This is a genomic window from Citrobacter sp. Cb004 (genome assembly GCF_030337065.1).
In the GTDB taxonomy this organism is placed as follows: domain Bacteria; phylum Pseudomonadota; class Gammaproteobacteria; order Enterobacterales; family Enterobacteriaceae; genus Citrobacter; species Citrobacter braakii.
Genome location: NZ_JAOWCH010000045.1, coordinates 1 through 57,449, shown reverse-complemented (window position 1 = coordinate 57,449; position 57,449 = coordinate 1). Strand labels below are relative to the sequence as shown.

54 protein-coding genes and 1 pseudogene (1 of these 55 running past the window's edge) are annotated in these 57,449 nt (G+C 54.2%); 34 read left to right on the top strand and 21 right to left on the bottom strand.

Annotated features, from left to right (window positions below; all coding sequences use genetic code 11):
* Positions 1–137, top strand: partial view of a propionate--CoA ligase gene (prpE, locus tag OGV65_RS05075; protein ID WP_286454674.1) — the end only. Its footprint begins 1,750 nt before the window's first position; only the last 137 of its 1,887 coding nucleotides appear in the window; the start codon falls outside the window, past its left edge; the stop codon is at positions 135–137.
* A 44-nt stretch (positions 138–181) separates the two neighbouring features.
* Here prpE and OGV65_RS05070 read toward each other — a convergent pair whose 3' ends face one another.
* The 4 genes from OGV65_RS05070 to OGV65_RS05055 form a co-directional block, all read right to left on the bottom strand.
* Positions 182–454, bottom strand: a complete 273-nt coding sequence (locus OGV65_RS05070; protein ID WP_016151950.1) for a YceK/YidQ family lipoprotein — start codon at positions 452–454, stop codon at positions 182–184.
* A gap of 155 nt (positions 455–609) precedes the next feature.
* Positions 610–1,863, bottom strand: coding sequence for an MFS transporter (locus OGV65_RS05065; RefSeq protein WP_016151951.1), 1,254 nt, complete (start codon positions 1,861–1,863; stop codon positions 610–612).
* Between the two features lie 52 nt (positions 1,864–1,915).
* Positions 1,916–4,999 carry a beta-galactosidase gene (locus tag OGV65_RS05060; RefSeq protein ID WP_286454673.1) on the bottom strand — a complete coding sequence of 1,028 codons (3,084 nt, stop codon included), beginning with the start codon at positions 4,997–4,999 and terminating at the stop codon, positions 1,916–1,918.
* A gap of 121 nt (positions 5,000–5,120) precedes the next feature.
* On the bottom strand, positions 5,121–6,203 hold the full coding sequence (locus OGV65_RS05055; RefSeq protein ID WP_047497888.1) for a LacI family DNA-binding transcriptional regulator: 1,083 nt from the start codon (positions 6,201–6,203) through the stop codon (positions 5,121–5,123).
* A 164-nt stretch (positions 6,204–6,367) separates the two neighbouring features.
* Between OGV65_RS05055 and OGV65_RS05050 the strand changes: the two genes are divergently transcribed.
* The gene (locus OGV65_RS05050; protein ID WP_047497885.1) at positions 6,368–6,976 is read left to right on the top strand and encodes a class I SAM-dependent DNA methyltransferase; all 609 of its coding nucleotides are present in this window, start codon (positions 6,368–6,370) and stop codon (positions 6,974–6,976) included.
* On the opposite strand, the gene OGV65_RS05045 is transcribed toward OGV65_RS05050, so the two are convergent.
* Positions 6,973–7,923 (bottom strand): GlxA family transcriptional regulator, encoded by a 951-nt coding sequence (locus OGV65_RS05045; protein ID WP_047497883.1) that lies wholly within the window; start codon positions 7,921–7,923, stop codon positions 6,973–6,975. The two genes, OGV65_RS05050 and OGV65_RS05045, sit on opposite strands and share 4 nt — an antisense overlap.
* Positions 7,924–7,941: 18 nt before the next feature.
* Positions 7,942–8,718 (bottom strand): MBL fold metallo-hydrolase, encoded by a 777-nt coding sequence (locus OGV65_RS05040; RefSeq protein WP_047497880.1) that lies wholly within the window; start codon positions 8,716–8,718, stop codon positions 7,942–7,944.
* A 376-nt stretch (positions 8,719–9,094) separates the two neighbouring features.
* On the opposite strand from OGV65_RS05040, the gene OGV65_RS05035 reads away from it, so the two are divergent.
* Both OGV65_RS05035 and OGV65_RS05030 read left to right on the top strand, forming a co-directional pair.
* Positions 9,095–9,340: a YmjA family protein gene (locus tag OGV65_RS05035; protein ID WP_016151965.1), complete on the top strand. Its 246-nt coding sequence runs from the start codon at positions 9,095–9,097 to the stop codon at positions 9,338–9,340.
* An 86-nt stretch (positions 9,341–9,426) separates the two neighbouring features.
* Positions 9,427–9,903, top strand: a complete 477-nt coding sequence (locus OGV65_RS05030; RefSeq protein ID WP_016151966.1) for a cold-shock protein — start codon at positions 9,427–9,429, stop codon at positions 9,901–9,903.
* Positions 9,904–10,030: 127 nt separating this feature from the next.
* On the opposite strand, the gene OGV65_RS05025 is transcribed toward OGV65_RS05030, so the two are convergent.
* Together OGV65_RS05025 and OGV65_RS05020 are read right to left on the bottom strand one after the other, a co-directional pair.
* Positions 10,031–10,339: a putative quinol monooxygenase gene (locus tag OGV65_RS05025; RefSeq protein ID WP_047497877.1), complete on the bottom strand. Its 309-nt coding sequence runs from the start codon at positions 10,337–10,339 to the stop codon at positions 10,031–10,033.
* A 135-nt stretch (positions 10,340–10,474) separates the two neighbouring features.
* A complete protein-coding gene (locus OGV65_RS05020; protein ID WP_046275638.1) occupies positions 10,475–11,287 on the bottom strand; it encodes a DNA-binding transcriptional regulator in 813 nt (270 codons plus the stop codon).
* A 192-nt stretch (positions 11,288–11,479) separates the two neighbouring features.
* On the opposite strand from OGV65_RS05020, the gene OGV65_RS05015 reads away from it, so the two are divergent.
* From OGV65_RS05015 to mmuM, 9 genes are all read left to right on the top strand, one after another.
* The gene (locus OGV65_RS05015; protein ID WP_047497874.1) at positions 11,480–13,144 is read left to right on the top strand and encodes a bifunctional 3-(3-hydroxy-phenyl)propionate/3-hydroxycinnamic acid hydroxylase; all 1,665 of its coding nucleotides are present in this window, start codon (positions 11,480–11,482) and stop codon (positions 13,142–13,144) included.
* A 1-nt stretch (position 13,145) separates the two neighbouring features.
* Positions 13,146–14,090, top strand: coding sequence for a 2,3-dihydroxyphenylpropionate/2,3-dihydroxicinnamic acid 1,2-dioxygenase (gene mhpB, locus OGV65_RS05010; RefSeq protein WP_046275617.1), 945 nt, complete (start codon positions 13,146–13,148; stop codon positions 14,088–14,090).
* Between the two features lie 28 nt (positions 14,091–14,118).
* The gene (mhpC, locus tag OGV65_RS05005; protein ID WP_047497871.1) at positions 14,119–14,985 is read left to right on the top strand and encodes a 2-hydroxy-6-oxonona-2,4-dienedioate hydrolase; all 867 of its coding nucleotides are present in this window, start codon (positions 14,119–14,121) and stop codon (positions 14,983–14,985) included.
* Positions 14,986–14,994: 9 nt separating this feature from the next.
* On the top strand, positions 14,995–15,804 hold the full coding sequence (gene mhpD / locus OGV65_RS05000; RefSeq protein ID WP_047497868.1) for a 2-keto-4-pentenoate hydratase: 810 nt from the start codon (positions 14,995–14,997) through the stop codon (positions 15,802–15,804).
* On the top strand, positions 15,801–16,751 hold the full coding sequence (gene mhpF, locus OGV65_RS04995) for an acetaldehyde dehydrogenase (protein ID WP_047497865.1): 951 nt from the start codon (positions 15,801–15,803) through the stop codon (positions 16,749–16,751). The genes mhpD and mhpF overlap by 4 nt, the downstream gene beginning before the upstream one ends.
* Positions 16,748–17,761, top strand: a complete 1,014-nt coding sequence (gene mhpE, locus OGV65_RS04990) for a 4-hydroxy-2-oxovalerate aldolase (RefSeq protein ID WP_016151976.1) — start codon at positions 16,748–16,750, stop codon at positions 17,759–17,761. Before mhpF ends, mhpE begins: the two co-directional genes overlap by 4 nt.
* 68 nt (positions 17,762–17,829) lie before the next feature.
* Positions 17,830–19,041 carry a 3-(3-hydroxy-phenyl)propionate transporter MhpT gene (gene mhpT, locus OGV65_RS04985; protein WP_016155816.1) on the top strand — a complete coding sequence of 404 codons (1,212 nt, stop codon included), beginning with the start codon at positions 17,830–17,832 and terminating at the stop codon, positions 19,039–19,041.
* A 274-nt stretch (positions 19,042–19,315) separates the two neighbouring features.
* Positions 19,316–20,719 carry an S-methylmethionine permease gene (gene mmuP / locus OGV65_RS04980; protein WP_049282033.1) on the top strand — a complete coding sequence of 468 codons (1,404 nt, stop codon included), beginning with the start codon at positions 19,316–19,318 and terminating at the stop codon, positions 20,717–20,719.
* On the top strand, positions 20,706–21,647 hold the full coding sequence (gene mmuM, locus OGV65_RS04975; protein WP_016151980.1) for a homocysteine S-methyltransferase: 942 nt from the start codon (positions 20,706–20,708) through the stop codon (positions 21,645–21,647). Before mmuP ends, mmuM begins: the two co-directional genes overlap by 14 nt.
* Before the next feature lie 70 nt (positions 21,648–21,717).
* On the opposite strand, the gene fbpC is transcribed toward mmuM, so the two are convergent.
* From fbpC to OGV65_RS04945, 6 genes are all read right to left on the bottom strand, one after another.
* Positions 21,718–22,764, bottom strand: coding sequence for a ferric ABC transporter ATP-binding protein (gene fbpC, locus OGV65_RS04970; RefSeq protein WP_286454672.1), 1,047 nt, complete (start codon positions 22,762–22,764; stop codon positions 21,718–21,720).
* An 11-nt stretch (positions 22,765–22,775) separates the two neighbouring features.
* Positions 22,776–24,854, bottom strand: a complete 2,079-nt coding sequence (locus OGV65_RS04965; RefSeq protein ID WP_279265212.1) for an ABC transporter permease — start codon at positions 24,852–24,854, stop codon at positions 22,776–22,778.
* A 69-nt stretch (positions 24,855–24,923) separates the two neighbouring features.
* Positions 24,924–25,955 (bottom strand): ABC transporter substrate-binding protein, encoded by a 1,032-nt coding sequence (locus OGV65_RS04960; protein ID WP_286454671.1) that lies wholly within the window; start codon positions 25,953–25,955, stop codon positions 24,924–24,926.
* Positions 25,952–27,256 carry an MFS transporter family glucose-6-phosphate receptor UhpC gene (uhpC, locus tag OGV65_RS04955; RefSeq protein ID WP_047357663.1) on the bottom strand — a complete coding sequence of 435 codons (1,305 nt, stop codon included), beginning with the start codon at positions 27,254–27,256 and terminating at the stop codon, positions 25,952–25,954. The genes OGV65_RS04960 and uhpC overlap by 4 nt, the downstream gene beginning before the upstream one ends.
* Before the next feature lie 85 nt (positions 27,257–27,341).
* Positions 27,342–28,883 carry an MASE1 domain-containing sensor histidine kinase gene (locus OGV65_RS04950; RefSeq protein ID WP_137366564.1) on the bottom strand — a complete coding sequence of 514 codons (1,542 nt, stop codon included), beginning with the start codon at positions 28,881–28,883 and terminating at the stop codon, positions 27,342–27,344.
* Positions 28,883–29,512: a response regulator transcription factor gene (locus tag OGV65_RS04945; RefSeq protein WP_286454682.1), complete on the bottom strand. Its 630-nt coding sequence runs from the start codon at positions 29,510–29,512 to the stop codon at positions 28,883–28,885. Before OGV65_RS04945 ends, OGV65_RS04950 begins: the two co-directional genes overlap by 1 nt.
* Before the next feature lie 256 nt (positions 29,513–29,768).
* Here OGV65_RS04945 and tauA point away from each other — a divergent pair, with 256 nt between their 5' ends.
* From tauA to tauD, 4 genes are read left to right on the top strand one after another with little or no spacing between them, the layout of a single operon-like run.
* Positions 29,769–30,731: a taurine ABC transporter substrate-binding protein gene (tauA, locus tag OGV65_RS04940; protein WP_049042255.1), complete on the top strand. Its 963-nt coding sequence runs from the start codon at positions 29,769–29,771 to the stop codon at positions 30,729–30,731.
* Positions 30,732–30,745: 14 nt separating this feature from the next.
* Positions 30,746–31,513, top strand: coding sequence for a taurine ABC transporter ATP-binding subunit (gene tauB / locus OGV65_RS04935; protein ID WP_016155825.1), 768 nt, complete (start codon positions 30,746–30,748; stop codon positions 31,511–31,513).
* On the top strand, positions 31,510–32,340 hold the full coding sequence (gene tauC, locus OGV65_RS04930; protein WP_286454670.1) for a taurine ABC transporter permease TauC: 831 nt from the start codon (positions 31,510–31,512) through the stop codon (positions 32,338–32,340). The genes tauB and tauC overlap by 4 nt, the downstream gene beginning before the upstream one ends.
* Positions 32,337–33,188 carry a taurine dioxygenase gene (gene tauD, locus OGV65_RS04925; protein ID WP_049270213.1) on the top strand — a complete coding sequence of 284 codons (852 nt, stop codon included), beginning with the start codon at positions 32,337–32,339 and terminating at the stop codon, positions 33,186–33,188. Before tauC ends, tauD begins: the two co-directional genes overlap by 4 nt.
* A gap of 78 nt (positions 33,189–33,266) precedes the next feature.
* Here the strand turns inward: tauD and hemB are convergent, their stop codons facing one another.
* Positions 33,267–34,241 carry a porphobilinogen synthase gene (gene hemB / locus OGV65_RS04920; RefSeq protein ID WP_016151991.1) on the bottom strand — a complete coding sequence of 325 codons (975 nt, stop codon included), beginning with the start codon at positions 34,239–34,241 and terminating at the stop codon, positions 33,267–33,269.
* 510 nt (positions 34,242–34,751) lie between these two features.
* Here hemB and ehaB point away from each other — a divergent pair.
* Together ehaB and iprA are read left to right on the top strand one after the other, a co-directional pair.
* A complete protein-coding gene (gene ehaB, locus OGV65_RS04915) occupies positions 34,752–37,676 on the top strand; it encodes an autotransporter adhesin EhaB (RefSeq protein WP_286454669.1) in 2,925 nt (974 codons plus the stop codon).
* Positions 37,677–37,765: 89 nt separating this feature from the next.
* A complete protein-coding gene (gene iprA, locus OGV65_RS04910; RefSeq protein ID WP_047497841.1) occupies positions 37,766–38,389 on the top strand; it encodes a hydrogen peroxide resistance inhibitor IprA in 624 nt (207 codons plus the stop codon).
* Between the two features lies 1 nt (position 38,390).
* On the opposite strand, the gene ampH is transcribed toward iprA, so the two are convergent.
* The gene (ampH, locus tag OGV65_RS04905) at positions 38,391–39,548 is read right to left on the bottom strand and encodes a D-alanyl-D-alanine-carboxypeptidase/endopeptidase AmpH (RefSeq protein WP_047497838.1); all 1,158 of its coding nucleotides are present in this window, start codon (positions 39,546–39,548) and stop codon (positions 38,391–38,393) included.
* Between the two features lie 383 nt (positions 39,549–39,931).
* Between ampH and sbmA the strand changes: the two genes are divergently transcribed.
* Together sbmA and OGV65_RS04895 are read left to right on the top strand one after the other, a co-directional pair.
* Positions 39,932–41,152 carry a peptide antibiotic transporter SbmA gene (gene sbmA / locus OGV65_RS04900; protein WP_049282012.1) on the top strand — a complete coding sequence of 407 codons (1,221 nt, stop codon included), beginning with the start codon at positions 39,932–39,934 and terminating at the stop codon, positions 41,150–41,152.
* Between the two features lie 16 nt (positions 41,153–41,168).
* On the top strand, positions 41,169–42,272 hold the full coding sequence (locus OGV65_RS04895; protein ID WP_200079420.1) for a DUF1615 domain-containing protein: 1,104 nt from the start codon (positions 41,169–41,171) through the stop codon (positions 42,270–42,272).
* On the opposite strand, the gene OGV65_RS04890 is transcribed toward OGV65_RS04895, so the two are convergent.
* The gene (locus OGV65_RS04890; protein WP_016151998.1) at positions 42,257–42,580 is read right to left on the bottom strand and encodes a DUF2755 family protein; all 324 of its coding nucleotides are present in this window, start codon (positions 42,578–42,580) and stop codon (positions 42,257–42,259) included. The genes OGV65_RS04895 and OGV65_RS04890 overlap by 16 nt on opposite strands.
* A gap of 264 nt (positions 42,581–42,844) precedes the next feature.
* On the opposite strand from OGV65_RS04890, the gene OGV65_RS04885 reads away from it, so the two are divergent.
* On the top strand, positions 42,845–43,066 hold the full coding sequence (locus OGV65_RS04885) for a DUF2754 domain-containing protein (protein ID WP_019076140.1): 222 nt from the start codon (positions 42,845–42,847) through the stop codon (positions 43,064–43,066).
* Between the two features lie 25 nt (positions 43,067–43,091).
* On the opposite strand, the gene ddlA is transcribed toward OGV65_RS04885, so the two are convergent.
* Positions 43,092–44,186, bottom strand: coding sequence for a D-alanine--D-alanine ligase (ddlA, locus tag OGV65_RS04880; protein ID WP_047416933.1), 1,095 nt, complete (start codon positions 44,184–44,186; stop codon positions 43,092–43,094).
* 301 nt (positions 44,187–44,487) lie between these two features.
* On the opposite strand from ddlA, the gene OGV65_RS04875 reads away from it, so the two are divergent.
* The 5 genes from OGV65_RS04875 (at position 44,488) to adrA (ending at position 49,321) form a co-directional block, all read left to right on the top strand.
* Positions 44,488–45,684 carry a multidrug efflux MFS transporter gene (locus OGV65_RS04875; protein ID WP_046275379.1) on the top strand — a complete coding sequence of 399 codons (1,197 nt, stop codon included), beginning with the start codon at positions 44,488–44,490 and terminating at the stop codon, positions 45,682–45,684.
* A 249-nt stretch (positions 45,685–45,933) separates the two neighbouring features.
* A complete protein-coding gene (locus tag OGV65_RS04870) occupies positions 45,934–46,176 on the top strand; it encodes a sigma-S stabilization anti-adapter protein IraP (protein WP_016152002.1) in 243 nt (80 codons plus the stop codon).
* Positions 46,177–46,280: 104 nt separating this feature from the next.
* Positions 46,281–47,696 carry an alkaline phosphatase gene (phoA, locus tag OGV65_RS04865; protein WP_286454668.1) on the top strand — a complete coding sequence of 472 codons (1,416 nt, stop codon included), beginning with the start codon at positions 46,281–46,283 and terminating at the stop codon, positions 47,694–47,696.
* A 97-nt stretch (positions 47,697–47,793) separates the two neighbouring features.
* Positions 47,794–48,114, top strand: coding sequence for a phosphate starvation-inducible protein PsiF (psiF, locus tag OGV65_RS04860; RefSeq protein ID WP_003830956.1), 321 nt, complete (start codon positions 47,794–47,796; stop codon positions 48,112–48,114).
* A 91-nt stretch (positions 48,115–48,205) separates the two neighbouring features.
* Positions 48,206–49,321: a diguanylate cyclase AdrA gene (adrA, locus tag OGV65_RS04855; protein WP_088583121.1), complete on the top strand. Its 1,116-nt coding sequence runs from the start codon at positions 48,206–48,208 to the stop codon at positions 49,319–49,321.
* 17 nt (positions 49,322–49,338) lie between these two features.
* Here the strand turns inward: adrA and proC are convergent, their stop codons facing one another.
* The gene (gene proC / locus OGV65_RS04850) at positions 49,339–50,148 is read right to left on the bottom strand and encodes a pyrroline-5-carboxylate reductase (protein WP_016152005.1); all 810 of its coding nucleotides are present in this window, start codon (positions 50,146–50,148) and stop codon (positions 49,339–49,341) included.
* 148 nt (positions 50,149–50,296) lie between these two features.
* On the opposite strand from proC, the gene OGV65_RS04845 reads away from it, so the two are divergent.
* The 5 genes from OGV65_RS04845 to ppnP all read left to right on the top strand — a co-directional run bounded on the left by OGV65_RS04845 (position 50,297) and on the right by ppnP (position 52,982).
* Positions 50,297–50,752, top strand: coding sequence for a YaiI/YqxD family protein (locus OGV65_RS04845; RefSeq protein WP_155574017.1), 456 nt, complete (start codon positions 50,297–50,299; stop codon positions 50,750–50,752).
* 185 nt (positions 50,753–50,937) lie between these two features.
* Positions 50,938–51,483: a shikimate kinase AroL gene (aroL, locus tag OGV65_RS04840; RefSeq protein WP_016155838.1), complete on the top strand. Its 546-nt coding sequence runs from the start codon at positions 50,938–50,940 to the stop codon at positions 51,481–51,483.
* Positions 51,484–51,509: 26 nt separating this feature from the next.
* Positions 51,510–51,701 (top strand): protein YaiA, encoded by a 192-nt coding sequence (gene yaiA / locus OGV65_RS04835; protein WP_016152008.1) that lies wholly within the window; start codon positions 51,510–51,512, stop codon positions 51,699–51,701.
* Between the two features lie 247 nt (positions 51,702–51,948).
* Positions 51,949–52,626 carry an AroM family protein gene (locus OGV65_RS04830; RefSeq protein ID WP_286454667.1) on the top strand — a complete coding sequence of 226 codons (678 nt, stop codon included), beginning with the start codon at positions 51,949–51,951 and terminating at the stop codon, positions 52,624–52,626.
* A 71-nt stretch (positions 52,627–52,697) separates the two neighbouring features.
* Positions 52,698–52,982 carry a pyrimidine/purine nucleoside phosphorylase gene (gene ppnP, locus OGV65_RS04825; RefSeq protein ID WP_016152010.1) on the top strand — a complete coding sequence of 95 codons (285 nt, stop codon included), beginning with the start codon at positions 52,698–52,700 and terminating at the stop codon, positions 52,980–52,982.
* Between the two features lie 50 nt (positions 52,983–53,032).
* On the opposite strand, the gene rdgC is transcribed toward ppnP, so the two are convergent.
* Positions 53,033–53,944 (bottom strand): recombination-associated protein RdgC, encoded by a 912-nt coding sequence (rdgC, locus tag OGV65_RS04820; protein ID WP_003021479.1) that lies wholly within the window; start codon positions 53,942–53,944, stop codon positions 53,033–53,035.
* Between the two features lie 91 nt (positions 53,945–54,035).
* Here rdgC and mak point away from each other — a divergent pair, with 91 nt between their 5' ends.
* Positions 54,036–54,944: a fructokinase gene (gene mak / locus OGV65_RS04815; protein WP_047501951.1), complete on the top strand. Its 909-nt coding sequence runs from the start codon at positions 54,036–54,038 to the stop codon at positions 54,942–54,944.
* Between the two features lie 27 nt (positions 54,945–54,971).
* Here mak and araJ read toward each other — a convergent pair.
* Positions 54,972–55,949 (bottom strand): annotated as a pseudogene (gene araJ, locus OGV65_RS04810) (MFS transporter AraJ); the annotation flags it as partial.
* A gap of 227 nt (positions 55,950–56,176) precedes the next feature.
* Here araJ and OGV65_RS04805 point away from each other — a divergent pair.
* Positions 56,177–57,415: an IS110 family RNA-guided transposase gene (locus OGV65_RS04805; RefSeq protein ID WP_012291449.1), complete on the top strand. Its 1,239-nt coding sequence runs from the start codon at positions 56,177–56,179 to the stop codon at positions 57,413–57,415.
* The last annotated feature ends 34 nt before the right edge of the window (positions 57,416–57,449 follow it).

The window sequence follows — 57,449 nt, the reverse complement described above, 5'->3', positions numbered from 1 at the left end:
AACTGCCGAAAACACGCTCCGGCAAAATGCTCAGACGGACGATTCAGGCGATCTGCGAAGGCCGCGATCCTGGCGATCTAACGACCATTGACAATCCCGCATCGTTGCAGCAAATCCGTCAGGCGATCGAGGAGTAACGTCGTGTGATGCCCGGTGGCGCAATGCTTACCGGGCCTACGTTCTAATCAACTTTCTTATACGGCCCGTGATAGTAATCAAACGGCGCATAAACCGTATCGGCCACGAACGATAACGGCACATCAACAAATAACAGCGCTAAATCGAAATAGTTATAATCGTAAGCGCCCGGGTTTTTTAGTTTATCAATATCATGGCGCATTCCCACGTAATACGTATCTGAATCCTCGCCTGCCGTGCGCGCATCAATGCTGCCACATCCTGTAAGTAATACGCTGATAAAGAGCGTTGTTACCGCAACCGTCTTTTTGCTCATGCTATGACCTGGCTTCTCGCCCCGTTTTACCATAACGATAAAAAAGCGGCGTGTTGTCCTCGGAACTTAAACCACCAGGTCAGGACTCATCGTGTGAGGATGGCACATCGTAGGCCGGATAAACCACGTGAGTGGTGCATCCGGCAAAGAGGCTTTTACAGCGTGACGCTTTCGCGACGACGCAGCAGAGAAAACGGCCCCGGTCCACTTAGGGTAAATACGGAAATCAACGTGAAGCTTAGCGCAATTATCCCCAGCACCAGATACGCCCCCTGGAAACCAATACTCTCATACATTTTTCCGGCCAGAACTGACATGAAAATCATTGCTAACTGTTTGAAGAAACAGAAGCACACCAGGTAAATTGTGGCCGAGAAGCGCACTTCAAACTGACTGGTGATGTATTTGAAGCAACCGACGATCAGGAACGGTATTTCAAACATATGCAGCGTTTTGAGAATGACGACCTCCAGCGCAGAGGTAGCGAAGGAGGAGCCGATGATCCGCACCGACATTATCGTACCGGCCAGCAGCAGGGCGTTCTTTCCGCCAATGCGGTTCACAATCAGCGGCGCAAAGAACATGATAGAGGCATTAAGTAATTCCCCCATGGTTGTGACGTAGCCAAACACACGGGTACCCTGTTCGCCGGTGGCAAAGAACGAGGTAAAGAAGTTGGCGAACTGCTGGTCAAACACATCATACGTACAGGAAACGCCGACCACGTACAGGGAGAGGAACCAGAGTTTCGGTTGTTTAAATAACTCCAGCGCCAGCTTCAGACTGAATGCCGAGTTGTTGGCGCCTACCGCATCCGCAACTTTTGCAGAAGAGGGGACCTCTGTTTTTGAAAAGAGCAGCAGCAATGCCAGAATGACCGCACAGCCGGAACCTAACCAGAAGACAAACTGGTTATTGATGGTGAACATAATCCCGGCAATTGAGGCGCACAGCGCCCAGCCCACGCAGCCAAACATGCGCGCGCGACCAAATTCAAAATTGCTTCGGCGGCTGGCTTTTTCAATATAGGCTTCAATCGCCGGGGCGCCGGCATTGTAGATAAAGCCAAGGTAAATCCCGCCGACAATCGAACCCAGTAAAATATTAACCTGTAATAACGGGCCAAAGACGTAAATAAAGAATGGGGCAAACATTACCAGCATTCCGGTAATTACCCACAGCAGGTGTTTACGCAGGCCAAGCTTATCGGAAAGCAGTCCGAAAACAGGCTGGAATAATAACGAAAATAGTGAAATACAGGCGAAAATGATCCCGGTGTCACCTTTACTGATATGGTTTACATCGTGTAACCAGATAGGGAAGAAGGGGAAATAGGCACCCATAATGAAAAAGTAAAAGAAAAAGAAGAAGCCGAACATCCAAAAGTTAGTGTTTTTCAAATAATACATAATGGACTTCCTTACGATGAATGCGGGCAGGGGGGAACCTGCCCGATTATTATTATTTTTGACCCCAGACCAGCTGGTAGTGGTAGCGTCCGGCACTCAGCAGGAACTCTGGTGAAACGGAAGGACTCCAGGAGTCGTCACCGCCCACGCCCATATGGAAGCCATCAATATTGACCCAGGTACCAGCCTCCGGTTGCAGTAGATGGCGGTGGCTGGTTTCCATCAGTTGCTTCTGGCTAAAGCGGCTGATGTTGAACAGGAAGTCCCCTCGCCATTGATGCGCGCCGTAGCGTAGCTCACGCGTGTTGCAGCGTAGACCGTTTTCGCCAGGGAAAACATACGGGGTGTACATCTCATCAAGCGACAAATCCCAACGATCAAAACAGGCGGCGCTCAGACGATCCGGGTAGTTCTCATGTGGGCCGAGACCTAACCAGTTCACGCGCTCAGCGACCTGCGCCAGCTGGCAGCTCAGGCCGATGCGGGCCGGATGTGGCGTGCCGCTGGCGACGTCGACATCCACCGTTATCTGCATCTCACCATTGCCGTCAATACGGTAGCTTTTTCGGCTGACGAACAGCGTTTCGCCCTGATACTGCCACGCATGTTCGGTGGCGATCAGTACCGCATTGCTTAGCGTGTCGGCAGCACAGTGCAGTAACGTTGCTTCGACCAGATAATGACCGGCGGCTTTCCAGCGTTCGACCCAGGCGTTAGGGTCGATGCGGGTTGACTCGCTCACGCCGATGTCGTTGTCCAGCGGCGCGCGGGTGAACTGGTCAGTAAGCGGGGTTAACAGCTGGGCTGCGTCGCCAATCCAGTACTGTGTCAGCAGGCCAGACTGACGGTCGAATTGCCAGCGCTTGTCGTTGATCTCAACAGTAAAGGTGTTTTCGCTCACGTTCAGCAGTGGTGCGGTACGGGCAGTTGGCCGTGGCGCCAGGCTGAGTTTCTCTTCCAGCTTCCATTGCTGCCAGGCGCTAATGTGCCCGGCGTCTGACCATGCGGTGGCCTGAGGTTGCTCTACGCGTACCGTTAGCCATAACTGGCCGGCGGTTTCCGGTAGCGGGACATCTGGCAGGGTAATCACCTGGCGACTCTGTGGGGCGATATCCAGCACGATTTCTCCGGCGGCCAGCGGGTTGCCATCCTGGGCAATCGACCAGTGCAGAACTTCGTTATCGCTGTGGCGGAACAGATATTCGCTGGTTATTTCAATCTGGCGTTTGGGTCCCGGCAGCAGCCTAAACTGGAAAAACTGCTGCACATGTTTGGCCTCGTATAATGCCGGATGCGGGGTGCGATCGGCGAACACCAGGCCGTTCATGCAAAACTGACGATCGTTAGGCGTGTCGCCAAAATCACCACCGTAGGCAGACCATGCCTTGCCGTTCTCATCATATTTAATCAGCGACTGATCTACCCAGTCCCAGACAAACCCGCCCTGTAGGCGCGGAAATTGACGGAACGCTTGCCAGTATTTGGCGAAGCCGCCAAAACTGTTGCCCATGGCGTGGGCGTATTCGCAGAGGATCAGCGGACGCTGCTCGCCGGGCATCGACAGCCACTTTTTAATCGACCATTTGGGTACCGCGGGGAAGGGCTGATCCTGATCGACGCGGGCGTACATCGGGCAAATAATGTCGGTCGCCGTGGTATTTGCGCCGCCGCCTTCATACTGTACCGGGCGGGACGGATCTTCTGATTTTATCCAGCGGTAGAGCGCGTCATGGTTGGCGCCATGCCCGGATTCATTGCCCAGTGACCAGATGATGATGCTCGGGTGGTTGCGATCGCGTTGCACCATGCGCGTGACGCGATGGCTCATGGCTGGCAGCCATGCGGGATCGTCGGTGAGGCGATTCATCGGCACCATGCCGTGGGTTTCAATGTTGGCTTCGTCGACCACATACAGGCCGTAGCGATCGCACAGGGTGTACCACAATGGATGGTTCGGGTAATGGGAGCAGCGCACGGCGTTAAAGTTGTTCTGCTTCATCAGCAGAATATCCTGCACCATCGTCGCCTCGTCCATCACCTGACCATTGACCGGATGGTGCTCATGACGGTTGGTGCCGCGAATCAACAGCGGCTTACCGTTGAGTAACAGCAGGCCGTTTTCAATACGAACCTGACGAAAGCCGACATCACAGGCTTCCGCTTCAATCAGCACTCCGTCAGCGGTACGTAACTGGACCACAGCGCGGTACAGATTAGGCGTTTCGGCACTCCACAGCGCCGGGTTTTCGACGTTCAGACGCAGGGTAACCCGATCATGATAAGCGCCGCGTTCATCAATAATTTCGCTGCCGAGCGGGGAAGTCGTTTCGTGAGTGAGCGTTTCACCGTCCCACAATTGCAGGGTGACGCGTAAATCTTCGCTCTCGTTGTCCGCCACTCTGACTTCTGTTTCCAGCGTGGCGCGGCTGAAATCGTCGTTAAAACGGGTGTTAATGCGCAGGTCGCGGATTTGCGTAGTGGGCTTATGCAGCAAAGATACATCGCGAAAGATCCCGCTCATGCGCCACATGTCCTGGTCTTCCAGATAACTGCCGTCGCTCCAGCGCAGCACCATCACAGCCAGGCGGTTTTCGCCTGGCAGCAGATAATCGCTAAGATCGAATTCAGACGGCAGGCGGCTGTCCTGACCGTAGCCAACCCAGCGACCATTGCACCACAGATGAAACGCGGAATTCACCCCGTCAAAAATAATGCGCGTCTGACCTTCATCTAACCACGCGTCTTCGATACTGAATGTGAGCGAGTAACATCCTGTCGGATTCTGGGCTGGAACGTACGGGGGGTTAACCGGGATCGGGTAGGTGACGTTGGTATAAATTGGCGCGTCGTAACCGTCCATCTGCCAGTTAGAGGGGACGTTGATAGTATCAGCCTGTGGCAGATCGCTTGTCAGCCAGCTTTCCGGCACGGCCTCAGGCGCGGAAAACCAGGCGAACAGCCACTTACCATTCAGCGAGCGTAACTGAGTTGATCGCTGATTGGTGCGCGCATCATCCGCTGAGCGCCAGCTACAAAACGGCGGGTGCGCCTCCAGGCGGTTGAGCTGCGTGACGCCGGGATTTTCCCAGTCACGGCGGGCCAGTACAGCGGAGAGTGAATCTGTGTTCAGGTTCATAACGGTATCCTGTTTGAATTTGTTATTCGCTCACAATTTCAATCAAAATACGAATAAGCGATCCCAACTGTAAAGGACGGGGCGCTCAATGAGTGAACTGACTCACACAATTGTTATGCGTTCACAATTTAGGTGTGAGCTGCGAAACTTGCCGCGCTAGCTGGATCAGTGAGTCGGCCAGCACCTGGGGTGAGAGGGTTTGCGTATCGGGAGGCAGAACCGTATTGCGCTTAACCAGGGTTACGGGCAGCAGTTGGTTGCCCACGCTTGAGGTCCCACGGGGAAGTTGCAGCAGTCTGTCGACGCTGGTTTCACCCAGTAACGGAAAATCCTGCCTGATGGTGGTCAGTGGTGGGATGTAGCAGGCGCTGTCTTCGGTGTCATCGTAGCCAATCACCGAGATATCAACCGCCACCCGCAGACCGAACTCGCTGATTGCCCGCATCGCGCCTAGCGCCATTTGATCGTTAGCGACCAGCATGGCGGTGGGGAGATTACCACCATTAAGCATATGCAGCGTTTGCTGAAAACCTGACATCGCGCTCCAGTCGCCTTCCAGCTCCGCGGTGGGTTGCAGCTGGTAGTGCGCCAGATATTTATGCCACCCCGCATGGCGAAGCCTTGCCGAAACCGAAGTGTGTGGCCCGCTCAGCAGGGCGATACGCTGATGCCCATGCTGCACCAGATGTTCAACGCCGAGACGTGCGCCGTCGTCATGGGAGAAAATCACGCTGTTAATTGGCGTCTGATCTGAGACATCGAGAAACAGCACCGGCACCGTACCGCAGGCGGCAGCCACGGCAATGGCGTCTTCTTCATCGAGCGGGTAGTTGATGATAAGCCCGGTTACGCGTTGAGAAAGCAGGTTGTGGACTGCGGCTTTACATGCCTCAACGCCGCTACGTTCGACCATGGCGATCACCACGCTGGCCCCGGACTGGTCGGCGCGGGATTTTATGGCGGCAACGATTTGCGAGGGGGCGTGCAGGGCAAGGTTCGCCGTCACGACGCCAATCAGCGGCGTCTGTTTGCCCGCCAGCTGCTGTGCGACACGGTTGGGGATGTAATTGAGCTCCGCCATCGCGGCCTCAACTTTCTGTCGGGTTTTTGCGGAAACGTGGCTGGCCTGATTCACGACGCGCGAGACGGTCTGGTAAGAGACTCCTGCATGGTCTGCCACATCGTATAGCGTTACCGGTTTCACGTTTATCACCCCTGTCATGACGTTATCTGCGCGCTATGATGCCACAGCGGGACGGTTTTGGGGTATTTGCGCATTGGTTCTGCGAGGCGCATTCCAGGGTTGCGGATCGTGTGCTGGAGGATTTATCGTCGTGATGCTTAACAGAATAAAAAAGTGAGGACATCGTGAGCGACTCTGCGGCAAACAACATTCTGTCCATCTACCAACGTCATACGGAGGCCTTTGCCAGCCAGCGTTCACGCGCACTGTTCGAGAAAAGCTGGCTGGATAAGTTCATCACCGTGATGGGCGGACAGGGCTGCATTGTGGATATTGGCTGCGGCAACGGTCAGCCGATTGCTGGTTATTTTATTCAGCAAGGCTTTCAGCTTACGGGAATTGATGGTTCTGCGGCGATGCTGGCGCGGGCCCGGCACTCTTTTCCCGCACAGCGCTGGCTGGAGCAGGATATGCGCGAGCTGGGACTTAACGAGACTTTCGATGGTCTGATCGCCTGGGACAGTTTTTTCCATTTAACTCAGCAGGATCAGCAAAAGATGTTCCCGATTTTTGACCGACTCAGCCGTCCCGGCAGCGCGCTGATGTTTACCAGCGGGACGGAAAACGGTATCGCGATGGGGCAATTTGAGGGCGAACCGCTGTTTCACGCCAGCCTCGCACCGGATGAATACCGCGCATTGCTGTCAGAGCACGGTTTTGTGGTGGTAGAGATGGTGATGGAAGATCCGCACTGCGCCGGGCATACCATCTGGCTGGCGCAAAAACGTGGCTAATCGCCGCGAAAGGTTTTACGCCATTCAGCCGGGCTAACGCCAAAGTGGGATTTAAAATGCTGCCGCCAGGTGATGGGCGACTGGAAACCGACCTGTTCGGCGATGCGTTCAACGGGTAACTGGCTGGACTCCAGCAGTATCTGACTACGGCGCAGACGCTCGGCAATCAACCATTCGGCCACGCTTGACCCGGTGGCCTTCATAAAATGACGGGTTAAAGTGCGACGGCTCATCATCACCCGCTGCGCCAGCTCGTCGAGATTATGCGGTTCGTGGAGATGCTGGCGCAAATAGTCGAGCAGGACGTTGATGCGCTGATCCTGGGTATTTTTCGCCACGGGTTGCTCGATAAACTGTGCCTGGCCGCCCTCACGATGCGGCGGCACAATCATCCGTCGGGCAATCTGATTCGCCGCCGTGCTGCCAAAACGCTGACGGATGACGTACAGACAGCAATCCAGCGCGGCGGCGGTGCCTGCCGAGGTAATTATGCCGTCGTCATCCACGTACAGCGCGTTAATATCCAGATGGGCTGCCGGGAAGCGCGCCTGAAAATCTTGCTCGAACTCCCAATGCGTAGCCGCCCGTTTGCCATCGAGCAGACCGGCATAGCCGAGGACAAATGCCCCCAGACATAGCCCGACAATCTGTGCGCCGTTTTGTCGCGCATGGTTGAGCGCATCAAGCAGGCTTTGTGGTGGACGATGTGCCGTGGTGCCCCAGTAGGGGAGCACCACGATGTCGGCGGCCTCCACTGCTTCATAGCCGTGAGCTGCGGTAATGGAAAAGCCATCCTGCGAGGAAACGATACCAGGCTGTTCGGCGCAAAGTTGCACCTCGAAGCGTTTCTTCGCCGCTACTTTGTCACTGAAAATGATGCACGGCACCGAGAAGTGAAACGGGCTGAAATCTTCCACGGCAACAATGGCGACGTTAAGCGGTTGCATACGATTCCTTTGTGGATATTAAAACGTCAGGGTTTCGCCATCTTCCGGTACGTTAACAAATTGCGCAATCTGGTTATCGTGGGCGTACTCTTTTAGAGCCGCGCGAGTCAGAAGACAGTGGTTAATTGCCTCCATGTGGGTCGCCACAATTTGTGCTTCTGGCAGCGTGAAGTGGGTTTTTAGCACATCTTCTGCGCCCATGATGATTGGGCCAAACCCGATAACGTGGGCAAAACCTGCGTTCAAAATAACCACGCCAGGCAGGAACGTCCGCATGTTGGTTTCCACCTCGTCGCGCCAGAGAGTGTCCCCGACCAGATACAGCGTTTTTTCCGCCGGATGCTGGAAGATAACCCCGCAGGCATCACCCAGACGCTCCGCCATTTGCGGGATGGCGTAAGCGCGATCCGAACCGTGCTGGCCGCCGGTTTTACGCAGGGTGATGTCGCCGAGCGTGGTGCTGTGTGCCAGTACGGTCAGTTGCGTGAAACCCTGCTTTCGCAGCACCTGCTTATCCTGCTCATTTTGTACATAGATCGGTTTGTCTTTCGGTACGATACGAGCAGCAGCCTCATCCCAATGATCTTCATGCAGATGGGTCACGATCAGCGCATCGACGTTGAGCAGGGTGTCGACATCAACGGGCAGTTCCACAGTCGGGTTGCGGATCTCGGCGCGTGCCGTTCCGGTAAAGCCCGGATAAGTCCCTTTTGCCGCCAGCATTGGATCGATCAGAAAGGTTTTACCGCCAAAGGTGATGCGCTGTGTGGCGTTACGGATTTGCGTGATGTTCATGGTGTTTGCTCCACATGTTGGGTCAGTGGTGTCATCGTAGACTGTTACCCAGAAGATGAATGTGGGCAAATGGGCGACTAGCGATGAAATTGGGCCAATAGCAGATGGCAGAGATCGATAATGTAATTAGAATTAAAGTAATTGAATATTTCCTTTGCGACTCTTTATTTAATTCGCAGCCATTATCTCGTACTGAAAAAAACGTCATTTAAATAAGGGCTGATTTATTAAATACGAAGCGACTCCAGAAAATAGTGTTTATATGCAACGTATTGCAGCCAATAAAACAGATCGCGAACCATGAAATAAGAATGCTATCATTCACACCAGACGCGGCAGGCAACTGCTGGCACACGCATTTACCCCGGAGCACCCGATGAACAACGACATTCCGCTAAAATTTTATGATATCGCCGACGAATACGCGACTGAAGCGGCAAAGCCGGTGAGCGATACAGAACGCGACGCACTGGCACACTACTTCCAGCAGTTGATCACTCGTTTGATGAACAATGAAGAGATCAGCGAAGAAGCGCAGCAGGAGATGGCAACCGAGGCCGGAGTCGACGCACAGCGTATCGATGATATCGCGGAGTTCCTCAATCGTTGGGGTAACGAGTAGCCAAAGACATGGCCTGTGTTTTACACTGCGCGCAAATTGAGTAGGTATACTCTACAAGTAATAGGTTTAATCAGGCGGAAACAGCAATGAACGGAACAATCACAACGTGGTTTAAAGATAAAGGCTTTGGATTTATCAAAGATGAAAACGGCGACAACCGCTATTTTCATGTGATTAAGGTTGCTAATCCTGAGCTGATCAAGAAAGACGCGGCGGTGACCTTTGAGCCTACCACCAACAACAAAGGCTTATCTGCCTACGCGGTAAAAGTCATACCCGACAGCAAATACATCTATATCGCGGGCGAGCGTCTGAAGCTCACGGCGATCAAGTCTTACCTGGTCTACAGCGAAGAAGTCCCTGCTGAGACTCGTATCGACAAAGAAAATGCGGTGCTGTCCGTTGGTGTGCTGATGAACAGCATCCGACCGAAATCAGACGTGAAGCCTGGTGAAATGCGCACGCTGAAAAAGCTGGCCATCACCACCTTCCAAGGCACGACGCTGATCTTCTCGGAAGATGAAATCGATATCGACGAGACGGTGAAACTGCTTAAGGTCTGAAACCCTTCAGAGTGAATGAAAACCGAAATCCTGCTCTTTTCAGAAGCGGGGTTTCGGTTTTTTTATGCGTATTTTTGTCAGAAGGGAATATCCATTTGAGCCAAATAGCAAATTCCATTCTGTTTTTTTATTTTGACGAGGCACCTGGAATTACCACGTCATCCATCAGTATGTAACGTGCTTCCTGGCGCGTGTATTGATCGATTAACGGCACAAGTCGCCGGAAATGCTCACTGGCACAATGTTCATCGAGAGCCGCGTGGTTTGGCCATTCTTCGATAAAAATAAAATGCCCCGGATCTTTTTCATCAATATAGAGGTCATAAGCAATGCATTGCGGTTCTTTCTTCGTCGCCGATATTAGCTCACGGTACCAAGGGCGAACGGTTTCAATATACTCAGGTTTGATGAAATCTTCGGCAATGACCTTTAACATGCAGCCTCCTGGCAGAAAACGAATGCACACTATGTGATGAAGATATATTTAGGGCAAGACGCCACAGTGTTATATCGGTCGGTGAGTGAGTTATCTCAGCTATTAATCAGATGATCCGCTTAACTGTGATCCATCTCACCTCCCGGCAACCAAAATCTCCTGCGACTCAACGCCATCTTCTATCTGTTTCGCCACCTTTTGTAAGGCCGGAAGATGTTTTTCCGCGGCCTGTTCGATGGTCATGGCGCTGGCCATATACACCAGATTCAGGCAGCCGATCACCCGCTGTTCACTGCGAATGGGGACGGCGATGGAGGCGATTTTCTCCTCCTGATCCCAACCGCGAAAGTTCTGGCCAAAACCGTCTTTGCGCGCACGGCTCAAAATGGCGTCGAGCTTCAGCGGTTCGCGCGCCAACTGGAACTCATCTCCCGGTCGTGAAGCCAGCATTTCAATCAGTTCCTGACGTTCATTCTCCGGGCTAAATGCCAGCCAGGTCAGGCCGGATGCGGTTTTCAGCAGCGGCAAACGACGCCCGACCATCGCCCGATGAAACGACAGGCGGCTGAAGCGATGGGTGGTTTCACGCACCACCATCGCGTCCACATCCAGCGTGGAAACGTCGGTCGGCCAGATGACCTCGCGCAGCAAATCTCCCAACAGCGGGGCGGCGAGCGCAGAAATCCACTGCTCGTCACGAAATCCCTCACTGAGCTGACGGACCTTAATGGTTAAGCGAAAGCTGTCATCGGACAGACTGCGCCGGACGTAACCCTCATCCTGCAGGGTTTCCAGTAGTCGCCTGACCGTGGTGCGGTGCAGGCCGCTCAGCTCTGCCAGCAGGCCAACGCTGGCCCCGCCGTCGAGACGATTTAACATATTTAATAACATTAGTCCGCGCGTTAACCCGCGCACGGTTTTGTATTCGGTACCGTCGTCACTTTTCATATTTATTGACAAATCTACAGTTAAAACAACGTTGTGCACTTAGTGCACATCCAGGCATGTTTTGATTGTAGCGCAAAAACTCACTTCTATACTGACCGCACAATAAAAAATTATTCACATTCTTTTAACAAAAGACGATTGCGCCTCACCAGGGTCTGCAATTGCATTTTGTCCGAGTAGTGAGGTTCTGAAATGACAACAATAAATCCAGATATCCAACCCGCTGTGCAGCACACCGTGCAGGTAGCGATTGCCGGAGCCGGTCCGGTAGGGCTGATGATGGCGAACTATCTTGGCCAGATGGGCATTGAGGTGTTGGTGGTGGAGAAGCTCGATACCCTTATCGACTATCCTCGCGCCATCGGCATTGACGATGAAGCGCTGCGCACCATGCAGTCCGTCGGTCTGGTCGAAAATGTTCTGCCGCACACCACGCCGTGGCATGCGATGCGCTTTCTCACCCCGAAAGGGCGCTGTTTTGCTGATATCCAGCCGATGACCGACGAATTTGGCTGGTCGCGCCGCAACGCGTTTATTCAGCCGCAGGTGGACGCGGTGATGCTGGAAGGGCTGTCGCGTTTTCCCAACGTGCGCTGCCTGTTCTCCCGCGAACTGGAAGCTTTCAGCCAGCAAAATGGTGAAGTGACGTTGAACCTGAAAGCGCCGGATGGCCAGCGTGAAACGGTGAAAGCTCAGTGGCTGGTGGCTTGCGACGGTGGGGCCAGCAACGTCAGACGTTCGCTGAATGTGCCATTTGAAGGCAAAACCGCGCCGAATCAGTGGATTGTGGTGGATATCGCTAACGATCCGCTCAGCACGCCGCATGTGTATCTGTGCTGCGATCCGGTGCGCCCGTATGTCTCCGCCGCGCTGCCGCACGCGGTGCGCCGCTTTGAATTTATGGTAATGCCAGGGGAAACCGAAGCGCAGCTCAGCGAACCGCAGAATATGCGCCAGCTTTTGAGCAAAGTGCTGCCGAACCCGGACAACGTCGAGCTGATCCGCCAGCGCGTATATACCCATAACGCACGTCTGGCCGAACGTTTTCGCATTGACCGCGTGCTGCTGGCGGGCGATGCGGCGCACATTATGCCGGTCTGGCAGGGGCAGGGGTACAACAGTGGCATGCGCGATGCTTTCAATCTGGCGTGGAAACTGGCGCTGGTGATTGAGGGCAAAGCCGGTGATGCGCTGTTGGATACCTACCAGCAGGAGCGCCGCGACCACGCCAAAGCGATGATCGATCTCTCGGTGACCGCAGGCAACGTACTTGCGCCGCCGAAACGCTGGCACGGCGCGGTGCGCGACGGGGTTTCCTGGCTGCTGAACTACATTCCGCCGGTCAAACGCTACTTCCTTGAAATGCGCTTTAAGCCGATGCCGCAGTACCACGTTGGGGCGCTGGTGCGTGAAGGCGATGCGAAAACCTCCCCCGTTGGCAAGATGTTTATCCAGCCGAAGGTAACGCTGGAATCAGGTGAAGTGACGCTGCTCGACAACGTCATCGGACCGAATTTCGCGGTGATCGGTTGGGGCTGTAACCCGCTGTGGGGCATGAGCGAGGCGCAGATCCAACAGTGGCAGGCGCTGGGGACGCAGTTTATCCAGGTGGTGCCGGATACACAGATACAAACCGATCAGGATAACCACGACGGCGTTACCCGCATTGGCGATACGCAAAACCGCCTGCGCGCGTGGTTTGCCCAGCACAACGCCGCGCTGGTGGTGATACGCCCGGACCGCTTTGTGGCCGCCATCGCCATTCCGCAAACCCTGGGTAGTACCCTGAATAAACTGGCGTCGGTGATGACGCTCACCCGCGTTAATGCCTACATTCCCGCTGAAAAGGTGGCCTGATATGCACGCTTATCTTCACTGTCTTTCCCACTCGCCGCTGGTGGGTTACGTCGACCCGGCGCAGGCCGTGCTCGACGAGGTTAACGGTGTGATCGCCAGCGCCCGGGCACGTATTGCGGCGTTCGACCCTGAACTGGTGGTGCTGTTTGCCCCCGATCACTACAACGGATTTTTCTACGACGTGATGCCGCCGTTCTGTTTAGGCGTAGGCGCTACGGCGATCGGCGATTTCGGTAGCGCGGCGGGGGAACTGCCGGTGCCGACAGATCTCGCTGAAGCCTGCGCCCACGCGGTAATGAAAAGCGGCATCGATCTCGCCGTGTCCTACAACATGCAGGTCGATCACGGTTTCGCGCAGCCGCTGGAGTTTTTGCTCGGTGGTCTGGATAACGTGCCGGTGCTGCCGGTGTTTATTAACGGCGTCGCCACGCCGCTGCCGGGCTTTCAGCGTACCCGCATGCTCGGTGAAGCGATTGGCCGATTCGCCAGCTCGCTGAATCAGCGTGTGCTGTTTTTAGGCTCCGGCGGCCTGTCGCATCAGCCGCCGGTCCCGGAGCTGGCGAAGGCCGATGCCCATATGCGCGACCGCCTGCTCGGCAGCGGCAAACAACTACCTGAAAACGAGCGCGAGCTGCGCCAGCAGCGGGTGATCAGCGCCGCCGAGAAGTTTGTGGCCGATCAACACACGCTGCATCCGCTTAATCCTGTCTGGGATAACCGCTTTATGACGCTGCTTGAACAGGGGCGTTTGCAGGAGCTGGACGCGGTCAGTAACGAAGAACTGTCCGCGATGGCGGGCAAATCAACGCACGAAGTTAAAACCTGGGTTGCTGCCTTCGCCGCTATTTCTGCCTTTGGCAACTGGCGCAGCGAAGGCCGTTATTACCGCCCGATCCCAGAGTGGATCGCTGGATTCGGCTCCCTGAGCGCCACCACACAGAACTGAAACAGAACTGAATATGCAGGAGAACATCATGACTTACCAACCGCAAACCGAAGACGCAACCAGTCGTTTTCTGCAGGTGCAGGAAGCAGGCGAAACGCTGCGCGTGCATTTCAATGACTGTGGGCAGGGCGAAGAGACCGTCGTGCTGTTGCATGGGTCTGGTCCGGGTGCGACGGGCTGGGCGAACTTCAGCCGCAATATCGATCCGCTGGTGGAGGCTGGATACCGGGTGATCCTGCTGGATTGTCCTGGCTGGGGTAAAAGCGATGGCATCGTTAACCGCGGTTCGCGATCCGATCTCAATGCTCGCATCCTGAAAAGCGTGGTCGATCAGTTGGATATTCAGAAAATCCATCTGCTGGGCAACTCGATGGGGGGCCACAGTGCCGTGGCGTTCACCCTGAGCTGGCCGGAGCGTGTGGGCAAGCTGGTGCTGATGGGCGGCGGGACGGGGGGCATGAGCCTGTTTACCCCGATGCCGACCGAAGGCATCAAGCGCCTGAATCAGCTGTACCGCGAACCGACCATCGAGAACCTGAAGCTGATGATGGAGATCTTTGTCTTCGACACCAGCGATCTGACCGAGGCGCTGTTTGAGGCGCGTCTGAATAACATGCTGTCGCGTCGCGATCACCTGGAAAACTTTGTCCACAGCCTTGAAGCCAACCCGAAACAGTTTCCGGATTTCAGCCCGCGCCTGGGGGAAATCAAAGCCCAGACCCTCATTGTCTGGGGACGCAACGACCGCTTCGTGCCGATGGACGCCGGCCTGCGCCTGCTCTCCGGGATTGCCGGGTCTGAGCTGCACATCTACCGCGACTGCGGGCACTGGGCACAGTGGGAACATGCGGATGCTTTTAACCAGCTGGTGCTGAACTTCCTCGCTCGCCCTTAAGGAACGGACATGACGAATCTTAATCTTGAGCAGTTAGCCGCCGATTTACGTCAGGCTGAGGAAAAAGGGGACGCTATCGCCCCGCTGCGTGAACTGATCGGCGTGGATAACGCCGAAGCGGCCTACGCCATTCAGCGTATCAATGTGCAGTATGACGTGGCGCGAGGGCGTCGCGTCGTCGGGCGCAAAGTGGGGCTGACGCACCCGAAAGTGCAACAGCAGCTGGGCGTCGATCAGCCGGACTTCGGCACGCTGTTCGCCGACATGTGCTACGGCGACAACGACACCATTGCGTTTGCCCGCGTGCTACAACCGCGTATTGAAGCGGAGATTGCGCTGGTGCTGAACCGCGATCTGCCCAATGCCGATACCACCTTTGACGAGCTGTACAACGCCATCGAGTGGGTGCTACCCGCGCTGGAAGTGGTCGGCAGCCGTATTCGCGACTGGTCGATCAAGTTTGTTGATACCGTGGCGGATAACGCCTCCTGTGGCGTGTATGTGGTCGGCGGCCCGGCACAACATCCGGCAGGATTAGATCTGAAAAACTGCGCGATGAAAATGACGCGCAATAACGAAGAGGTTTCCAGCGGGCGCGGTAGCGAATGTCTGGGACATCCGATCAACGCCGCCGTGTGGCTGGCGCGCAAAATGGCCAGCCTTGGCGAGCCGCTGCGTGCCGGGGACATTATTCTCACCGGGGCGTTAGGCCCGATGGTGGCGGTGAATGCGGGCGATCATTTCGAAGCCCATATCGACGGTATTGGTTCAGTTGCCGCCACCTTTTCAGCGGCGGTTACAAAAGGAAGTCAGTCATGAGTAAGCGTAAAGTCGCCATTATCGGCTCTGGCAACATCGGCACCGATTTGATGATTAAAATTCTGCGTCACGGCGTACGTCTGGAGATGGCGGTGATGGTGGGGATTGATCCGCAATCCGACGGTCTGGCACGCGCCCGGCGTATGGGCGTTGCCACCACCCATGAAGGGGTGACGGGGCTTCTTGCGATGCCAGAATTCGCTGAAATCGACATCGTGTTTGATGCCACCAGCGCGGGCGCGCACGTGAAAAATGACGCCGCGCTGCGCGCCGTAAAACCGGGGATCCGTCTGATCGACCTGACGCCCGCAGCGATCGGCCCGTACTGCGTCCCGGTGGTGAACCTGGAGGCTAACGTTGACCAACAGAACGTCAATATGGTGACCTGCGGCGGGCAGGCGACCATCCCGATGGTGGCGGCGGTTTCTCGCGTGGCAAAAGTCCATTACGCCGAAATTATCGCCTCGATCGCCAGTAAATCTGCGGGACCGGGCACCCGCGCCAATATCGACGAGTTTACCGAAACCACCTCGAAGGCGATTGAAGTGGTGGGGGGCGCGGCCAAAGGCAAAGCCATTATCGTACTTAACCCGGCTGAGCCGCCGCTGATGATGCGCGACACGGTGTATGTGTTGAGCGAAGCGGCCTCCCAGCTTGAAGTTGAAGCGTCGATTAATGACATGGCGGCGGCAGTGCAGGCGTATGTGCCGGGCTATCGCCTGAAACAGCGCGTCCAGTTTGAAGTCATCCCGGAGGATAAACCGGTGAATCTGCCGGGTATTGGTCAGTTTTCCGGGCTGAAAACCGCGGTGTATCTGGAAGTGGAAGGTGCGGCGCACTATTTACCCGCCTACGCGGGCAACCTCGACATTATGACTTCCAGCGCGCTGGCGACCGCTGAGCAGATGGCGCAGTCACTCACCCGTCAGGCAGGAGAAGCAGCATGAACGGTAAAAAACTCTATATCTCTGACGTGACCCTGCGCGACGGTATGCATGCGATTCGTCACCAGTATTCGCTGGAAAACGTGCGCCAGATAGCCAAAGCGCTGGACGACGCGCGGGTTGATTCCATTGAGGTGGCCCACGGCGACGGTTTACAAGGTTCCAGCTTTAACTACGGCTTTGGCGCGCACAGCGATCTCGAGTGGATTGAAGCGGCAGCAGACGTGGTCAAACACGCAAAGATCGCCACGCTGTTGCTGCCGGGCATCGGCACTCTTCATGACCTGAAAAACGCGTATCAGGCCGGCGCGCGAGTGGTGCGCGTGGCGACCCACTGCACCGAAGCGGACGTGTCGGCCCAGCATATTCAGTACGCGCGTGAGCTCGGCATGGATACCGTTGGCTTTCTGATGATGAGCCATATGACCACGCCGGAGAATCTGGCGCAGCAGGCGAAGCTGATGGAAAACTACGGCGCGACGTGTATCTACGTGGTCGATTCCGGCGGGGCGATGAATATGAGCGATATTCGCGCCCGCTTCCGCGCCCTGAAAGCGGTGCTGAAGCCGGAGACAGAAACCGGAATGCATGCGCATCACAACCTGAGTCTCGGCGTGGCGAACTCGATTGCCGCGGTGGAAGAGGGCTGCGACCGTATCGACGCCAGCCTGGCGGGTATGGGCGCTGGCGCGGGCAACGCGCCGCTGGAAGTGTTTATCGCCGCTGCGGATAAGCTCGGTTGGCAGCACGGCACCGATCTGTATGCGCTGATGGACGCCGCCGACGATCTGGTGCGTCCACTGCAGGACCGTCCGGTGCGGGTGGATCGCGAAACGCTGGCACTGGGCTATGCCGGGGTGTACTCCAGCTTCTTGCGTCACTGCGAAGTGGCGGCGGCGCGTTATGGCCTGAGCGCGGTCGATATTCTGGTTGAATTGGGCAAACGCCGAATGGTGGGCGGCCAGGAAGATATGATCGTCGACGTGGCGCTGGATCTGCGCAATAGCAAATAAAAATGATTACGCGGCTGGCAACGTATCAGCCGCGACTCACCTGCATCGTGACCTCAGAGGTACATCTTATGACTACCCGTACCCCCACATCTTACCGCCTGACGTTAACCGTCGGGCTTTGCTTTTTAGTTGCCCTGATGGAAGGGCTGGATCTACAGGCCGCCGGGATCGCTGCCGTCGGTATCGCCCAGGCGTTTGCGCTGGATAAAATGCAGATGGGCTGGATCTTCAGTGCGGGCATTCTCGGACTGCTGCCCGGCGCGCTGGTGGGCGGCATGCTGGCCGATCGCTATGGCCGCAAGCGTATTCTTATTGCCTCCGTGGCGCTGTTCGGTCTGTTCTCGCTGGCGACGGCGATTTCCTGGGATTTCTCGTCGCTGGTGTTTGCCCGTCTGATGACCGGCGTCGGGTTGGGCGCGGCGTTGCCGAATCTGATCGCGCTGACCTCCGAAGCGGCGGGCCCGCGTTTTCGCGGTACGGCGGTGAGCCTGATGTACTGTGGCGTGCCGATTGGCGCGGCGTTAGCGGCGGCGCTCGGGTTTAGCGGTCTGGCCGCCGCCTGGCAAACGGTGTTCTGGGTTGGCGGAGTGATCCCGCTGCTGCTGGTGCCGTTGTTGATGCGCTGGCTGCCAGAATCACAGGTTTATGCCCAGCAAACGCAGGTGGCCGCCGCGCCGTTGCGCGCCCTGTTCGCCCCCGCTACCGCCACCGCCACGCTGCTGCTGTGGCTGTGCTATTTCTTCACCCTGCTGGTGGTGTATATGCTGATCAACTGGCTGCCGATGCTGCTGGTGGAGCAGGGCTTTCAGCCCTCGCAGGCGGCTGGTGTGATGTTTGCTCTGCAAATCGGCGCGGCCAGCGGCACGTTAATTCTCGGGGCGTTAATGGACAAACTGCGCCCGGTGGTCATGTCGCTTCTGATCTACACCGGGATGTTGGCTTCGCTGCTGGCGCTGGGGACGGTGTCGTCATTGAGCGGTATGCTGATGGCCGGATTTGTGGCGGGGATGTTTGCCACTGGAGGACAAAGCGTGCTGTATGCGCTGGCTCCGCTGTTTTACAGTACGCAGATCCGCGCGACAGGCGTGGGTACCGCTGTCGCCGTTGGGCGTCTGGGGGCGATGAGCGGCCCGCTGCTGGCAGGAAAAATGTTAGCGCTCGGCACAGGAACGGTAGGCGTGATGGCGGCTTCTGCGCCGGGCATTTTACTGGCAGGGCTGGCGGTATTTTTCCTGATGAGCCGTAAATCGCAGATGCCGATCCCGACCAGTGGCTCATAAGCAATCGTTCGGTTGTATGAGTGGGGAGATACGGTTCCCACTTCCGGGTGAACGCCAGCCGGCGATGACGTTGCCAGAGTTTATATAAAGCCTGGCAACGGAGGCGTTATGAGCTGGCGGCCCTTTTTATATTTGATAATTAACCCCCACCCGATATTAAGCGCCCGGCGCGGTCATCTGCGTCTGGTGCAGGGTTGACTTTGCATTGTGTTAACAAACGCGGTATAACACACCCTCTTTGGATGTTTAGATGTCCATACGTTTGGAAGGTTATATGCAAACAACACAACAAAATGCGCCACTGAAGCGCACGATGAAAACGCGTCACCTGATTATGCTCTCCTTGGGTGGCGTGATTGGCACAGGGTTATTCTTCAATACCGGTTACATCATCTCCACTACCGGGGCCGCGGGAACGCTGCTGGCCTATCTGATTGGCGCGCTGGTGGTCTGGCTGGTTATGCAGTGTCTGGGCGAGCTGTCGGTCGCGATGCCGGAGACCGGGGCGTTTCACGTCTATGCCGCGCGCTATCTCGGCCCGGCGACGGGGTATACGGTGGCCTGGCTCTACTGGCTGACCTGGACCGTGGCGCTTGGTTCGAGTTTTACCGCTGCCGGATTCTGTATGCAGTACTGGTTTCCGCTGGTGCCGGTATGGGTCTGGTGCGTGGTGTTCTGTGTGATTATTTTTGGCCTGAACGTTATCTCCACGCGCTTTTTTGCCGAAGGGGAGTTCTGGTTCTCGCTGGTGAAAGTGGTCACTATCATCGCCTTTATTATCCTTGGTGGGGCGGCGATTTTTGGCTTTATCCCGATGCAGGATGGCTCGCCCGCGCCGGGGCTGAGTAATATCACGGCGGAAGGTTGGTTCCCGCATGGCGGCTTACCGATCCTGATGACGATGGTGGCGGTGAACTTTGCTTTTTCGGGAACGGAGCTTATCGGTATTGCCGCCGGTGAAACGGAAAATCCGCGCAAGGTGATCCCGGTGGCGATTCGTACCACCATCGCGCGACTGATTATTTTCTTTATCGGCACCGTGTTTGTGCTGGCGGCGCTGATCCCGATGCAGCAGGCGGGCGTGGAGAAAAGCCCGTTTGTGCTGGTGTTTGAGAAGGTAGGTATTCCGTACGCCGCCGATATTTTTAACTTCGTGATCCTGACAGCCATTCTTTCTGCGGCGAACTCCGGGCTGTATGCCTCCGGGCGCATGCTCTGGTCGCTGTCGAATGAACGTACGCTGCCAGCCTGTTTTGGGCGAGTAACGAAAAACGGCGTGCCGCTGACGGCGCTGTCGGTCAGTATGCTCGGCGGCGTACTGGCGCTGTTTTCCAGCGTGGTGGCCCCGGACACGGTATTTGTCGCGCTGTCGGCAATCTCCGGGTTTGCGGTGGTGGCGGTGTGGCTGAGCATCTGCGCCTCGCACTTTGTTTTTCGCCGCCGTCATCTGCAACAGGGTAAGGCATTGAGTGCATTACATTATCGTGCGCCGTGGTATCCGCTGGTGCCGGTATTGGGATTTGTGTTGTGCCTGGTGGCCTGTGTAGGGCTGGCATTCGATCCAGCGCAGAGAATTGCGTTGTGGTGCGGGTTACCGTTTGTTGCGTTGTGCTATGGTGCATATTTCCTTACTCAACCCCGTAACGCAAAACAGGAGCCAGAACATGTCGCAGAATAATCCGTTACGCGCTCTCCTTGAGAAACAGGATGTCCTGTTACTGGATGGCGCGATGGCGACGGAGCTGGAAGCGCGAGGGTGTAACTTAGCCGACAGCCTGTGGTCAGCCAAAGTGCTGGTAGAAAACCCGGAGCTTATCCGCGAAGTGCATCTTGATTATTACCGGGCGGGGGCGCAATGCGCGATCACCGCCAGCTATCAGGCGACACCGGCGGGCTTTGCCGCGCGTGGCCTGGATGAAGCGCAGTCGAAAGCGCTGATTGGCAAAAGCGTGGAGCTGGCGCGTAAAGCGCGTGAAGCGTATCTGGCAGAGAACCCGCAAGCGGGCACGCTGTTGGTGGCGGGATCTGTCGGACCTTACGGCGCGTATCTGGCGGACGGCTCTGAATACCGTGGCGATTACCAGCGCAGCGCCGAGGCGTTCCAGGCGTTTCATCGCCCGCGCGTGGAAGCATTGCTGGATGCCGGGGCCGATCTGCTGGCCTGCGAAACCCTGCCGAATTTTGTCGAGATTGGCGCACTGGCTGAGCTGTTGACCGCGTACCCGCGTGCGCGTGCCTGGTTCTCATTTACTCTGCGTGACAGCGAGCACCTGAGCGACGGTACGCCGCTGCGTGACGTGGTCGCGTTGCTGGCGGATTATCCGCAGGTGGTGGCGTTAGGCATTAACTGCATTGCGCTGGAAAACACCACCGCTGCGTTGCAGCATTTACACGGCTTAACGGCGCTGCCGCTGGTGGTGTATCCGAATTCGGGCGAGCAGTACGATGCCGCGAGCAAAACCTGGCATCATCACGGTGAGTCTTGTGCGCAACTGGCGGATTATCTGCCACAGTGGCAGGCCGCTGGCGCACGATTGATTGGCGGGTGCTGTCGCACCACGCCTGCGGATATTGCCGCGTTAAAAGTTCAGGCCCAGGCCCGATAAGACGTAAGCCGCCATCGGGCATTTTTTGCCGGATGGCGATACGGTATGAACCGGAAACATGGGTAACACTTTATGCCGCATCCGCCAGCACAAACATGCCGTACGGATGGATTTCGAGATAATACTGCTCGCCGACGTCCGGCTGCAGACGCGTAGCGTTGACCTGCAATAAAATCTCCTGTCCGTGCCACTCCACCGTGACCTCATATTGGGGTCCCATATACGCGACGTGGCTGATCACGCAGCGTTGGCTCTCTTCGCCGCGGTCGCTGAGCGTGATCGCTTCCGGGCGCACGCCTACCATGCCCTCGCCTTGATCGCTAAAGTGCAGTGGGCGCGGCAGATGATAGCCGTAGATATCAACGTATCTGTCGCTGAAGGTGGCCGGGAACAGGTTAGAATCGCCCATAAAGCTCGCCATAAAGCGGGAGGCGGGCTGGCGATAGAGATCCTGCGGCGAGCCGATCTGCATGATGTGTCCCTTGTTCATCACCAGTACGGTATCGGAAACCGCAAAGGCTTCGCTCTGATCGTGGGTGACGTACAGCGAGGTGATATCAAACTGCTTTTGCAGCTCGCGGATCTTGTCGCGCATGCTGCGACGCAGGTTGGCGTCCAGGTTACTTAACGGCTCATCAAACAGCAGCACTTTCGGTTTGAGGATCAACGCACGGGCCAGCGCCACGCGCTGCTGCTGACCGCCGGAGACCTGATCGACAAAGCGGTCTTCAAATCCCTCCAGATCCACCATTGCCAGCGCCTCTTTGACGCGGGTTTTCACCTCCGCGCGCGACACGCCGAGCATCTTCAGGCCATAACCGACGTTCTCCCCTAACGACATGTGCGGGAACAGGGCATATGACTGAAACACCATACAGATATCGCGCTGCTGAATGGAACGATGGGTAACGTCTTCGCCATCAATGAAAATTTGTCCTTCGCTCGGTTTTTCCAGCCCGGCAACCAGACGCAAGATGGTGGTTTTACCGCAGCCGGACGGGCCGAGCAGCGTTACCATTTGCCCCTGCGGAATGGTGAGATTGATATTGTCGATAACCGTGTTGCTGCCAAATCGTTTAGTGACGTTGCGCAGTTCAACGAAATTTTTCTGAGTCATAGTGCGCTCCATTACGCCTGGTTTTTGGCTTTTGAACGGGAGGTACGTGATTCACCGATCAGCCAGTCAAAGATGAAAATAATCGCCAGCATCACCACGATCAAAATGGAACCGTAGGCAATCGCCACGCCGTATTCGCCGTCTTCTACGCGGTTCAGGATGTAGGCCGTGGCCACGCGGGTATCCGGCGTGACGAGGAACACAATGGCGCTGACGGTGGTAATGGCGCGCACAAAGCTGTAGATCAGCGCTGAGAGGATCGCCGGGCGCAGCAGCGGCAACAGGATGTGCGTAATGGTGCGCAGGGAACCGGCGCGCAGACTGAGCGAGGCTTCATCCAGTGATTTATCGATTTGGCCTAAGCCCGCAATGCCCGCCCGGATACCGACCGGGACGTTACGCATCACCATTGAGATAATCACGATGGCGGCGGTGCCGGTGAGGTATACCGGGGCGCTGTTAAAGGCCAGAATGTACGACACGCCCGCTACGGTGCCCGGAACGGCAAAGCACAGCATAGTGGTGAACTCGATGGTCTTTTTGCCTTTAAACTGCTGACGCACCACAACCCATGCGATCAGCAGGCCAAAGATAGCGGTGATCGGCGCGGCAATCCCGGCGTAGAGCAGGGTGTCGAGCAGTGAAGGCCACGCGCCGTCGCTCATTCCCTGACCGAACAGTTTGGTAAAGTTCGCCAGTGTCAGGGTGTAGTCCACGCCCCAGTTTACGGTGAAACTGCCGTAGAAAATGCTGCCGTAGAGCAGGGCGTTAAAGGCAATCCACACCGCCAGCAGCGCGACCACGCTCCATACCAGCGTTACCGGCAGCGGCTGCACGTCGCCCCGATAGGATTTACCAGAAACGGTGACGTACGAGCGTTTACCAATCCACATGTACTGCACGCAGAACACCAGCAGCGAGAACAGCAACAGGAAGGCACCCAGCGTACTGGCGGCCTGGTAGTCGAGCTGGGAACCGGTGATGTAGAAGTAGATTTGCGTTGCCAGCACGTCAAAGTTACCGCCAAGCACCAGCGGGTTACTGAAGTCGGCCAGCGACTGCACCACCACAATTAAAAAGGCGTTTGCCAGCGCCGGTTTTAGCAGCGGGACAAACACGCCGTTAAAGGTTTGCCAGCGGCTGGCGCGCAGGGTGTATGACGCCTCCTCCAGCGACGGATGAATGGTTTTGATCGCCCCGTCGAGGATCATAAACGCCATCGGAGTGAAGGCCAGCACCTGCGCCAGCCAGATGCCGGTAAAACCGTACAGCCAGTTGGTGTTGGTCAAACCAAACCATTCGACCATAAATTCGGTGATGTAACCGGAGCGCCCCATCATCAGCGTTACGCCTAAACCCACAACAAACGGCGGGGTGACGATCGGCAGAATCGAGAAAATACGTCCGATAATGGCGCTGCGTTTCGCAATACGGGTGGTGTAGATAGCCAGCACCAGGCCAAAGAAGGTACAGCCGACGCCGACGGCAATCGACAGCATAATCGAGTTGAGGATCACCTGAATGATATGCGCCTGCGACAGCACATTCATAAACGCCAGCGGAGCAAATTCCCCGGCGTCGTTGGTGAACATCGGAATGAAAATAGCGATACTTGGCCAGACGATAAAAATACCGATCAGCGCGACAATCGCGGTGAGCGAGCCGATGACGAAACGGTCGCCGCCCAGCCATTCCAGACGGGTGAGCGCCAGGGTCATGATTGCACCAAGTGCTACAAACAGCACGATGGTGGCATAGCCTAAGCCGCGCCCCTCAAGAGTCGCGCTGGCGACGATAAAGGCCATACAGAAAAAGGCCCAGCCCGCGTCAAAATAATGGCGGCTGCGCTGTTCGCGTCTGGCTTCATGGAACGGGCGCACCAGCAGCAGGCTTGGCAGCAGATACCAGAGCCAATTGATATTGAACTGTGACCAGCCGTAGGCGGCGAGAATTTCTTCGCGCGTCGATTCCAGCAGACCGTAGTCCAGGCTCCAGCTCGGCAGCAGGGCAAACGCCAGCCAGCCGAGTAAAATCCAAAGAAATATCGCATCCCGTTTTTTCACGGGATGGAGTGCAAGTGTGTGTGACATAGCGGTTCCGGTATTTCAGGCCGGATATGGCGTTGAGGCCTTATCCGGCAAATGAACGCAAATCTGGGGTTATTTACCCATCTTCACTTCGCTGACCCACTTATTGATCAGGGCTTTACGCACGTCGGTCGAGCCGTACTTATCCATGTCGTAATTGATAAGCTTCAGGTCGTCGAGCTTCAGCGAGTTAGGGGACGTTTCGGCGGTGGTGTTGGTCAGGATCTGATAGGATTTACCTTTCTTCCACGCCAACTCCTGCGCGTCTTTCGACAGTACCCAGTCAACGAACAGTTTGGCGTTATCGAGGTTGCGCGCGCCTTTCAGGATGCTGACACCGCCGATTTCATAACCGGTACCTTCGCACGGTGAGACAAGTTCCAGCGGTGCGCCCTGTTCTTTTTCCAGCGAGTAGTCGTGCAAGAAACCGATGCCGATAGCCGTTTCGCCACGGGCGGCGTTACGCGTTGGAGCAATGCCGGATTTGGTGTACTGCGAGACGTTGGCGTTGAGCTGTTTCAGGTAGTCAAAGGCCTGATCTTCCCCCCACAGTTGGGCAAAGGTCGCCAGTGCGGTATAGGCGGTACCGGAGCTTTGCGGATCAGCAATCTGGATTTCGCCTTTGTATTCCGGTTTGGTCAGATCCTTCCAGCATTTTGGCACCGGTAGGTTTTTCTCTTTCAGGCGCTGGGTATTGACGCCAAAGCCCAGAATACCGACATAAACCGCCGAGGAGAGGTTGCCCTTCACTTTTGCCGGATCGCGGAACTTCTCCATGATTTGTTCGAGGTTTGGTGATTTATACGGCTGCAGCAAGCCCATTTCACCGGCCTGAGACTGTGGATCCAGCGTACCGCCATACCAGACATCCGCTTGCGGGTTTTTCTTCTCGGCATCCACTTTCGCCAGCGTACTGCCTGAGCCGTTGCGAATGAATGAAGTCTTCACATCATATTTTTCACCGAAGGCTTTGGTTTCGGTTTCGCACATTTCGTTGGTGGCGCTGCAATACACCACCAGACGACCCTGCGCCTGAGCTGCACTGCTGAAGGCTGCCAGCGTCAGAGCGGAGGCAATTAGGGTAGAGGTAAGCGTCAGTTTCATTGTTTTATCCTTTGACTGAGAGAAGGGGGAATGCCCGCAATGAGCAATGGCATCAGCAATAAACCCATAAAGACAGCGGCAACCGAGAGCAAACTGAACATTCCCGACCAGCCGTAGTGTTCTATGACCAGCGACAGCGGCCAACCCGCCAGCGCGGCCCCCAGATAGGCGAACAGCCCGAGAAAACCAGTAATTGAACCTGCCGCCGCTTTATGTCCGCATTCCACGGCCGCGAGGCCAATTAGCATCTGTGGGCCAAACACAAAAAAGCCCACGGTAAAGAAACACACTGCCAGTAGCGCGTAGTGGTGCACCGGCGCCAGCCACAGCGCGGCGACGGAGACCATCAGCCCCAGCGTGAATAGCAAAATCATTGGCGCACGCTGACCGCTGAACAGCAGATCCGAACCCCATCCGGCAAACAGCGCCCCCAGCAAGCCGCCGACTTCAAACAGCATTACCGTGGCATTGGCGCTGAGCAGGTTCACACCGTGGCTTTCCGTCAGCCAGATGTTGCCCCAGTCGTTGAGCGCAATGCGGATCAAATAGACCAACACATATGACACGCCGAGTAGCCAGATCATCGGGTTCTTCAGCATGGTGGTGCGTAACATTTGCCACAGTCCCATCGGCGGGCTTTGCTGCTCCTGACGCAACTCCAGCGGGTCTTGCCGCCATTCCCCAACCGTGGGTAAGCCTTCTTCCCGGGGCGTGCCTTTCAGTTGCAGGGTGAGCCAGATGCCTAACGCCATGCTGATTATTCCCGGCGCCAGCATGGCTGCCTGCCAACCCCACCAGTGGGCGGCAAAGGCGCTAATCAGCGGGATGATGGCCCCACCGATGTTGATCGACATATTCCAGCAGCCCCACCAGAAGCCGCGTTCGTTGCGCGAGTACCAGTGAGTCAGTAGTCGGGCGCAGGGCGGCCAGCCCCAGCCCTGAAAAAATCCGTTCAGCGTCCAGACCACCAGGAGCAGCGTCAGCGATTCACCAAAGGCGAACAGCACGTTTAAAACGCCGGTGGCAAACAGGCCAATGCCCATAAACGCGCGCTGTCCGTGGCTGTCGTGCCATAGCCCGGCGGTGAATTTCGACAGGCCATAGGTCAGATAAAACAGCGATCCCAGCAGGCCGATATCGCCTTTATCCAGACCCAGATCCGTTTGCAGCGCCGGGAGGACGTAGTTAACACTTTTGCGCGTCAGATAAAACGCGGCGTACCCAATCACCATACACATCAGCAGCCGGGGGCGTAGCGCCCGGTATTGTTGGTCTGTTTCGCGTGATGCACGTGCATGCATGGCAGCCTCCGTTTGTGCTGACTATAGGAAAGTGAAAGCAAAATGGGATGAGATAAAGTCCGCAGTGACTAAGACTTTTTCCTGGTTAACGGCTGATTTGTTGCAAATTTGTGGGCAGGTTAACAATTACCCGCGTGCCGTTGTTCGATTCGAGCGTCAGTTCGCCGCCAAGGGCGCTGACCCGCTCACGCATCCCCTGGATACCGAACCCGGGGATTTTCTCCGCGAGAATACCTACACCGTTGTCAGCGACGTGCAGAAATACGCGGTGTTCCTGCTGGCGCAGCGTAATCGACACTTCGCTGGCGTCGGCATGTTTACAGACGTTATTGAGCAACTCCTGCAGCAGGCGATACAGTGTGAAACGCACCGTTTCATTTTCTGGCGTATTTTCAAGCTGATAGTCAAACCAACAGCGAATGCCGCGTTCGGCAAAGGCAAATTCATTCACCAGATGATGCAGTGCATCTTTAAAGGCCAGTTCATCGAGCGCGGGCGGTCGTAGCTGGCGCAGCAGTTGGCGGGTGGAGTGGTGAATGCGCCGGGCAAGGTCGTTGATCTGATTTGCCGCTTCAAGTGTTTGCTCGCGACCCGGCGCGCGCTTGACCAGTTGCGACTGAATTTGAATGGCGGTGATGTTCTGACCAATTTCGTCGTGCAGCTCCCGCGCCAGGCTTTTGCGCGTATTTTCCTCGGTGCGGATCAGTTGTTCGGTCAGCGCGCGTCGCGCTGCCAGTTCGGCTTCCAGACGCTGGCGATAATGGTGCAGGTTTTGCGCCAGATGCTGCTGGCGGCTGATAGCGATCCCCAGCCCTATGCCCAGCAGCGCCTGGGTGGCGAGGAAAATCTCCAACTCCAGTAAATTGCTGAACCCGACGCCGATTTGCCGGGCGATGGTGATCATCATGCTGCCGAGCAGTCCGGACAACACGCCGCCCTGCCAGCCAAATTTCCACGCCATCACCACGTTCGGTAAGAACACCACGATTAGCAGCAGGCGCTCGATCTCTGGTGACAGCACCATCTGGGTACCTATGCCAATAATGAAAAACAGACTGCACCAGATGATAAGCGAGGTACGCAGGGGGGGATTGGTGGTATCCAGTCCGAGCAAATGATAGCGGTGCTGCTGGCGCAGAAACTCATAGATCAGATAGACAAACGGCGTCAGCAGTACGCCGCCAGTAAACGATGCCAGGCCAATTAACGTTGCCGGGCTTTGGATAAACGGTGAAAGCAGGAGGGTATTGAGCAATGACGTGATCGTCACCGCGGCCAGCAGCAGCGTTAAGCGCTGCCAGTAAAGGGGGAAGCGGTGCCAGTATGACTGGCCGATACTCGCCGGGATCAGGCTAATCAACGGCGCAGCCAGCAGGATATAGCCATTCACTAATTGCTCGCTGTGCAGCCAGAACAGCATCAGCACCGGCGGCAGTACCAGCGCGGGCCAGTAACGGCGAGAAAGCAGGATTAGCAGGGCGAGATAGACGCCGTGCGGCAGGAATAGCGCTGCCTGCTGGCCGTTGTGGGTCAGGTAAAACCCCAGCGTCCACAGCATCAGCCAGCCCGATCCCCAGGCCAGCAGAATAAACAGAGAAATAACCCCATGACGAAGGCTGCGTGACATTAATGCCCCGTCAGCAACTGGTGGTCGAGTGCAAAATGCACCAGATCGATGGTGCTGTGGCATTGCAGTTTGCCCAGCACGTTCGCACGATGAACGTGCACCGTTTTATGGCTGAGGTCGAGCTTGAAGGCGATCTCTTTTACGCTGTCGCCTTTGACCAGCAGATCAAACACTTCGCGCTTGCGCGGGGTCAATACCTCCAGTACCTGCGCGGGCTGTTCGCCGCCGCGTAGCGCCCGCAGCGCGTCGGCGCACAGGTAATGCCCGCCCATACCAACCGAACGTACCGCCTGCACCAGTTCCTCTGGCCCGCAGCGTTTGGTCAGATAACCGCTGGCACCGGCATCCAATGCGCTTTGCACAAACGTGGGTGACTCATAGATGCTGAGAATAATGGCGCGAAAACCGGGCTTCTGCGCCCGCAGTCGTTTTAACAGGCTCAGGCCATTTTCATCCGGCATGGCGATATCCATCACCGCAACGTTAACGTCATCATGCAGTAATGCAGGCCACGCCTGTGCCGCGCTGCTGTACTGGCCAGCAACGTTGAGATCGTCTTCGAGACTGAGTAATTGCGCAAAGCCGGAACGCACCACCACATGGTCATCCACCAGCACAACATGAATCATGATCTTGCTCTCTTGCCTGACAATGGCATCTATGATGCCTGCCAGCGCCGCGCTGGCAATCCCCGTGGCGCGGATATGTAACGAATGTAACAAAATCGCAATAATTTGACGGCCTGCAATCAAATGCATTTCCGGGCTAAGCATTGCCGCTTTTTTTCTAAAAACAGATCGCTATTAGCCAGAATTTTTAATTCCTTTATCAAATTGTGCCGCAACGAAATACTGCCCCCATAACAAGACAGGGGAGCAGACAATCATGGCTATTTCATCGCGTAACGCACTACTTGCCGCACTGGCATTCATCGCATTTCAGGCACAGGCGGTGAACGTCACCGTTGCTTATCAGACCTCCGCTGAACCCGCTAAAGTGGCGCAGGCGGATAACACCTTTGCTAAAGAGAGCGGGGCTACCGTTGACTGGCGCAAATTCGACAGCGGTGCGAGCATCGTCCGTGCGCTGGCATCCGGTGATGTGCAGATCGGTAATCTTGGCTCCAGCCCGCTGGCGGTCGCTGCCAGCCAGCAGGTGCCTATTGAGGTTTTCCTGCTGGCGTCAAAACTCGGCAATTCTGAAGCGCTGGTGGTGAAGAAAAACATCAGTAAACCGCAAGATTTGATTGGTAAGCGCATTGCCGTGCCGTTTATTTCCACTACCCATTACAGCCTGCTGGCGGCGTTGAAACACTGGGGTATCAAAGCAGGGCAGGTGGAGATTGTGAACCTGCAGCCACCCGCGATTATTGCCGCCTGGCAGCGCGGAGATATTGATGGTGCTTATGTCTGGGCGCCTGCGGTAAACGCGCTGGAAAAAGATGGCAAGGTATTAACCGACTCATCGCAGGTTGGCGAGTGGGGCGCACCGACGCTGGACGTGTGGGTGGTGCGCAAAGATTTTGCCGAGAAGCATCCTGAGGTGGTGAAAGCCTTTGCCAAAAGCGCCATCGACGCCCAGCAGCCTTATATCGCTAATCCCGATGAATGGCTGAAGCAGCCGGAGAATATCAGCAAACTGTCGCGTTTGAGTGGCGTACCGGAGGCTGATGTGCCAGGGCTGGTGAAAGGTAACACCTATTTGACGGCACAACAGCAAACCGCTGAGCTAACCGGCCCGGTGAATAAAGCGATTATCGACACCGCGCAGTTCCTCAAAGAGCAGGGCAAAGTCCCCGCCGTCGCGACGGATTACAGCCAGTATGTGACCGATCGCTTCGTGCAATAAATAAGGAGGCGCTGATGCTGCAAATCTCTCATCTTGCCGCCAGCTACGGTGGAAAACCGGTGCTGGAAGATATCAACCTGACGCTCGATAGTGGCGAACTGCTGGTGGTACTCGGACCTTCTGGTTGCGGAAAAACCACGCTGTTAAATCTGATTGCCGGGTTTGTGCCGTATCAGCATGGCAGCATTATGCTGGCGGGCAACAAAGTTGAAGGTCCAGGCGCAGAGCGCGGGGTTGTGTTCCAGAACGAAGGCCTGCTGCCCTGGCGCAACGTGCAGGACAACGTGGCCTTCGGGCTGCAACTGGCGGGGATGGAAAAGCCCCAACGTCAACGAATCGCGCGGGAGATGTTGCAGAAAGTTGGGCTGGAGGATGCGGGAAAACGTTTTATCTGGCAGCTCTCTGGTGGTCAGCGTCAGCGCGTCGGCATTGCGAGGGCGTTGGCTGCCAACCCGCAGCTGTTGTTGCTGGATGAACCCTTTGGCGCGCTCGACGCCTTTACCCGCGAGCAGATGCAAACCCTGCTGCTGAAGTTGTGGCATGAGACTGGCAAACAGGTGCTGTTGATTACCCACGATATTGAAGAAGCCGTTTTTTTGGCAACGGAGCTGGTATTGCTGTCGCCAGGCCCTGGCCGGGTACTGGAGCGTCTGCCGCTGAATTTCGCTCGTCGCTTTGTGGCCGGAGAGCCGAGCCGCAGCATTAAGTCCGACCCGCAGTTTATCGCCATGCGCGAGTATGTGTTAGGTCGTGTCTTTGAACAACGGGAGGCATTCTCATGAGCGTGGTGATTAATGATAAACCCCGTCGCCAGCGCGCGCTGAACTGGCGCTGGCCGTTCTCGCGGCAGATTACCTTAAGCTTCGGTACGCTGGTCGTCATTCTGGCGGTGTGGTGGACGGCGGCGGCGCTGCAGTTAATCAGTCCGCTGTTTTTACCCCCGCCGGGCCAGGTTTTGCAAAAACTGATGGTTATTGCCGGGCCGCAGGGGTTTATGGATGCCACGCTGTGGCAGCATCTGGCGGCGAGCCTGACGCGTATTGTTATCGCGCTGCTGGCGGCGGTACTGCTCGGCGTTCCGGTTGGGATCGCTATGGGGCTGAGTCCGACGATGCGCGGCATTCTCGATCCGATCATTGAACTGTATCGTCCGGTTCCGCCATTGGCCTATTTGCCGCTGATGGTGATCTGGTTTGGCATTGGTGAGACCTCCAAGATCCTGCTGATCTATCTGGCGATTTTCGCCCCTGTAGCGATGTCGGCGCTGGCGGGGGTTAAAAGCGCGCAGCAGGTGAGAGTGCGTGCCGCACAGTCGCTGGGAGCCAGCCGTACGCAGGTGCTGTGGTTTGTTATTTTGCCGGGGGCATTGCCGGAGATACTCACAGGGTTGCGTATCGGGCTTGGCGTGGGCTGGTCGACGTTGGTGGCAGCAGAGCTGATTGCCGCCACGCGAGGTTTAGGATTTATGGTGCAGTCAGCCGGTGAGTTTCTGGCAACGGATGTGGTGCTGGCGGGGATCGCGGTGATTGCCGTTATTGCGTTTATTTTAGAACTGGGTCTGCGCGCGCTTCAGCGCCGCCTGACGCCCTGGCATGGAGAAGTACAATGAGTGAACGTCTGAGCATTACCCCGCTGGGGCCGAACATTGGCGCACAAATCACCGGTGCGGATTTGACGCGCCCGCTGAGCGATAATCAGTTTGAACAGCTTTATCACGCCGTACTGCGCCATCAGGTGGTGTTTCTACGTGAGCAGGTGATTACGCCGCAACAACAGCGGGCGCTGGCGCTGCGTTTTGGCGATCTGCATATTCACCCTGTCTATCCGCATGCCGAAGGGGTTGAAGAGATTATCGTGCTGGATACTCATAACGATAATCCCCCGGATAACGACAACTGGCACACCGATGTGACCTTTATCGACACGCCGCCAGCGGGCGCGATTCTGGCGGCAAAAGAGCTGCCATCGACAGGGGGAGACACCCTGTGGACCAGCGGGATTGCCGCTTATGACGCATTATCTGAGCCGTTTCGCCAGTTGCTGAGCGGCCTGCAGGCAGAGCATGATTTTCGTAAATCCTTCCAGGAATATAAATACCGCCAGACGCCAGAGGAGCATCAGCGCTGGCTGGAGGCGGTGGCAAAGCATCCGCCCCTGCTGCATCCGGTGGTGCGCACGCATCCAGTGAGCGGGAAGCAGGCGCTGTTCGTGAATGAAGGATTTACCACGCGAATTGTCGATGTAACGGAAAAAGAGAGCGAGGCGTTACTGCGCTTTTTGTTCGCGCATATCACTAAACCGGAGTTCCAGGTGCGCTGGCGTTGGCAGCCCAACGATGTGGCGATTTGGGATAATCGCGTGACGCAGCATTATGCGAATGCAGATTATCTGCCCCAGCGGCGCATTATGCACCGGGCGACAATTTTGGGAGACAAGCCGTTTTTTCGGGCGGGGTGATTATCGGAGACGCTTCATTTACCGGGCCTACGACCTGTAGGTCCGGTAAAGCGAAGCCGTCATTAGGCAACAAAGTGATTAGCGCAGGATTTTTTTCTCAGCCAGATCCAGTGCGAAGTAGCTGAAGATCAGATCCGCGCCAGCGCGTTTGATCGAGCCTAAGCTTTCCAGCACCACTTTCTCTTCATCTATTGCACCCGCGAGGGCTGCAAACTTGATCATCGCGTATTCACCGCTGACCTGATAAGCGCCAATCGGCAGCTCGGTGCGCTCGCGGATATCGCGCAGAATATCGAGGTATGCGCCAGCCGGTTTGACCATCAGGCAGTCTGCGCCCTGGGCTTCATCCAGCAGCGATTCGCGGATCGCTTCCCGACGGTTCATCGGGTTCATCTGATAGGTTTTACGATCGCCCTTCAACGCGGTACCTGCGGCTTCACGGAATGGGCCATAGAAAGAAGAGGCAAATTTGGTGGAGTAGGACATGATCGCGGTATCGGTAAAGCCCGCGGCATCCAGCGCCTGGCGAATCGCCTGCACCTGGCCGTCCATTGCGGCGGAAGGGGCGATGAAATCTGCGCCCGCAGCGGCGGCAACGACTGCCTGTTTGCCGAGGTTGGCAAGGGTTAAATCGTTATCAACGCCGTGCTCGCATAATACGCCGCAGTGACCGTGCGAGGTGTATTCACAGAAGCAGGTGTCGGACATGACGATCATCTCCGGTACGGTCTGCTTACAGATACGCGACATGCGCGCCACCAGACCGTCTTCTTTCCAGGCATCGCTGCCGGTGTCATCGGTGTGATGAGAAATGCCGAAGGTCATGACCGAGCGGATGCCTGCATTCGCAATGCGTTCAATTTCGCGCGCCAGGTGCTTCTCTGGAATGCGCATCACGCCGGGCATGGCCTCGATAGCTTTGTAATCGTCGAGTTCTTCTTCAACAAAGATCGGCAACACCAGGTCATTTAAGCTGAGTGTTGTCTCTTCAAACATAGCGCGCAGCGCAGGTGATTTGCGCAGGCGGCGAGGGCGTTGGATTAGGTCTGTCATGGTATGCCTGATGTTTGTGGAATCGAAGGCCGTAGTATACCCGAACCTGAGGGTGGGTGGTTTACGAAAGTTGGCGTTATATCTGGATTTTCCATCGTGGAAGGCTGAATCATTAGAGCAATTTATTCACATTTATGGCAAATTATTCATATTCATTATTTTGTTTGTTTCTATTTTATTATTTTAAATATCGATGCGTTTATTTTTATAGATGTGGAAATAATTCCATTTCATTTATTGTTTATTTGTTTAGGTGAGTGGTGAGTTATTTATTAATTATATGCTTCAGAAATGTCTTGTGAGATATTTCATTGAAAGAATGAGTTTTTTTTGTCTTTTGTGTCAGAGGCGAGGGTATTCGTGGTGTTGTCCGGTTTCGGACGACTAGCAAAGAATAATTGAACCTTTCCTTTGTGAAACCGCATAATCGTCCCCGCGAAACATAAAATGTTTTCTTTGCATTGATAATTGATGGATCAACTATATTACGTCCCTGAGGAGGGATGACAAATGCACACTTGGAAAAAGAAACTTGTAGTCTCACAATTAGCATTAGCCTGTACTTTGGCAATCACTTCTCAGGCGAATGCTTCTACTGATATTTCTGGGACGACGTACACAACGTTCACCCATTATAATGATGCATCACATGTTGATGACGTTTACTTCGATGGCTATGTCGGTTGGAACAATTACGGCACTGATAGTATTTATAACGGTGATATTTATCCGGTAATCAATAACGCTACTGTCAACGGCGTTATTTCTACTTATTATCTGGATGATGGACTGTCAACCAACGGCAATTATAACAGCCTGACGATTAAAAACAGTACCATTCACGGTATGGTGACATCCGAATGTATGACCACGGATTGTACTAACCGTACGGGTACCGACTATTATTACGATCGTCTGGCGATGAACGTCATCAATTCTACTATCGATGACAACTACGAACATTATACCTACAACGGTACCTATAATGACGTGGCTGATACGCACGTTGTCGACGTTTATAACCTGGGTACGGCTATCACTCTGGATCAAGAAGTTGATCTGTCTATCACCAACAACTCTCACGTTGCGGGTATTACCCTGACTCAAGGTTATGAGTGGGAAGATATTGACGATAATACCGTCATCACCGGCGTAAACAGCAGCGAAGTGTTTAACAACACTATCGCTGTTACCGACTCTACCCTGACCTCCGGTTCCTGGTCTGATGAAGGAAGATCCGGCTGGTTTGGTAACACCAGCAATGCGAGCGACTACAACGGTAACGGTTGGAACGCGAATGATATCGCATTGGCGGTTATTGCTCATCCCGATGCAGATAACGCGATGCAGACCACCGCCACGTTTGATAACGCTACGCTGATGGGCGATGTGCTGTTCTCCAGCAACTTTGATGAGAACTTCTTCCCGAACGGTGCTGATACTTACCGTGATACCGATGCCGATCTGGATACCAACGGCTGGGATGGTACTGACCGTCTGGATCTGACCCTGAACCACGGCAGCAAGTGGGTTGGTGCGGCAATGTCCGTCCATCAGGTTGACGTTGATGGTGATGGCGTTTACGAAAGCTATGCTGAGGGCACTGAAGCCACCGCTACGCTGATTGATATCGCTGCCAACAGCCTGTGGCCTTCTTCAACCTACGGTATCGATAGCGACACAACCTCTTATGACGAAAATGGTCATGTGGTTGGCAATACCGTTTATCAGAGCGGTCTGTTCAACGTGACGCTGAACGGCGCTTCCCAGTGGGATACCACCAAAACTTCTCTGATTGACACTCTGAGCATCAACAGCGGTTCCGTTGTCAACGTGGGTGATTCTGCGCTGGTTTCTGACTCCATCTCTCTGACCGGTGCTTCCGCACTGAACATCAATGAAGATGGTCGTGTTGCGACTAATACGCTGTCTATTGACAACAGTACCGTAACGATTGCTGATGATGTCTCTGCAGGCTGGAATGTGCTTAATGCCGCGCTGTATGCCAATACCATTAACGTCACCAACAACGGCGTTCTGGATGTGGGCAACAGCACCGGAAACGCGCTGCAGGTTGATACCCTGAATCTGACCAGCTACACCGACGCTTACAACCATGTTAATGCGGGTGTTTTCGACATCAACAGCGCTAACTATGTGTTGAATGCTGACCTGACCAACGATCGTACCAACGATACGCGCCAGGCTAACTACGGTTATGGCGTGATCGCGATGAACTCTGATGGTCATCTGACTATCAACGGTAACGGCGATTCTGACACCTCAGGCGATCAGTCTGAAGTTGATAACTACGGTGATCACGTAGCAGCGGCAACCGGTAACTATAAAGTTCGCATCGATAACGCCACTGGCGCAGGTTCTGTTGCTGATTACAACGGTAACGAGCTGATCTACGTTAACGACACGAACAGCACCGCAACTTTCTCTGCAGCCAACAAAGCAGACCTGGGTGCTTACACCTATCAGGCTCAGCAGCAGGGTAACACCGTTGTTCTGGAGCAGATGGAGCTGACCGACTACGCGAACATGGCGCTGAGCATTCCGTCTGCCAACACCAATATCTGGAACCTGGAACAAGACACCGTTGGTACTCGTCTGACTAACGCGCGTCATGGTCTGGTAGATAACGGTGGTGCATGGGTGAGCTACTTCGGCGGTAGCTTCGATGCGGATAACGGCAACATTAACTATGATCAGGATGTTAACGGCATCATGGTCGGTGTTGATTCCAAAATCGATGGTAACAACGCTAAGTGGATTGTCGGTGCTGCGGCAGGCTTCGCGAAAGGTGATATGAGTGATCGTACCGGTCAGGTAGATCAGGATAGCCAGACTGCCTATATCTACTCTTCTGCTCGTTTTGCGAACAACATCTTTGTTGACAGTAACTTAAGCTACTCCCACTTCAACAACGATCTGTCTGCCAGCATGAGCAACGGTCAGTATGTTGATGGCAGCACCTCTTCTGATGCCTGGGGCTTTGGCTTGAAACTGGGTTATGACCTGAAGCTGGGTGACGCAGGTTACGTAACCCCTTACGGTAGCGTATCCGGTCTGTTCCAGTCTGGTGATGACTATAAGCTGAGCAACGACATGAAAGTTGACGGTCAGTCTTATGACAGCATGCGTTATGAACTTGGTGTAGATGCGGGTTATACCTTCGCCTACAGCGATGACCAGGCGTTGACCCCGTACTTCAAACTGGCCTACGTTTACGACGACTCTAACAACGATTCTGATGTAAACGGTGATTCTATCGACAACGGCGTAGAAGGTTCTGCGGTACGCGTTGGGCTGGGTACTCAGTTCAGCTTCACCAAGAACTTCAGCGCGTACACCGATGCTAATTACCTCGGTGGCGGTGATGTCGATCAAGACTGGTCTGCAAACGTTGGTGTTAAATATACCTGGTAACAACTTTCTCGCAGAGAAATAAAAGGTAATTTAATTTAGAATAATGCCCGTCACGGATTTGACGGGCATTTATTGCAAGGAATGCGCACATGCTATCTTCAAATAAACCTCTTCTTGAGTTTGGTAAGCTTGATAAATGTTTAGCGAAATATGGTAAACACTTTGAGTGTGAGAACGATAAAGAAATAATTTATTCCGGTGATATTAATAGTGATGATACTTTCGTTATTTTAAGTGGTGTTGTTTCCTTGCGTAGAGGGGAAAGCGTGCTGGTCGGGATTGCACAGGCACCTTTTATTATGGGCCTTTCTGATGGCGTGATGAAAACAGATGTACAATACAAATTAATAACCGAAAGTAATTGTACAGGATACCACCTGCCTGCTTCGCAAACGATAAATATAATTGAACAATGCCAGCTTTGGCGTGAAGCCTTTTGCTGGCTGGCATGGCAAAACTCCATGTTTGAGTTGCGCGATCTGCAACTGATCGGCAATAACTCCTACGATCAGATCCGCGCGACGCTGATATCCATGACAAAATGGGACGACGTACTGCGTTCGCGTATCGGCGTCATGAACTATATTCACCAACGCACGCGAATTTCACGCTCAGTTGTCGCTGAGGTTCTCGCGGCATTGCGTAAAGGTGGTTACATTGAAATGAATAAAGGCAAACTGGTGAGCATTAACCGTTTGCCTTTTGAGTATTAAGTCAGGATGCAGGAATAACCTGCGGTTTGTTCCCGCTCAGCTCAGCAACCAGATCGTTGATACCGTCGCTCATATTGGTAAAGCGGGTTAGCGGAGAGCGGGTCACCACGATAAATGCCCCGACGTTTTGCTGCGGGATCATCGCCATATAGGTAATGAAGCCGCCGCCGCCACCGGTTTTTTGAATAATTCCTGGTCGCCCATTTTTCGGCGCCATATAGACCCAGCCCAAACCCAGCGCATCGGCTCTACCCGGAACATCCATCCCTATCACTTTTGTTAACTGCGTACGCTGATAAATCAGCGTCTGCATACGGTCGGCCTGCTGGCTACGATGGTAAAAATCAGATGAGAGATACTGCTGCATCCAGCGCATCATATCGCCGGGCGTTGAATAAACACCGCCGCTGCCCATTGCCGCCAGGGTATTGTTGCAAGGACTGGCGCCTTTTTCCGCGACCATCAGGCGTCTGCATTGATCGGGGGATGGGGTAAAGGTGGTGTCTTTCATCCCCAGCGGACGGGTAATTTTTTCTTCAAACAGCTGCGGATAAGGCTTTCCGGATGCGGTTCCTAGCGCATCGGCCAGCAGGTCAAACGCCAGGTTGGAATAAGAAGCCTGCGAGCCCGGTGCGGTTTTAAGCGTGGCGGTTGAGAGATAGCTCCAGCGCTGTTCACGGGTTGGCCAGACAAACACTGGGCGCTTCGCCGCGCCGCCAGGTTGTTCGCGCGGTAGCGCGCTGGTATGCGTCGCCAGATTCACCAGCGTAATCGGCGTGCCCTGATAAGTTGGCACGCGCGCGCCAGGCGGCGCATATTTGCTCAATGGATCGTTGAGTTTAACCGTACCCTGATCGAGTAATTTCACCAGCATTTCGCTGGTCATTAATTTAGTAATAGAGGCAATTCGAATAACGGAATCCAGCTGCGGATGAACGTTATTGCCAGGGCGTGTTTCGCCGAAGCTGCGAAATACGCGCTGGTTACCATCAATCACCACGAGCGCCATCCCCGTAGCACCGCTGCCGTAAAATATATGGTCGGCATAACGATCGACGATATCAGAGGCGAAGACCGGATCGGTTATAGGCTGTGCCGCCTGGACAGATGTCAATGACGCCGCACACAGCGCGGCAGAAAAAAGCAGACTACGTTTCAACGGTGGTGTCCATGAGTTAGAGAAAGTGAAAAAGGATGTCGTGCGTATGCGTATTTATACTACTCATCGGCGTATTGCAAAGCGCTTATCAGCCAATGATAGTGTGAAAAACGTAACGATGAGTAAACGCGAGCGTTTACCGGATTACGGATGTTCGCTTTTGTGATCTCACGCTGTGATAATCTGCACTTGCTGGAACGTTGTCGAGTGTGAAAATCACAGAAACAATTCTTCATACCCGGGTGCGAACTAAGTGCCGCGGTTTTGGTCACACTTGTCGGTTTCAGCTTGTGTTTTTGGGCGTAAGCCGTCTGGCCACCGCACTCCACGGTGGCAAATACACAGCAGTCGTCATAACGATAAGAAGTTAGCAGGAGAGCACTATGTTTAAGTCTTTTTTCCCAAAGCCGGGGCCGTTCTTTATTTCGGCATTTATTTGGGCACTGGTCGCCGTTGTATTCTGGCAAGGAGGTGGGGGAGCCTGGGTTGCGCATATTACCGGCGCGTCGGGAGACGTACCGATTAGCGCGGCCCGATTCTGGTCACTGGATTACCTGATTTTTTATGCGTATTACATCCTTTGTGTTGGTGTGTTCGCGCTGTTCTGGTTTATCTACAGCCCGCACCGCTGGCAGTACTGGTCCATACTGGGCACGTCGCTGATTATTTTCGTGACCTGGTTTCTGGTTGAAGTTGGCGTCGCCGTCAACGCCTGGTATGCGCCATTCTATGATCTGATTCAATCCGCGTTGAGTGCGCCGCATAAGGTGAAGATTGAGCAGTTCTATCATGAAGTAGGCATCTTTCTTGGCATTGCGCTGATTGCCGTGGTCATTGGGGTGATGAACAACTTCTTCGTCAGCCACTATGTATTCCGCTGGCGTACCGCAATGAACGAACACTATATGGCGCACTGGCAGCATCTGCGTCATATCGAAGGCGCGGCGCAGCGTGTGCAGGAAGATACCATGCGTTTTGCCTCCACGCTTGAAAATATGGGGGTCAGCTTTATCAATGCGATTATGACGCTGATTGCCTTCTTACCTGTCCTGGTCACTCTCTCAGCCCATGTGCCGGACCTGCCCATTGTTGGACATGTTCCTTATGGCCTGGTGATTGCCGCGATTGTCTGGTCGCTGATGGGAACCGGCTTGCTGGCGGTAGTCGGCATCAAACTTCCGGGGCTGGAGTTTAAAAACCAGCGCGTGGAAGCTGCTTACCGTAAAGAACTGGTTTACGGCGAAGATGACGCTAATCGTGCGACCCCGCCGACGGTGCGTGAACTGTTCCATGCGGTGCGCCAGAACTACTTCCGCCTCTATTTTCACTATATGTACTTCAATATCGCCCGTATTCTATACCTGCAGGTTGATAACGTTTTCGGCTTGTTCCTGCTGTTCCCGTCGATTGTTGCCGGTACGATTACGCTCGGCCTGATGACGCAAATCACCAACGTGTTTGGCCAGGTGCGCGGCTCGTTCCAGTATTTGATTAACTCCTGGACAACGTTAGTCGAACTGATGTCTATTTATAAGCGTCTGCGCAGCTTTGAACGTGAGCTTGATGGCCAGGATATTCAGGAAGTTACCCATACGCTTAGTTAATAAAAAAGGAGATGTTATGTCGACGGTTTCCCGTCTTTACCCCTTGTCCGGTCTGGCCGCTCTGGTGCTGGTGGGATGTAGTAGCCAACCCGCGCAGCCGCTAAAAAAAGGGGAGAAAGCCGTCGATGTGGCGAGCGTGGTGCGCCAGAAAATGCCCGCCAGCGTGAAAGACCGGGACGCATGGGCGCAGGATTTAGCGAAGACGTTTGAAAGCCAGAAGCTGGCGCCGACGGTTGAAAATATCTGTTCGGTGCTGGCGGTCGCGCAACAGGAGTCAAACTATCAGGCGGATCCGGCCGTTCCAAACTTAAGTAAAATCGCCTGGAAAGAGATCGACCGGCGCGCCGAGCGTATGCATATCCCGCAGTTTGTGGTGCATACCGCACTGAAGATTAACTCGCCAACGGGGAAAAGCTACAGCGAGCGTCTGGATACGGTGAAAACGGAAAAACAGCTTAGCGCCATTTTTGATGATTTTATCAATATGGTACCGATGGGGCAGACGCTGTTTGGTTCGCTTAATCCGGTACATACCGGTGGGCCAATGCAGGTCAGTATCGCGTTTGCCGAGCAGCACGCCGACGGGTATCCGTGGAAAATGGCGGGAACAGTACGTCAGGAAGTGTTCAGCCGCCGCGGTGGGCTGTGGTTCGGTACGTATCATCTGCTTAACTACCCGGCGAATTACAGCGCGCCAATCTTCCGTTTCGCTGATTTCAATGCGGGATGGTATGCCAGTCGCAATGCGGCTTTCCAGAATGCGGTCAGTAAAGCCAGCGGAGTGAAGCTGGCGATGGATGGTGATTTGATTCTCTACGGCAGCAGCGAGCCGGGCAAAACCGAGCTGGCGGTACGTAAACTGGCCGGGAAGCTGGGGATGAGCGAGAGTGAGATCCACCGTCAACTGCAAAAAGGTGACAGTCTGACCTTTGAGGATACCGCGCTGTACGAGAAGGTCTATAAGCTGGCGGAAGCGAAGAGCGGGAAAGCGCTACCCCGTGAAATGCTGCCAGGCATTCAGCTGGAAAGCCCGAAGATTACACGTAATCTGACTACCGCGTGGTTTGCGAAACGCGTGGACGATCGTCGAGCGAAATGTATGGGTCAGTCATCATTATGATGACGGCGGCGCCAGCGCACGAATGCCGCGATGGCGCCAAGAATCAGACTTCCGGCAAGGAAAGGGACCAGCCCAAAAAGGGTACCGACGCCTAAGCCAATTTCAACTCGTGGGCGTCCTGTCTCTTGCATTTGCAACTGCATCAGCTGTTCATAGATGCCGGGAGCGTGGGCCAACAGATTTAAAACCTGCGCGCCTGCCCAAAAGCAAAACAGCACAAATACGGCATACGCAATGTTGCCGGGCAGGGAGGAGGTATCCCGATGCTTGCCCTTAAACAGGGATTTTGAGAGCGTAAAATCAGCCATAAAGACCTCCGGAAATAACCTGCTTTTTTTGACGTGATGCCTGGAACTGACAGTGAGTCTGACAGGTGATCGGCAATGTCAATATCAGAATGATGGTAATTTCAGGTAGAGATTATTCCTGGATCTCGGTTTTTTGCTGATTGTCACAATTAAGTAACCTTAAGTGAAATCAAGTTACATTTCAGAAATTCCGCACAGGCCACAGACGTCTATGAGGAAATGTGCGAGGATGCGCTTTCACGTTGTATTTCCACCGGAGCCGTTATGAACCTGCCTGTTAAAATTCGCCGAGACTGGCACTACTATGCCTTCGCTATTGGGCTTATCTTTATTCTGAACGGTGTGGTCGGCTTACTGGGTTTTGAAGCGCAGGGATGGCAGACCTATGCGGTGGGGTTGGTGACGTGGGTGATTAGCTTTTGGCTGGCCGGATTAATTATCCGTCGCCGCGTGGAAGATGAAGAAGAAGCAAAGGATGCCCAATAGCTATCGATCAGGCATCCAGGCGGGTTTACATACTGGTTTTCAACGCGCTATCCGCCGCATGACGTTCCAGCGCCAGTTCGATCAGGCGAGTGATCAAATCGGTATACCCTAAGCCGCTCGCCTGCCACAATTTTGGATACATGCTGATGTTGGTAAAGCCCGGCAGCGTGTTGATCTCATTGATCACAACATCGTTCTCTGCGGTTAAGAAAACGTCCACGCGCGCCATACCGGCGCAGCCCAGCGCCTGATAAGCCTGAATAGCAATGTCGCGGATCTTATCGTTAACTTCCGGTGCGATCGCTGCCGGAACAACCACTTTGGCACCGTTATCGTCAATGTATTTGGTGTCGTAAGCGTAAAAATCACTGTTCAGCACGATCTCGCCACAGGTACTGGCCTGCGGTTGATCGTTGCCCAGCACCGCGCATTCGATCTCGCGGCCCTTGATCCCTTGCTCCACCACGACTTTATGGTCGAATTCAAATGCCAGCGCGACGGCCTGATTGTATTGCGCCTCGCTGGTCACTTTACTGACGCCAACGGACGAGCCCTGGTTGGCTGGTTTTACAAACAGCGGCAGGCCAAGGCGGGATTCCACCTCGGCAAAGCTGATGCGGTTGCGATTGGCGCGAGTGAGCGTAATAAATGGCGCGATGTTTAATCCGGCATCGCGCAGTAGACGTTTGGTCACGTCTTTATCCATACAGGCCGCAGAACCCAGGACATCAGAACCGACGAACGGCAGATTCGCCACGCGCAGCATACCCTGCAGAGAGCCATCTTCACCCAACGTGCCGTGTACGATCGGGAAAATAACATCGACCGTTGGCAGTGGCTGACCGTTTTGCGCATCGATCAACTGGTGCTCTTGTTTACCCGGGACCTGAGCCAGGCTGGTCGCGGAAGGACGCAGCGCAATATGCGCTGGATCATCTGAATTGAGCAGATAGTTACTGGCATCGCTAATGTGCCATTGTCCTTGCTTATCAATACCTAACAGCACAACGTCAAAGCGAGTCTTGTCGATGGCATCGACAATATTTTTTGCCGATTGCAATGACACTTCATGTTCCGCTGATTTACCACCAAATACGATTCCTACCCGCAACTTTGCCATCTTAAAAACCCATTCCATGAATGCAAAGCACATACATTACCACGACAAAACGCAGGTTTCCTCGGCTTCTGGCAGATTGTTTTGATGGGCAACAGAGGAACAGATAAGCGCAAACGCGCAGAACGGACGCGGAGCATAAACCCCTGCTGATATTGTGGGCTTGATGTGAGGTATATCACAAATATGATGAGCGGGAAGATAAAATCCTAAACTGTGATATATCGCACCTGTGGACCCTTATTTTGCTAAGTAATTTGTTAAGCTAATCACAGTTTTCAGCTACTTATCGTTATGAGTCCCTATGGAATCCTGGAGAGTCAACCTCATTTCCGTATGGTTCGGTTGCTTTTTCACCGGCCTGGCAATCAGCCAAATCCTACCTTTTTTACCGCTCTATATCTCCCAACTGGGGGTAAGCTCCCATGAAGCACTCTCAATGTGGTCCGGCTTAACGTTTAGCGTCACCTTCCTGATTTCAGCCATCGTCTCTCCGATGTGGGGGAGTTTAGCCGACCGTAAAGGACGCAAGCTGATGCTGCTGCGGGCCTCTTTGGGCATGGCGATTGCGATTTTACTGCAGGCCTTTGCCACTAACGTCTGGCAGCTTTTTCTGCTGCGTGGGGTCATGGGGTTAACGTCTGGCTATATTCCCAATGCGATGGCGCTGGTAGCCTCACAGGTTCCGCGCGAACGCAGCGGGTGGGCGCTGAGTACGCTCTCGACGGCGCAAATTAGCGGCGTTATTGGCGGACCACTGATGGGGGGCTTTATTGCCGACCATGTTGGCTTACGGGCGGTATTCTGTATTACCGCGGCTTTGCTGGTAGTGAGTTTTCTGGTCACGCTGTTCTTAATCAAAGAAGGTGTGCGCCCGACAATCAAAAAAAGCGAACGCCTGAGCGGGAAGGCCGTCTTTGCCTCGCTGCCTTATCCGGCGCTGGTGATCAGCCTGTTTTTTACTACGATGGTGATCCAGTTGTGTAACGGCTCAATTGGGCCGATTCTGGCGCTGTTTATTAAATCAATGGTCCCAGACAGTTCTAATATTGCCTTTCTCAGCGGGCTGATTGCTTCGGTTCCGGGCATCTCGGCGCTGATTTCTGCGCCCCGGCTAGGTAAATTAGGCGATCGTATTGGGACCGAGCGGATTTTAATGGCAACGTTAATCTTCGCCGTCGTGTTGTTTTTCGCCATGTCATGGGTCACTACGCCGTTGCAGTTGGGGATCTTACGTTTTCTGCTCGGCTTTGCCGACGGCGCGATGTTGCCCGCGGTGCAGACGCTGCTGGTGAAATACTCCAGCGACCAGATAACCGGGCGCATTTTTGGTTATAACCAGTCATTTATGTATCTCGGCAACGTAGCCGGGCCATTAATGGGGGCAACGGTTTCGGCAATGGCGGGCTTTCGCTGGGTGTTTATTGCCACGGCGTGCATTGTGCTTATCAACATTTGGCAACTGGCTATCGCGTTGCGACGTCGGCGCTGCGCACGCTGAGTACCTGATTAACAACGCTGCCCGTCAGCGTTGTTAATCCATCATTATGCATTTATATATCCAGGTGATTATTAATCCCTTTATCCTTTTATATGGAGAAATTCTGCGCTAAGACTCATTCTCCCTTATTTTGTGTTGTGATTGTTTTCGCAAAACGTTTTATTTCTTATGAAAATACAACTTTCATCCTCTAGGCAGTTGTGAGTCTTAATGATAACGTGGCCTATATTTGGTTAAGGGAATACGTAAATGAAAAATCTCGTTACTGAGTTGTTACTTAAGCTCGCCCAAAAAGAAGAAGAGTCGCAAGAACTGACGGCGCAGGTTGAAACGCTGGAGCAGGTAATCATCGAAATGCTGCGCAATATGACGTGTAACGATCGGCAAATATTTATTCGCCAAATTGAGGGGGCTTTGGCTGGAGAAGGCCGTATGCCTGCGTTTCTGACCAACGTTCATAACGCTGGCGAGAGTGTGCCAAAAGCGTTTTGAGTAATCCGTGGTGCGTCATCCACAAATTATCATAAAAGTGTCACATCAAATACTTATAGTCGCTTTGTTTTAATTTTACCGTATTTATACATGGAGAAAATAAAGTGAAACAAAGCGCACTCGCTATTGCCCTGTTACCTTTGCTGTTTACCCCGGTTATTAATGCAGAAACCTCTGCCATAGCGGTTATGGATAATCGTGCCGCTCAGGGTGATATCACCACGCCGGGCGGCGCCCGCCGATTGTCTGCCGATCAAACGGCGGCTCTGCGCGAATCTCTGAGCGATAAACCTGCCAAAAATATTATTTTATTGATTGGCGATGGGATGGGTGACTCAGAAATAACGGCCGCGCGAAATTATGCCGAAGGCGCAGGCGGCTTTTTTAAAGGGATTGATGCTTTACCGTTGACCGGACAATACACGCACTATGCGTTGGATAAGAAAACGGGTAAACCCGATTATGTGACGGATTCTGCGGCATCCGCGACGGCGTGGACCACCGGTGTGAAAACCTATAATGGCGCGCTGGGCGTTGATATTCATGAAAAAGATCACGCCACAATTCTTGAAATGGCAAAAGCGGCGGGGCTGGCAACGGGCAACGTTTCTACCGCTGAATTGCAGGATGCTACCCCGGCGGCGCTGGTTGCCCATGTGACTTCGCGTAAGTGCTATGGCCCAGGCGTGACACGTGAAAAATGCCCAACCAATGCGCTGGAAAAAGGCGGTAAAGGGTCAATCACCGAACAATTACTCAATGCCCGGGCTGACGTTACGCTGGGCGGCGGGGCCAAAACGTTTGCGGAAACCGCTGCGGCGGGCGAGTGGCAGGGTAAAACGTTGCGTGAACAAGCCCTGGCCCGCGGTTATCAGATGGTGAGTGATACCGCGACGCTGGCGGCGATTACCGAAGCTAATCAGAATAAACCGCTGCTGGGCCTGTTCTCTGACGGCAATATGCCCGTGCGCTGGGAAGGTCCGAAAGCGTCTTATCATGGCAATCTGGATAAGCCGGTTGTGACCTGTACGCCAAATCCAAAGCGTGACGACAGCGTGCCAACGCTGGCGCAGATGACGGATAAAGCGATTGAGCTGTTAAGCAAAAATGAGAAAGGCTTCTTCCTGCAAGTGGAAGGGGCGTCAATCGATAAACAGGACCACGCCGCCAACCCGTGCGGACAGATTGGTGAAACGGTCGATCTGGACGAGGCGGTACAGCGCGCGCTTGCCTTTGCGAAGAAAGATGGCAACACCCTAGTGGTGGTAACCGCTGACCACGCACATGCCAGCCAGATTGTCGCGCCGGATACCAAAGCACCAGGCCTGACCCAGGCGCTGAACACCAAAGATGGCGCGGTTATGGTCATCAGCTACGGCAACTCTGAAGAGGAATCTCAGGAGCACACCGGCAGCCAACTGCGAATTGCAGCCTATGGCCCGCATGCGGCGAATGTGGTCGGCCTGACCGATCAAACCGACCTGTTTTACACCATGAAAGCGGCGTTAGGACTGAAATAACCCGACGCCCGGCGGCAATACTTTTGCCGCCGGGTGGTATTTTTATCGTTAGCAGCCAAACTTACCTGTGTGTTGTCGTTCAGAAAAGAAGGATGCTATGAAAATTACATTATTAATGACGCTGCTTTTTGGTCTGATTTTTTTAACTACCGTCGGTGCTGCCGAGAAGACTTTAACCCCGCAACAACAGCGTATGACCACCTGCAATCAGCAGGCAACGGCGCAGACCTTAAAAGGGGATGCGCGTAAGACATATATGAGTGATTGCCTGAAAAACAGTAAATCTGCGCCGGAGGAAAAGAGCCTGACGCCGCAGCAGCAAAAAATGCGTGAATGTAACGTTAAGGCGACGGAGCAGTCTCTGAAAGGTGATGATCGTAATAAATTTATGAGCGCTTGCCTGAAGAAATCTGCGTAGCACTTACGGGTGAGCAGGTAAAATCGCTCACCCGAAATATCATACTTCCGCCACCAGACCCCTTCCTATAATTTGGGAAATTTGTTTCAGAATATTCCCAAATACAATGAATGATGAAAACTTTTATCAAAAGAAGGTCGTCCCGAATGAAGCATTTTTATCGCTTCATCAAAATGACCACCAACGTTCCGGTCTGCGATTCGCCCGACGAATCAGGCTGCCGCGAGCGGTGGGATTGGGGGGAATGTTTTTCCCTATCGCGTCGGTATTAGTTGCTCAGCCCATTACCGGTGGCTGGTGGCTATTACTGGTGGGATGGGCGTTTGTCTGGCCGCATTTGGCCTGGCAGTTGGCCAGCAAAGCCGACGATCCTCTGCATAGCGAATTTACCAACTTAAAAGCCGATGCCATTCTTGCCGGTATGTGGATAGGGATTATGGGCGTAAACCTGTTGCCATCCACGGCGCTGCTGATGATTATCTGCATCAACCTGATGGGCGCAGGCGGGATGCGAATATTCATCGCAGGCGCCGTTTTGATGATGGTTTCATGCCTGGTGACGTTACAGTTAACCGATATCTCCGTCGCTTTTAGCAGTACTCAACTTAGCGTGCTATTGACGCTGCCGGTACTGGTGATTTATCCGCTGCTGTTTGCCTGGGTCAGTTACCAGACGGTCATCAAGCTGGCGGAACATAAACGCCGTTTACAGGTGATGAGTACGCGAGATGGCATGACTGGGGTGTATAACCGCCGCCATTGGGAACTGTTACTGCGTAATGAATTTGATAATTGCCGCCGCTACCAGCGTGACGCCACGTTACTGATTATCGATATCGACCATTTTAAGAGCATCAATGATACCTGGGGTCACGACGTTGGGGACCAGGCGATTGTCGCGTTGACCCGCCAGTTGCAGATGACCTTACGCGGTAGCGACGTGATCGGGCGCTTTGGCGGTGATGAGTTTGCGGTGATTATGTGCGGCACGCCGGCAACCAGCGCGATTGCGGCGATGTCTCGTGTTCACGAACGACTTGGTCAACTGCGTTTATCCTGCGCGCCGCAGGTTGCTCTGCGGATCAGCGTGGGCGTTGCGCCGCTGACCGCAGAAACCGAGCATTATCGAGAATGGTTAAAGTCGGCGGATATGGCGCTCTACAAAGCAAAGAATTCCGGACGTAACCGCACTGAGGCGGCGGCCTGACGTCCGGCGGTGTTAACTCAGGAGCGGCTGAGTTTTTCCGACTGCTCCATGCACTTAATCATCGCTTCAATCACTGATGAACGAAAACCTCGTTCTTCCAGGACGCGTACCGCTTCAATGGTGGTTCCGCCAGGCGAGCACACCATATCCTTCAGTTCTCCGGGATGTTTACCCGTATCCAGCACCATCTTTGCCGACCCCATTACTGCCTGCGCCGCGAATTTATAAGCTTGCGCGCGAGGCATGCCACCCTGCACGGCGGCGTCCGCCATCGCTTCAATAAACATAAACACATAGGCCGGGGCTGAACCACTAACGCCAACGACCGGATGAATCATTGCCTCCGCAATGACTTCCGCTTCGCCAAAGCAGCGGAAGATATTCAGCACGTCGGCGGTGTCTTCTGGCGTGACTAAGGCGTTCGGCGTGACGGAAGTCATTCCGGCATTCACCAGTGACGGCGTGTTTGGCATCGCGCGAATGATTTTACGGTCATGGCCCAGCGCGCGGGCGAGCTGATCGAGGGTGACGCCAGCGGCAATCGAGACGACCAGGGAGTCTTTGTTCAGGCTGGAGGTAATTTCGCTCAGCACTTTAATCATGATGCCTGGTTTTACGGCCCCAAAAACGATGTCAGCGATTTGCGCGACCTCTTGCGCAGACTGCGCCGCATTAATACCGTACTGGTCGTGCAATGCAGCGACTTTATCGGGGGAAGGGGTGTAAACCCAGATTTGTCCGGGGAGAACCTGGCCGCTGGCGATCATGCCGCCAAGTATCGCTTTGCCCATATTACCGCAGCCGATAAAACCGATTTTCTTGTCCATTTTGTCACTCCCTATGCGTGATATTCATTGTTTTACCTGGGAAAGCTAAGCTTAGCGCGGATTGAATATGTGCAGAAGGATAAACAGCACTTTGCCTGCAAGTAAAAGCACGCGACAATGTGCAACTGCACATCAGTGGGGAGAAATTATGACAATATGGGTGGATGCCGATGCGTGTCCGAATGTGATTAAAGATATTTTGTACCGCGCTTCTGAGCGCATGCAGATGCCGCTTATTTTGGTAGCCAACCAAAGTTTGCGCGTCCCGTCTTCGCGGTTTATCCGCACATTACGTGTTCCCGCTGGGTTTGACGTGGCGGATAACGAGATTGTGCGCCAGTGTAATGCCGGTGATTTAGTGATAACAGCGGATATCCCGCTGGCGGCAGAAGTCATTGAAAAAGGTGCGGCGGCGCTTAATCCGCGCGGTGAACGTTATACCGAAGCCACGATCCGTGAGCGTCTGATGATGCGTGATTTTATGGATACGCTACGCGCCAGCGGTATTCAGACCGGCGGGCCGGACAGCCTTTCACCACGAGACAGGCAGCATTTTGCTGCTGAGCTTGATAAGTGGTGGCTGGAAGTACAGCGTAGAAAATAAAGCGTGTAATTTATTATTTACACTTTATTCATGGTGAATTCTTGTTATAGTAGGGGTTAATAGGTACAGCTACCCTATATGTAATTTTTTCTTTACGTTTTGGCGATGTACTAGTTTGGTGATATGATTATATCTTTAACCGCATCAGATCCCGCTCGCTCGCGGCTCCCTGGGGAATTTCTGTAATGACGCAACCTCTTTATCTTGTTGGCCCCCGGGGGTGTGGTAAGACAACTACCGGTATGGCGCTGGCGAAGGCTATCGATTTCCAGTTTGTCGATACCGATCGCTGGTTGCAATCGCACGTGCAGATGACCGTGGCGGAGATCGTCGAAAGGGAAGGATGGGAAGGGTTTCGTGCCCAGGAGACGAGCGCTCTGCAGGCCGTCACAGCCCCGGCGACGGTTGTTGCGACCGGCGGCGGCATCATTCTTACCGAATTTAATCGTCATTACATGCGCAGCCACGGCGTGGTTATCTATTTAAGCGCGCCGGTATCAGTACTGGTTGATCGTCTGGAGGCCACGCCTGAAGAGGGATTGCGCCCAACCTTAACCGGTAAGCCGTTGACTGAAGAGGTGCAGGAAGTGCTCGCCCAGCGCGATGTTCTGTACCGTGAAGCTGCGCACTACATCGTTGATGCCACCCATAAACCTGCGCAGGTGGTGGAAGACATTCTTGAGATACTGGCGCAGGCAGCGCCACGGTTACAGGGCGGTGTCTATACTTAATGTTCATCCAGTGAAAAGGAAGAACTATGCCGACAAAACCACCTTACCCACGTCAAGCGACCATTGTTACGGTTGAAAAGGGGACGCCAGGCCAGACGGTAACCTGGTATCAACTTCGAGCCGATCACCCTAAACCGAATACGTTGATCAGTGAGCATCCTTCTGCGCAGGAAGCCATGGATGCCAAAAAACGCTACGAAGACCCCGATAAAACCTGATATTAAGCACCGTCCTGGCACGAGTCTGAAAAGTGCCAGGACGGGCGTTCATCACATTTTCTTAAATTTCGCCGTATACAGTTAAAATTGAAAATTAAGCAATAACAATCCAGTACCGGAATGATTTGGAATCTTTACACAATACACCGCCGATCAACTGCTACGCTTTTGAGCATTTGTAGCGCAGGTCAGCGCCCGGCACTTGCCCGGGATTTCACAGCAAAGTAAGAAGATGGTGGAGCAACAAATGAGTGCGTCGTTGGCTATCCTCACGATTGGCGTGGTGCCGATGTGTGAGGTGTTACCGCTCCTGACGGAATATATCGATGAACAGTACATTACTCACCACAGTCTGCTTGGACAGATGCGGCGAGAAGATGTGATGGCTGAGTACGGCGTTTCGCCCGGTGACGAGCCTTTATTAACGCTGCTCAGCGACCACCAACTTGCGCATGTCTCACGCCAGAAGGTAGAGCGCTCGCTGCAAAGTATCGTGGAGGTGCTGGATAACCAGGGCTTTGACGTGATCCTGCTGATGAGTACCGCCTCAATCGCTCGCCTGACCGCCCGCAATAGTATTCTGCTGGAGCCGTTACGTATTATCCCCCCGCTGGTGGCCTCGATTGTCGATGGGCATCAGGTCGGGGTTATTGTCCCCGTCACCGAATTGCTCAAAGCCCAGACGCAAAAATGGCAGGTGTTACAAACTCCACCAGTGTATGCCGTGGCGAATCCGATCGAAGGTAGCGAACAACAATTGATTGATGCCGGGAAAGAACTGCTGGAGCAAGGCGCGGATGTGATCATGCTGGATTGTCTGGGGTTCAATCAACGCCATCGCGATTTACTGCAAAAATCGCTGGATGTCCCGGTTCTTCTGTCTAATGTGTTGATTGCCCGACTGGCTTCGGAACTGTTGGCGTAATTTTGCGTGACAGGTGGAACGTCAGCCCCCTATATTGGTTCTCAACTTAATCACGAGATAGGGCCAGTTGTATGCTTCAAAGTAATGAATACTTTTCCGGCAAAGTAAAATCGATCGGTTTTACCAGCAGCAGTACTGGCCGCGCCAGTGTTGGCGTGATGGCTGAAGGCGAATATACCTTTAGTACTGCGGCGCCTGAAGAGATGACTGTCGTTAGCGGCGCACTGAACGTGCTGCTGCCGGGTGAAACCGAGTGGAAGGTGTATGCCGCAGGGGACGTGTTCAACGTACCGGGCAACAGCGAGTTTCATCTGCAGGTGGCAGAGCCAACATCCTATCTTTGCCGCTATCTGTAAGCATAGAAATGACGAATGGCGACATTGTGCCGCCATTCGGTAAGTACGGCTTAACGTTGCGCTTCGCCGCCTAATCCTTCCACCAGACTTTTAATCAGCGCCGCCAGTTCACCCGTCATCAGGATGAAATCGGCATCAAAACGCTGAGCATAATCTTCGCGGTCAATATCTTCGTTCTGATCGCGCAGCTCGTCGCTAAACTTCAAACGCTTAATAGAGCCGTCGTCACACATCACGAACTGAATGCGCTGCTGCCAGTCAAGGGCCAGCTTGGTGACCAGTTTGCCCGCTTCGATATGCACGGCGATTTCGTCGCAGACCAGATCCTGCTTTTTCGCGCGGATCACGCCGCCGTCTTCAAGGATCGCTTTTAGTTCGGCTTCATCCAGTAACTGGAATCCCTGTGCCGTTGTACCGGAACGAACCCATTCGGTCAGCGTCAGCTCAATGGGGTTTTCCATCGTCAGCGGAACGACCGGCAGCGAACCGAGACTCTTACGCAGCAGCGCCAGCGTATCTTCGGCTTTCTTCGCACTCGCGCAATCAACCATGATCAGATCGTTGACGGTATCGATCCACATCATCGTCTGGCTGAAACGGCTAAAGGCGCGCGGCAGCAATGAGTGCAGAACTTCATCTTTCAGCGAGTCTTTTTCGGTCTTCTTGAGTTTGCGACCTTGCTCAGCTTCCAGTTTGAAAATTTTGGCTTCCAGCGCCTGTTTGATAACCGGCGACGGCAGAATTTTTTCTTCTTTGCGGGCGCAGATAATAATTTGGCCATTGGCGGTATGCGTTAATGCATCGCTGTGCGATCCCATCGGCGGAACCCAGCCCATTTTTGCCATATCCTGGCTACCGCAAGGGGTGAACGTCATTGATGCCAGCTGTTTTTCCATCTCTTCGGCACGCAAAGAAACATCGCGGCTAAGACGGTAAACCATTAAATTTTTGAACCACAGCATGATAATTTCCACGGCCTTGTCGTTAAATCCAGCGGGCATGATAGCGAATTGTCGCTATGCTTGCATTGTTAATCGGGAAGAGGAGCAAACAGTGCGTATAGGTATCGATTTAGGCGGTACGAAAACGGAAGTTATCGCGCTTGGCGATGCAGGCGAACAGCTTTTTCGCCATCGCCTGCCCACGCCGCGTGATGATTATCGGCAAACGATAGAAACCATCGCCGCGCTGGTGGAGATGGCGGAAAAGGCCACCGGGCAGTCGGGAACCGTCGGGATGGGCATTCCCGGTTCAATTTCGCCCTACACCGGAGTGGTGAAGAATGCCAACTCGACCTGGCTTAACGGGCAACCTTTTGACAAAGACCTGAGTACGCGTCTGAATCGCGAAGTGCGGCTGGCAAATGATGCCAACTGCCTGGCGGTTTCTGAAGCCGTTGATGGTGCAGCGGCGGGGGCGCAAACCGTGTTTGCGGTGATTATCGGTACAGGATGTGGCGCTGGAGTGGCGCTGAACGGCCGGGCGCACACGGGCGGGAACGGTACTGCGGGCGAGTGGGGGCATAATCCGCTGCCGTGGATGGACGAAGACGAACTGCGTTATCGGCAGGAAGTGCCCTGCTATTGCGGCAAGCAAGGCTGTATTGAAACCTTCATTTCCGGAACCGGTTTTGCCACCGACTACCAGCGTCTGAGCGGTAAGCCGCTCAAGGGCAGTGAAATTATCAGTCTTGTTAATGCCCGGGATACCCTGGCGGAACAGGCGTTGAGTCGGTACGAGCTGCGTCTGGCGAAATCACTGGCACATGTGGTGAATATTCTCGATCCGGACGTAATCGTGCTGGGCGGTGGAATGAGCAATGTCGACCGACTGTATCAAAACGTGCCAACGTTGATTAAACAGTTTGTCTTTGGCGGCGAGTGCGAAACGCCTCTACGCAAGGCGCTGCACGGTGACTCCAGCGGCGTGCGCGGCGCGGCCTGGTTGTGGCCGCAGGAGTAATATTCGCGTTGCCGGGTAGCGCAGAGGCTATCCGGCAGCGGGAGTCATCCGGGATACGCTGCGCTTCAGGCGACCATAGAGCAGCAGCGACGACATCGCAGAAAACGACAGCAGCGCCGCCGGCAACGTCACGTAGTTGTAGGCAAAGCCCAGCGTCAGCATCATACCACCGCACCAGGCGCCAATCGCGCTGCCGAGATTAAAGGCAATTTGCCCCCCAGCCGCACCCAGCAGCTCACCCCCTTTAGCATTTTGCAGCAGCAAAATTTGCAGCGGCGCCGACAGGGCAAACAGGCCCGCGCAGCAAATAAAGGCGAAGATCAGCGACGCGGCTTTGATCCCGCCAAAGGCAAAGAGCAGCAGCAGAGCCAGCACAATTACAAAGTCGGTTATTACCGCAATACGCAGCGGCGTATAGCGGCCAGAAAGGCGACCGCTCAGCAGATTTCCCAACACCATCCCCAATCCTACCAGCATCATGATGAAGGTCATCAGCGCTTCGGAAAAGCCGGAGATGAACATCATGTACGGTTTGACGTAGCTGAACCAGGCGAAAACCCCGGCGTTACCAAACATGGTGGCGGAAAAGATGAGCCACGGGGCGGGGGTTTTCAAAAAGTGAAATTGTTCGCGCAGTTTCCCTTTTGCTTCATCGCTGATGTTGGGTACCCAAAAAGTTATCGAGACCATCACGGCGATATTAAAGACGGCTATCAGCAGAAACGTGTAGCGCCAGCTAAATTCCTGGCTCAGCCAGGTGCCGATGGGAATGCCAACCAGATTAGCAACGGTCATACCCGAAACCATGCCCGCGACGGCGGCGGTGACTTTTCCCGGACGGGCCAGCTTCGACAGGATAATCGCGCCAACGCCAAAAAAAGCGCCGTGTGGAAAGCCGGAAACCAGCCTGCCCACCGCCAGCATTAAATATGAGGAGGAGAGGGTGAAGATGGCGTTGCCGATCACGCACAGCGTGACCAGAAACAGCAGAATATGCTTGAGCGAAATATAGTCATTCGCACCCTGAGAATTACACTTTGAAGTGATTCAGGGTATGCGCTTACTGGTTACGAATATTGAGCGAGAATCATGCGATGATCGCCGCTTTTCTTTCGAGCCAGTAGGTGCTCCACGTTCGCTAACGAATACTCAGGGCATGCAGATAACTGCTGGCTATATTTCTTTCGAAGAGCGTGGAATGCATACCAATCCCCGATAAAAAGGAGTTGGTGATGACTGAGACTAATCAATTTGCTGCGCACGTTGGTCTGGACTGGGCAGATAAAAAGCACGATGTCTGTGTTCAGTTTAAAAACGGTGAACGCACATTCCATGTGATTGAACATACGCCGGAAGCGCTTGATGTCTGGCTTACCGAGTTACACCAGAAGGTAAAAGGCAGGATCGCTATCGCCGTTGAGCTGAAGAAAGGTCCCGTGGTGTATGCTCTTCAGAAATATCCATTTATCACCGTTTTCCCCGTCCACGCTTTGTCTCTGGCTCGTTACCGGCAAGCCTTCTCGCCCAGCGGTGCTAAAGATGACCCGCAGGATGCCGAGCTGGCATTAGAGTTAATGCTGCGTTATCCCCAAAAGATAAAAGCCATTGAACCCGACAATGCCGATATCCGGTTACTCCAGCAACTGGTTGAGCAGCGTCGTCAGTTGGTTGAAGATAAGCGCCGTTTTGTGAACCGGCTAATCAACACACTCAAACAGTATTATCCTCAGCCCCTGGAGTGGTTCTCACATCGGGGTAGCTTGCTATTGTGTGAACTGATTATGCGATGGCCCAGTCTGCAACAACTAAAACGAGCCAGGCGAGACACGATCCGCAACTTTCTCAATGCCAAAGGTGGCCGCGCAATGGCCCTTACCGAGCAGCGTGTTGTGAGTATTGATAACGCCATTCCGTTGACGACAGACCCGAGTGTTATAGAGGCTAATGCTTTGATGGCAACAGCACTGGCGACACAAATTAAAGTCGTGAGTGAAATCATCAAAACCTATGACGAACGAATCGAAACGCTGTTTGACACATTGCCAGATTCGGGGCTGTTCAAATCACTTCCGGGCATGGGGCCGTGTTTGGGACCACGAATGCTTGCTGCACTTGGTGATAACCGTGACCGGTTTAACAGCGCTGAAGAAATTCAAAACTACGCAGGTATTGCACCGGTGACAGAACGAAGTGGCCAGAAATCCTGGGTTCACTGGCGATGGCAGTGTGCCAAGTTCGTCCGGCAAACCTTTGTTGAATGGGCTGCCAAGACGGTTAACTCATCATACTGGGCCAGACTTTATTATCGGGGACTGCGAGAAAAAGGAAAATCTCACCAGTCTGCAATCCGGGCTCTGGCCTTCAAATGGATAAGGATCATTTACCGCTGCTGGAAGACCAAGACCCAGTACGATGAAGCGAAGTATTTGCTGGCACTGGAAGCGCGAAAGTCGCCCTTACTGAAGCCATAAAAAAGCTTGTCGAATGTCTCAGGGCGTGAAGCGG

Bases quoted from the DNA above. Each gene is read 5' to 3' on its own strand.
- OGV65_RS05070 (WP_016151950.1), bottom strand. From the start codon at position 454: ATGAGCAAAAAGACGGTTGCGGTAACAACGCTCTTTATCAGCGTATTA.
- OGV65_RS05065 (WP_016151951.1), bottom strand. From the start codon at position 1,863: ATGTATTATTTGAAAAACACTAACTTTTGGATGTTCGGCTTCTTCTTT.
- OGV65_RS05060 (WP_286454673.1), bottom strand. From the start codon at position 4,999: ATGAACCTGAACACAGATTCACTCTCCGCTGTACTGGCCCGCCGTGAC.
- OGV65_RS05045 (WP_047497883.1), bottom strand. From the start codon at position 7,923: ATGCAACCGCTTAACGTCGCCATTGTTGCCGTGGAAGATTTCAGCCCG.
- OGV65_RS05040 (WP_047497880.1), bottom strand. From the start codon at position 8,718: ATGAACATCACGCAAATCCGTAACGCCACACAGCGCATCACCTTTGGC.
- OGV65_RS05035 (WP_016151965.1), top strand. From the start codon at position 9,095: ATGAACAACGACATTCCGCTAAAATTTTATGATATCGCCGACGAATAC.
- OGV65_RS05030 (WP_016151966.1), top strand. From the start codon at position 9,427: ATGAACGGAACAATCACAACGTGGTTTAAAGATAAAGGCTTTGGATTT.
- OGV65_RS05025 (WP_047497877.1), bottom strand. From the start codon at position 10,339: ATGTTAAAGGTCATTGCCGAAGATTTCATCAAACCTGAGTATATTGAA.
- OGV65_RS05020 (WP_046275638.1), bottom strand. From the start codon at position 11,287: ATGAAAAGTGACGACGGTACCGAATACAAAACCGTGCGCGGGTTAACG.
- OGV65_RS05015 (WP_047497874.1), top strand. From the start codon at position 11,480: ATGACAACAATAAATCCAGATATCCAACCCGCTGTGCAGCACACCGTG.
- mhpB (WP_046275617.1), top strand. From the start codon at position 13,146: ATGCACGCTTATCTTCACTGTCTTTCCCACTCGCCGCTGGTGGGTTAC.
- mhpC (WP_047497871.1), top strand. From the start codon at position 14,119: ATGACTTACCAACCGCAAACCGAAGACGCAACCAGTCGTTTTCTGCAG.
- mhpD (WP_047497868.1), top strand. From the start codon at position 14,995: ATGACGAATCTTAATCTTGAGCAGTTAGCCGCCGATTTACGTCAGGCT.
- mhpF (WP_047497865.1), top strand. From the start codon at position 15,801: ATGAGTAAGCGTAAAGTCGCCATTATCGGCTCTGGCAACATCGGCACC.
- mhpE (WP_016151976.1), top strand. From the start codon at position 16,748: ATGAACGGTAAAAAACTCTATATCTCTGACGTGACCCTGCGCGACGGT.
- mhpT (WP_016155816.1), top strand. From the start codon at position 17,830: ATGACTACCCGTACCCCCACATCTTACCGCCTGACGTTAACCGTCGGG.
- mmuP (WP_049282033.1), top strand. From the start codon at position 19,316: ATGCAAACAACACAACAAAATGCGCCACTGAAGCGCACGATGAAAACG.
- mmuM (WP_016151980.1), top strand. From the start codon at position 20,706: ATGTCGCAGAATAATCCGTTACGCGCTCTCCTTGAGAAACAGGATGTC.
- fbpC (WP_286454672.1), bottom strand. From the start codon at position 22,764: ATGACTCAGAAAAATTTCGTTGAACTGCGCAACGTCACTAAACGATTT.
- OGV65_RS04965 (WP_279265212.1), bottom strand. From the start codon at position 24,854: ATGTCACACACACTTGCACTCCATCCCGTGAAAAAACGGGATGCGATA.
- OGV65_RS04960 (WP_286454671.1), bottom strand. From the start codon at position 25,955: ATGAAACTGACGCTTACCTCTACCCTAATTGCCTCCGCTCTGACGCTG.
- uhpC (WP_047357663.1), bottom strand. From the start codon at position 27,256: ATGCATGCACGTGCATCACGCGAAACAGACCAACAATACCGGGCGCTA.
- OGV65_RS04950 (WP_137366564.1), bottom strand. From the start codon at position 28,883: ATGTCACGCAGCCTTCGTCATGGGGTTATTTCTCTGTTTATTCTGCTG.
- OGV65_RS04945 (WP_286454682.1), bottom strand. From the start codon at position 29,512: ATGATTCATGTTGTGCTGGTGGATGACCATGTGGTGGTGCGTTCCGGC.
- tauA (WP_049042255.1), top strand. From the start codon at position 29,769: ATGGCTATTTCATCGCGTAACGCACTACTTGCCGCACTGGCATTCATC.
- tauB (WP_016155825.1), top strand. From the start codon at position 30,746: ATGCTGCAAATCTCTCATCTTGCCGCCAGCTACGGTGGAAAACCGGTG.
- tauC (WP_286454670.1), top strand. From the start codon at position 31,510: ATGAGCGTGGTGATTAATGATAAACCCCGTCGCCAGCGCGCGCTGAAC.
- tauD (WP_049270213.1), top strand. From the start codon at position 32,337: ATGAGTGAACGTCTGAGCATTACCCCGCTGGGGCCGAACATTGGCGCA.
- hemB (WP_016151991.1), bottom strand. From the start codon at position 34,241: ATGACAGACCTAATCCAACGCCCTCGCCGCCTGCGCAAATCACCTGCG.
- ehaB (WP_286454669.1), top strand. From the start codon at position 34,752: ATGCACACTTGGAAAAAGAAACTTGTAGTCTCACAATTAGCATTAGCC.
- iprA (WP_047497841.1), top strand. From the start codon at position 37,766: ATGCTATCTTCAAATAAACCTCTTCTTGAGTTTGGTAAGCTTGATAAA.
- sbmA (WP_049282012.1), top strand. From the start codon at position 39,932: ATGTTTAAGTCTTTTTTCCCAAAGCCGGGGCCGTTCTTTATTTCGGCA.
- OGV65_RS04895 (WP_200079420.1), top strand. From the start codon at position 41,169: ATGTCGACGGTTTCCCGTCTTTACCCCTTGTCCGGTCTGGCCGCTCTG.
- OGV65_RS04890 (WP_016151998.1), bottom strand. From the start codon at position 42,580: ATGGCTGATTTTACGCTCTCAAAATCCCTGTTTAAGGGCAAGCATCGG.
- OGV65_RS04885 (WP_019076140.1), top strand. From the start codon at position 42,845: ATGAACCTGCCTGTTAAAATTCGCCGAGACTGGCACTACTATGCCTTC.
- ddlA (WP_047416933.1), bottom strand. From the start codon at position 44,186: ATGGCAAAGTTGCGGGTAGGAATCGTATTTGGTGGTAAATCAGCGGAA.
- OGV65_RS04875 (WP_046275379.1), top strand. From the start codon at position 44,488: ATGGAATCCTGGAGAGTCAACCTCATTTCCGTATGGTTCGGTTGCTTT.
- OGV65_RS04870 (WP_016152002.1), top strand. From the start codon at position 45,934: ATGAAAAATCTCGTTACTGAGTTGTTACTTAAGCTCGCCCAAAAAGAA.
- psiF (WP_003830956.1), top strand. From the start codon at position 47,794: ATGAAAATTACATTATTAATGACGCTGCTTTTTGGTCTGATTTTTTTA.
- proC (WP_016152005.1), bottom strand. From the start codon at position 50,148: ATGGACAAGAAAATCGGTTTTATCGGCTGCGGTAATATGGGCAAAGCG.
- OGV65_RS04845 (WP_155574017.1), top strand. From the start codon at position 50,297: ATGACAATATGGGTGGATGCCGATGCGTGTCCGAATGTGATTAAAGAT.
- aroL (WP_016155838.1), top strand. From the start codon at position 50,938: ATGACGCAACCTCTTTATCTTGTTGGCCCCCGGGGGTGTGGTAAGACA.
- yaiA (WP_016152008.1), top strand. From the start codon at position 51,510: ATGCCGACAAAACCACCTTACCCACGTCAAGCGACCATTGTTACGGTT.
- OGV65_RS04830 (WP_286454667.1), top strand. From the start codon at position 51,949: ATGAGTGCGTCGTTGGCTATCCTCACGATTGGCGTGGTGCCGATGTGT.
- ppnP (WP_016152010.1), top strand. From the start codon at position 52,698: ATGCTTCAAAGTAATGAATACTTTTCCGGCAAAGTAAAATCGATCGGT.
- rdgC (WP_003021479.1), bottom strand. From the start codon at position 53,944: ATGCTGTGGTTCAAAAATTTAATGGTTTACCGTCTTAGCCGCGATGTT.
- OGV65_RS04805 (WP_012291449.1), top strand. From the start codon at position 56,177: ATGACTGAGACTAATCAATTTGCTGCGCACGTTGGTCTGGACTGGGCA.